Here is a 54,417-nt window from a genome sequence, read left to right as displayed (position 1 = left end):
TCAGCAACATCAGCATCTTCGACGTCGAGTCGGCTGACGAACTCCATGAGATTCTCTGGAACCTGCCCCTGTTCCCGTACATGACCATCGAGGTCATGCCGTTGACGCAGCACGGATCTTCGATCAAGTAGAGCCTGCGCGGGCGGGCGGGTCAGCGTATTCCGTCGCGGCGCAATGCGACGGACACTGCGGCAGAGCGGGTATCGACGCCGAGTTTGGCGTAGATGTGCCCGAGGTGTGTTTTCACCGTCGCTTCGCTGATGAAGAGTGCCTTACCCAGCTCGCGGTTGGTCATCCCCTCGGCGAGCAGGCTGAGCAGTTCGGACTCACGGGCGGTGAGCGCTTCCTGCGGGCGCTGCATCTGCTGGACAAGACGAGAGGCCACAGTGGGAGAGAGAACGCTGCGCCCGGCTACCGCGCCGCGCACCGCGCCGAAGATCTCGTCGGGCGTTGAGTCCTTGAGTAGGTAACCGATGGCACCGGCGTCGACGGCCCGCACGACGTCGGCGTCGGTGTCGTACGTCGTGAAAACCAGTACGGGAACATCGACACCGTCGCTTCGCAAGCGTTTGATCGCTTCTGCACCGTGCATGCCGGTGCCCATGTCCAGATCCATCATCACCAGATCCGGTGAGGCCGACGGTATCGCCGTGGCCGCCCCCTCACCGGACGATGCTTCGCCGACTACTTCGACGTCCGGCTGAGTGTTCAGCAGCGCTCTCAGCCCGGCTCGCACGACCAGATGATCGTCGACGAGGAACACGCGAATGGTGGTGGTCACCGGATCCTCCGTTCGAGAGGGAACTGGGCCGCGACGACGGTGCCGTCTCCCGGTGCACTTTCCACGGTGAACGATCCGCCGAGCTGTGCGATGCGACTTCGCATCGCACGTAGGCCGTATCCACCGTACCGAGAATGGTCGGCGAGCTTTCCCGGATCGAAGCCGACGCCGTCGTCGAAAATGTCCACGGAGACGGAGTCGTCGAGATACGTGATCGTCACGCCCGCCGTTTCGGCGCGAGCGTGGCGGGCGATGTTGGAGGACGCGCTCGAGACCACTCGCACGATGGCATGAGCTACGTCCGAGGGCAAGATGACGGCTTCACCGACGGTGCGGATCCGAACGGTCGGGACGAACTGGCGGGCGGCGGCCACGACCAAGGCGTCGAAGTCGCCCGTACCGCCCTTGGTCGGTGCCAGATCGTGGACGAGGTCGCGACTCTGCATCAGGCTCGTGCGGATATTCTCTGCCGCGGCATCGATATCGGCTCGAGACGGCGAACCCGTTGTATTCCAAGTTTGTTCGGCTGCCTCGAGTCGTAGAAGAGCGCTCGCCAGTCCCTGAGTAACGGTGTCGTGGATTTCGCGCGCGAGGCGCTCTCGCTCAGCGGCAACGCCGGCAGCACGTTCGGTATCTGCCAATGCAGATTGCGCTTCTGCTACCTGACGTAGAAGCCGAAGGCGTTCTCGGGCATCTCGTTCCATCTGCCCGTACGCTGCCGCGACCAGTGCCGCGGTGCACAGAGGTCCGAGCAGTGTCACCAATTCGGCACGACCGGTGACCCGGTAGAACGCGATTCCGGCGAGGACGCCCAGGATCCCGACGAGGGGGTAGGCGATCTTGCTCGGGTACAGACGAATACAGAGGAAGAGAACGGGGAACGCACACCACGCGAAACTCGGTGCAAGCCAGACCAGCGCTGCCCAGGTGCTCAGTACCGGCCACATCCACAGTCGTTGGCGAACCACATCTCGCGAAGACACCGTAGCCATGACGGCGTAGAGCAAGGCGAGGACCACGGCCAGGACGAGTACCACCCCGAACCGACCGCTGGTCCCGTGGACTGTGACGTACCGGACTCCTGACGTGGACAGCAGTACGAAGAACGACGCGTGGATCGCATATGCCAACGGGCCGCGCAGGCCGAGTTCGGCGTCGGCGTTCATGGCTCCGTTACTCATCCCTCGAATATTACGGAGGGTGCCAGGCCGTCGTATCAACCATTCGGATGATATCTGCACAACCAGACGGGGCACGGTTCGTCACCCGAGCGCCCGATGTGCGCACCCGCACTCGGACGCGACGCTGTAGTGGACGGTTTCGAACCATTCGACTGAAAGTGTGCCCGACATGAACCACCGCATTTACACACGACTTCCCCGTACGCTCGCTGTCGCCGTTCCGGTTGTCGCAATCCTTGCCAGCGCCGCGTGCTCGACCACCGACACACCGGTGGCGAACGCATCGAGCACGACGTCGATTTCTGCCACGCAGCAGCCTGCTGCGACCGGCGATTCGGCGATTGTCACTCAGAATCGACTCAGCGCCGACGCAGCAGTGAAGGCTGCTGGTGCGGCCCTGGCAAAATGCCGGGCGGACGGGCTCGGATTTGTCACCGTCTCCGTCGTCGACCGTGCGGGAAATGTCATCGCCATGGTGCGCGCCGACAACGCAGCCCAGCACACGGTGGAGGCCTCACGTGAGAAGGCGTACACCTCTGCAGCTTTCGGAGCCGACACCAGTGACCTCTCGCAGCGTACCAAAGGCGAGGGATCGACCATCGCCGACCTCCCCGGCACTCTCTTCCTTGCAGGTGGAGTCACTGTGAAGGCTGGATCCGCGTCGATCGCCGGCATCGGTGTCGGTGGTGCACCGGACGGAATGCAGGACCAAGCGTGTGCTGCCGCAGGTCGTGATGCGATCGCTTCGTCACTCGGCTGAGTGAGCGCATTCAGCGTGCTTCGTGAATTGTGCTTTTCGCCACCTGGATTCGCTCGGCACGACAGTTGTCCGATTGTTGCGATGACCTCGACTTTGTAACACCGGAGCCCCCGGAAAGGGACAAACACGTCGACAGTGGAACCGACGATGCACTTACCGAAGCGAGTTTCTTGATGCGCAGTTTCGGGGAAAGACACAACCTTGCAGAGAATCAGATTCAGGTTGCCCGAACGCAATACACGGCGGGCGCGGGTGCTCGTAGCGGCGTTGTTGTCGATATTCCTCCTCGGCGGCATGTTCGGTCCGACCGCCGCGAGCGCTACTCCGGCGCACACGGCGCCATGGGGTGGTTACGACGAGTTGTGGGTCCCGTCTTCGATGGGAAACATCAAGGTTCAGGTGCAGTGGGCCGCGCGGGGCGGCAACGCCGCGTTGTACCTACTTGACGGTCTTCGCGCGCAAAACGACAGGAATGCTTGGAGTTTCGAAACCAACGCACTCGATCAGTACCGCAACGACAACATCACGTTGGTGATGCCGGTCGGCGGTGAGTCGAGTTTCTACACGGACTGGTACGCGCCGTCCAATTTCAATGCTCAGCCCATAACGTACAGGTGGGAAACATTTCTCACACGTGAGCTTCCGGACTTCCTTGCAGGGTATGGTGTTTCACCAACCAACAATGCGATCATCGGGTTGTCGATGGGCGGCAGTGCCGCGTTGAACCTGGCGGGGCATCATCGGGATCAGTTCAAGTTCGCGGGCTCGCTGTCCGGCTACATCAATATCTCGGGCCCGGGTATGCGTGAGGCGATCCGCGTAGCCATGTTCGACGCCGGCCGGTACAACGTCGATTCGATGTGGGGCCCGCCGTGGTCATCCGGGTGGCTTCGCAACGACCCGTTCGTCAACGCGGAATCGCTTCGCGGACTGTCGATGTACATTTCGTCGTCCAACGGCATCCCGGGACCGTACGATCATCCGTCTGCGCCGATCGATTACTTCCACACGGCGACGGGTATGGGGCTGGAGGCGCTCTCGTGGGTGCATGCGCGTGCATTCGAGATTCGTCTGAAATCCATGGGAATCCCAGCGACGTACAGCTTTCCGCCCGCCGGGATTCACTCCTGGCCGTATTGGTCTGCTGAATTGTGGATGGCCAGAGGACAAATTCTCGACACCATGAACGCCTGGTGACGCAGATGTGAGGATCTCTCCGGACTGGCGTATGCGTCAAGTCCGGAGAGATCTCGCTCAGAAGGTGATGATTCCGCGGAGGTTGCGACCGGCATGCATGTCGGCGAAACCGTCGTTGATCTGGTCGAGGCTGTACCGGTTGGTGATGAGTCCGTCGAGTTCGAGCTTGCCGCTGGTGTAGAGATCGATCATCCAGGGAATGTCGGCGGTGGGATTGGATGCGCCGAACAAGGATCCTTGAATTCTCTTCTGGTACAAGGTGAGTTCCATCAGGCTCACGGGAATGCCGATGTCCGTCATCTTCCCGAGACCGGTGACGACGCAAGTTCCTGCCTTGCGGATTGACGAGAACGCCTGCGCGACATGTTCTCCGGTGGTGACGCCGACGGTGACGATGGCGGAATCCGCGCCCTGGCCGTTGGTGAACGAGCGCGCGATGTCCGTGGCTTCCTCCATGGTGGCCACGGCATGGGTCGCCCCCAATTTCAATGCACTGTCGCGCTTGAACGCAACCGGGTCCACCGCGATCACGTGGGCGGCGCCGGCATGCGAGGCGCCCTGCACCGCGTTGATTCCGATTCCGCCGACGCCCATGACGATGACCGTCTGCCCGGGATACACCTGAGCGGAGTTGACCGCGGCGCCCCAACCGGTTCCGACGCCGCAGCCGAGCAGACACAAAGCGTCGAGTGGCAGGTGCTTGTCGACTTTCACGGCCGAGAGAGTGCTGACCGTGGTGTATTCACTGAAGGTGGACAGGCCGCAGGTTTGTGCGACTGGCTGACCGTCGAGAGACATTCTGTAACTAGAGGTTTCGCCGGGCCTGCTGCCGGTCATGATGGCAGCACCGTTGTCGCAGAGGTTCTGGATTCCGCTTGCGCACCAACGGCAGCGGCCGCAGGCGGCGAGGAACGAGAACACGACATGATCGCCCTCGGACCATCCTTCGGTGTTCGGCCCGACCTCGACGACGATTCCGGCGCCTTCGTGTCCGCCGCAGATGGGATAGCGGCCGACTCCGTGGTCGCCGCTGGCGATGTGATCGTCCGAGTGGCACAGGCCGGAGGCGACCATCTTGACAGTGAGTTCGCCGCTGCGGGGTGAATCGAGTTCGAGATCGACCACCTCGTATGTGCCCGGTGCTTGGCGAATGACGGCTCCACGAGTGCGCAAGTTGTCTCCTGAGGTGAGAGTTGTTCTTCGGCTACCTCAGTTGTCTACTCGCGAGTTCAGGACGGGCTCGAGGCCCATCTCACTGATTGGACGTTTCGTATTTTTCGGATTCGTCCGGGGTTCGTCCCAAGATGGCGAGTTGCAGTTCGGTGAGCAGTCGCGTGTCCGGCTCGTCCAACGAAATGCCCATGATCTGTTCAGCGCGCCGAATGCGGTAGCGCAGCGTGTTCGGATGTACTTTCAGAGACGAGGCGGCCTTCTTCACATCCCCGAAAGCTGTCAGGTAGGCCGTGAGCGTGAACTGCATGTCAGAGGTGTTCTTGTCGTCGTAGGAGACGAGTCTGTCGATACGAGGGTCTCGCAATCGCTCGTGATCAGCAACGAGGTCGAGTATCTCGCCCAGCAACACCGCGGTGCGTGACGCCGCGAGTGTGGTGACCTTCGAGGTTTCGTGATCATCGGTGGTATCGAGCACGCGGTCCACCTCTCGACGCGCCTCGGGTACGCCGTGCAATCGCGCGATCGGGACCGCGACTGCGGCGCGCACGCTGATGCCCGCACGGTCCTCGACTACTCGCACGGTGTCGTAAGCCCAGTCGCTGACAGCGACCTCGTGGTCGGCCTGAGGGAACAATACGTAGATCCGGTTGTCGATGATCGTCGTGACCGCGTCGCTGCGGAATGCGCTGGCGCGCAGGCGCAAGGCGTTGGTGATTCGATCGAGATTCGATCCGGGTGAGAGTGATGTCGCAAATCCGATGACCGCAGACGGTCCGTCGGTGTTGATGCCGAAAGAACCGGCCAGCGAGTGCATGTCGACCCCGCCGGAGCGAACGCCGAACAGCCTTTGCACTTGGGCATTCTCGCGGCTGGAGGCGTCCAAGGTCCGCATGAGAATGCGTGCGGCGACTGCCGCTGCCCCCCGCAATACCGCTTGGGCGTCGTGGGAGAGAGGTCCAGACGCGCGCTGCACCCAGATGCTGCCGAGATTGTGTTGGTGTGCAACAGAACCCGTCGGCGCTGACAGGTCCGGGCGGGTGATCCTCACAGCCAGCCTCTGCGCGGCTCCGATGCTCGGCTCGGAGGGCAGACTGATGACCTCGTCCGATCGCCTGAGATGCTCGAACACGCCTCTGCTCTCTATCCATTCGGTGTATTCGATCGGCCACTCCCGGCCGAGTATGGAGAGCTGACGGAGTTCGTCTTCGCCTTCGTGAGCAGAGGAATATGCGATGACATGGAGTGCCGTGTCGTCGATCGTCACGAGTCCGCCAGTCAATTCGGCGATCGTTTCCGAGAGCGCGAACAGATCCGAATCACCACCGGCCACAGCTCCTGCGACGGCCCGCGAACGGTACATGCTCTGTGTCAGAAGCCGTAGTACGAGCGAATAGACGTGCCCGGAACTAGCCTGCGGATGTACCGCGGCCACTGCGATCCCGATGTTACGTGCGGCGGTGAGAACCGTCGTCGCCTCGCGCGCATTCTTGACGAGCAGAAGCTTCGGGCGACGCCTCGCCGGCCTGCCTTCGAACTTTCGCAGCCACTGCGTCAACGTCGATTCGGGAACCCCTACGGGGAGGTAGATGTCGGAGATCGCACCACGGCTGTCGGTGCCGTCGATATCGGAGGACTCGACGAGGGCGATCGAACGGATTTCGACATCGAGTCCATCCGGGCTTTCCAGAAGTTCGATCACGGACTTGTCCGTGGAATGCATGAGGGCGCCGAGGGTGGTGCCGACACTCGGCCCGTTATTCCTCGGACCTGTCGACGCTTGCGGGAGGGCTACAGAAAGTGGCTGCACATTTGCTCCTCGGCCGGTGGGTCATTACAGGCTAACCCCGACAGACGAAATGCAGAATAAGGAAATAGGGGACAAATTTATTCGTCAGGCATGGTGATGCCGAGTTCCTGCACCTTTTCGGCGACTGCCTCTGGAAAAACGTTCTTGAACAGATAAAGGTCTTGTCCGATCACCCAACCAGGTGCCAACGCCGTCGCATATCGCTCGAAGTATCCGAGTTGTTTACCGAAAAGAACCAATTCCTCGGGACTCGCAACACCCCACTGCTTGCCCAACTGAATCAGTGCCATGATCAATTCACTGAGCTTGAGTTCACCGAGGTCACGGCCGAGAATCGGGGCCAGGGCCGTTGCGACCTGCATACCGAGCTGATCGTCGTCGACTTCGTAGTCGGTTGCATATCCCAAGGATCGAATTCCGCGGGCGACACGGGCGAAATCACCGTCGATGAGGGTGGCTCGGAACATGTCGGAAAGGATGGATCTCCAGGTCTCGGGAAGGACGCCGACGATGCCGAAGTCGAGCATCGCTATCCGGCCGTCGTCGAGGACCCACAAATTTCCCGCGTGGACATCTCCGTGGAACGGACCGTGAACGATGACCGATTCGAGCCAGACCTTCACTCCGCGCCGGATCATCATGCGGGCTTCGTCGATGCCGTCCGGACCGGCGACGAACCGATCCAGCGGAACGCCGCGCATGCGTTCCATACAGATGACGCGGGGACCACAGTAGTCCCAGTACACCTCCGGTGTCGTGACCCCTTTGTTGTCACCGAATGTGCTGATGTTGTTCCGGAATGTGGTCTGCCGGTCGGCCTCGACCGCGCTGTTCAACTCCGTCATCGTTGCATTGTGCAGATCGCGAATGATGGCGGTGGCATTGGCAATTCGAAGGAACTCGACAAACTTCTCGAGGATGTTCGCGCCCCAATACGCCGCCCGTAGGTCGATCAGCATCCGCGCATAGATGTCCGGACGCTGGATCTTGATGACGGCCTCGCGGCCATCGTGCAGAACGCACGCGTGTACCTGCGCTACCGACGCGGCCGCGAGAGGTACGTCGTCGAATTTCGCGAACAGGTCGTCTACGGAGTATCCGAGGTCCTCGTGCACGACGCTTCTGGCCTGCTCGGCAGGAAATGACGGAACGTCGTCGAGGCAACGTAGGCATGCATTGGCGACGGGGGCCGGGAACAGGCCGGACGACGACGCGACCAGTTGACCGAGCTTGACGAAGGTGGGACCCAGAGCGATGAAGCCGTCGACCATCCCGTCAGAGGCAGCGTCAGCCCACGTGCGTCCACGCTTGCGGAAAGGCCACACGATCAGTGCCAGCATGATCGACGTCGACAACACGACGGCGATGATCGCGGAACGCCACAACTGGGCGAGGCCGAAGCGTTCGAGGTCCGGCATGTGGACTTCGAGGGCAGTGGCGGGCACTCCTGACGAGTACGGCCCGACAGGTCGCGTTGGATCCAGCACAGCTCTCCCTCGTTCAACGAGCGCATCCAGCATTTTGCCGTGAGATCACTTACGCGACCCCTTCCGTTAGTCAGTATGCCAAGTCACACATAACTGCCGGAACCGCCTACGCGTTCAGCCTACGATCGGTGAATGCGTGAGCACTTGATCCCGATCGGCGAGGTTGCAAAATCGTTCGGAATTGCGGCGTCGACCTTGCGCTACTACGAGGACGAAGGACTGCTGTCCGCGCGGTCGCGAACTGGCGGCAAACGCTGGTACGGGCAGCGTGAGCTGCGCCGGCTGGCATTGATCCGGATGTACACCGAGACGGGAATGTCCTTGGAACAGGTGCGGTCCTTCATCGAAACCGACACCACGTCCGACCAGTTCTCGACGGTTCTCGCAGATCAAGTGTCGACACTCGAGGCGCAGATCGCCGCTGCTACGCGAGCGAAACTGATCCTCGAGCATCACCTGACGTGTCGGCAAGAGCGTCCGATGCAGTGCCCGTGGTTGCTCGAGCAGCTCGACATACGCGTCGAAGCGGCGCTTGACTTCAAGTTGACTTGAACCTTCATAGTTAGGGCGCACTTACCGCCCTATCCGGAGGTTGACCATGTCGGCACGACGATGGCTGCCGCTCATCGCCGCATGCATCGGAACTTTCCTGTTACTGACGTACGCCACCATCACGACAATCGCGGTGCCGGCCATCGCAGTCGGTTTGGACGGCAGTACGGGCGCGATGTCCTGGGTCGTCGACGCCTACACGCTGGCTCTTGCCGCGCTTCTGGTGGGCATGGGCGCGCTCGGCGATGCGTGGGGACGTAAACGCCTCTACATATGCGGACTGGTCGTGTTCCTGGTTGCAACGGCCGTGTGCGCGATTGCCCCGGACGTCACGGTTCTGGTCGTTGCTCGCGGCGCGCAAGGAATTGCCGGTGCGGCAATGTTCGCGACGCTCCTGCCTCTGCTCGGCGACGCATATTCGGGCCGCGATCGTCACGTCGCCTTTGCTGCGTGGGGCGCCGTCGCTGGATTGGCGGCGGGAATCGGGAACGTTGCAGGAGGGCTGCTGACGCAGTTCTTCGACTGGCGTGCGGTTTTCTATTTCGGAATCCCCGTGGCCGCAGTAGCGCTCGCAATGGCTGTGTTCTGTTTCGCCGACAGTGAGCGCGGCGACGACAACATCGACTGGGCCGGAATCGTTTTGTTCACCCTCGCTGCCGTTGCCGCGGTTCTCGGCGTGACGTGGGGCGGCGACATCGGGTGGGCTTCGTCGTCGACAGTCCTTGCCTTCCTGATCGCAATCGGTGCGCTGACGGCGTTTGTGTCCTGGCAGCGTCGAGGCAGCAGTCCGATGCTCGATCCGGCATTGTTCCGATCCCTGAAATTCGACGGCGTCCTCGTCGCTGCGTTCGGGTACTACCTCGCGGCCTACGGCCCGCTCGTAGTCCTTTCACTGTGGCTGCAGAACGGGCTGGAACTGTCGGCATCGGCGGCCGCACTCGTGCTCTCGATTCAACCGCTCGCTTTTGTCTTCGTGTCGGCGCTGTGTGGATCACGGCTTCAGCGAGTCGACCTTCGACTGTCGCTCGGATTCGGGACGGTTCTCTGCGGAATCGGTTGCGTGGCCATGCTGTACGTTCTCGCCGAGCCGGTCTGGCCCGCGCTGATCGCCGGGCTGATTCTGACCGGTGTCGGTTCCGCGATGGTGTCGCCGGTGCTGCCGGGTGCCGCGATGTCGGACGCCCCGGCAGAGCGCGCCGGGACGGCTTCGGCGACAGCCAACTCGTCGCGTCAATTCGGGCTTGCCGTCGGAATTGCGTTGTGCGGCTCGCTCTTCGTCGGTCCGGACGAGTTCGCCTTGCTGTGGCCGTTGGTCTTCTGTGCCGGCGTCGGAATGCTCACGGGTTTGGTGTCGATCCTTCTCTTTTCTCGTTCGTCAACTCCTGCAACAGTTCAACCAATCGCCGAAAGGGCACACACATGACCAGGCTGTTCACTCCACGACCGCACCGGCGTATCGAGATGGACTGGAATCGCCGCAGGTTCCTCGGCGCTGCAGCAGGATTGGCTGCTGCGCTGGCAGCGGCCGGTTGCTCGCGTTCGGACGCAGACGCCGGGGGCGAAGGCGATGCAGGCTGGTCCTTCACCGATGATCGCGGCAACCTGATCGAATTGGATTCACCGCCAAGGACATTTGTCACCTACACCGGTATTGCGGGTGCTCTCTGGGATTACGGACTGGTGGCTGTCGGTGTTTTCGGGGCGCTGACACGATCACCGGGATCAACGGACACCAGCATCTCCGGCAACTTGGATTTCTCGAAGACCGACATGGTCGGGCAGCTCTGGGGACAAGTGGAACTCGAGAAGATCGCTGCGCTGGAGCCGGACGTCGTCATCGTCCCTCAGTTGCGTGGTTCGGCACTACTAGACGAGGCGAACTTGGATGCGGTGAAAGGCTTGTCGACAGTACTGTTCGTGGAAACGGCAGCAGGAACCATCGACCGAACCGTGCAAGAGATCGTGGAACTGGCCGTGGAACTCGGAGCGGACCAGGATATGGAGGCTCAGCGAAAAGACTACGACGCTGCGCGTGCACGGATCTCCGAAGTTGCTTCTTCGCTGAATAATTCACAGGTTTTGTTCGCGTCCGCAGATCCGGACACGATTCGTGTCAGTCTTTCGGGATTCCCGATCCTCGCAGACCTGGCGGGATTGGGACTTGCCGTCGTCGATCCGGCCGAGGGATCGTCGGTCTACGTCGAGAAACTGGCTTGGGAGATGGCGGACCACTATCCGGCCGACATGATCTTCCTCGACGATCGCCCGTCCAGTTTGCAACTGGATACGCTCGGAACCAATCCTGCGTGGTCCAACTTGCCCGCGGTGAAGGCGGGAAAGATCGGGACCTGGAATCCGGAACCCGTGCTCAGTTATGCCGGGATCGCCCGTACGTACAACAATCTGGCTGACCAGCTGCTGGCATTCTCACATTCCTGACCGCCGCGTCGTCTACGACGTATGGACCTCTTCACCGATCTGTCTGCTCGAGTTGATTCCCTCGATTGGCCTGCGTTGATCGAGGGAATCAACTCCGGTGGGTGTGCCCAGACGGCGCCGATACTCGACGAGTCGGAGTGTCGCGAAATTGCTTCCTGGTACTCGGAGGTCGACCGGTTCCGGAGCACCGTCGACATGGCTCGATACCGCTTCGGTCAAGGGGAGTACCGGTACTTCGGTGATCCCGTACCGGAGCCGATCACGGCTATGCGATCCGCCTTCTACCGACACCTCCTGCCCGTGGCGCGGGAGTGGGCGTTCAAGCTGGGCGAGGGTGCACCGTGGCCGGATTCTTTCGAAGAATGGATCGATCAGTGTCACGACGCCGGTCAGAATCGCCCTACCCCGATCCTTCTGTCCTACGGACCTGGTGACTGGAATGCATTGCATCGGGACTTATACGGAGAGTTGGTGTTTCCCTTGCAAGTCGTGATCGGGCTCGACAGACCTCGCATCGACCACGCCGGCGGCGAGTTCTTGCTCGTGGAACAGCGGCCGCGCGCCCAGTCGAAAGGGATGGTGACAGTTCTCGGGCAAGGTCACGCGTTGATCTTCACCACGCGGGATCGACCGGTGCAGAGTTCTCGTGGGTGGTCGAGAACCCCTGTGCGACATGGTGTCAGCGTGGTGCACTCGGGTACGCGTCGAACATTGGGATTGGTGCTTCACGATGCCGAGTAAGACGTACATTCTCCGCGACGCTCGCAACAAACCCTACGAGAGTTCGACGCCCGGTGTGCTTGGCGGGCACCGGAAAACGAAGATCTACGGGCGACTCGACTGTCGAGGGGCCGCGCAGGCAATCGCGCGTGGCGGGTATGTCGCCAGTCGGGTGTTCTTCGCGGACGAGCCGACCGCGATTGCGGCCGGCTATCGCCCCTGTGCCGTCTGCATGCCCGAAGGTTACGCAGCCTGGAAGGCAGTTGCTACGCGCCGAAGCGGTCGCGGTACTCCTTCGGAATGAGCGGCTTGTCGCCGCGGACCTTCAGCTGCTGGACAGCCCAGGTATTGCCGTCCGGGTCGGCGAATCCGAAGAAGGTGCCCCCGTCACGCTCGTCGAAGACGGTGACCTCACTGGCATCGACGCCGCGGTCGATGAGCTCCTGGCGAGCCGCTGCAGCGTCGGCCACGACCAACTGCAATCCCTTCAACGAACCAGGGGCCATCTCGGTTTGCGACGGCAGGTTGCCGATGACGATCGAGCAGCCCGAACCACGCGGGGTGAGCTGGGCGACCGTCATGTGTTCGTTGACGGTGTGGTGGTCGAGATCGAAACCGACCTTGTCACGGTAGAACTCGATGGAACGGTCGAGGTCACTGACGGGAACGATGACTACTTCGAGGGTCCAGTCCATGTAACTGCCTTTCGCTGAGGAGGTTCGGGCAAACAGGTGGTCAGAGTTGCGCGACGATCTTGTCCAGGCGTTCGTAACCTTCGGTGACGCCGAGCTCCATATTGCTCTCGATCATTCCGTCTCGCGCTTCGAGGCTCGGATATACGGAATGGCCGGAGAGGCGGGTGCGTCCATTGCCCAGATCCTCGAACGTGATCGATTCGATGCTGACGACGTCGGGAAATCCCTCGTATTCGAAGGTCTGGATGGCAAAGTCGTTCTCGCGAACAACGTGAAATACACCGTTGAACCGGAACTCTTCGCCCTCGGGGTTGCGATGGACGTACTTGTATCGACCGCCGCTCACGAACTCGTATTCGTCGATCTCCATCTCGTATCCGTTGGGGCCGAGCCACTGCTTGACCAGATCGGGATTCGAATGAGCTGCGAAGACGGCACTGACGGGTGCGTCGAATTCGCGGGTGATGTCGATGTACGGCACGCCCTCAGGAGCCGTGATGGTGACGGGATTGGTGGTAGCCATGGCTAAGTCTCCTTCTGTGTGGTGCTGAGTAGGTGATCGAGCTTGCGGAACTGTTGTTCGTGGATCAGTCGATAGCGGTCGATCCAGGCGGTCAAAGCCTCGAGAGTTGCGGCGTTGAGATGTACCGGCCGCCTCTGGGCTTCGCGGCTGCGAGTGACCAAACCCGCGGCTTCGAGTACCTGAATATGTTTGGAGATGGCCTGTTTCGTGATCTCGAATGGCTCGGCCAACTCGTTGACCGTTTGGGGGCCGGTGCTCAGGCGGGCGATGATCCGCCGTCGTACCGGGTCGGCAAGTGCCATGAACGCTTTGTCGAGACGCTCGTCTGCCCCTGGATCCACGATCACTTGTCAACCATCTCCTTTATCAACCAACTTGTTGATTACGATACGAGCCCATGCAGAGGGTGTCAATGCTTCGAAACCGATTAGCGTGGAAACCATGAACGCTCTGATTCCTCGGCCACGATTGGAAGTGGCGCCGGGGGCGATCCTCGTTCCGGATTGGCTCAGCGTCGAACAGCAACGCTTCTTGGTGGCCGAGTGCCGACGGTGGGCGACCGCACCCGTACCGATGCGCTCCGCTGTTGTCCCTGGTGGGCACAAGATGTCGGTGCAAACAGTCTGTCTCGGTTGGCATTGGCAGCCGTACAAGTACACGCGCACCGCCGACGACGTGAACGGTGCGCCTGTCGCAGCGGTGCCTGACTGGCTCGTCGACCTCGGCCGGGCCGCAGTTGCCGCTGCCTATGATGATCCGACTGCGGGGGAGCGGTACACGCCGGACACCGCGCTGATCAATTTCTACGACGAGGGCGCTCGGATGGGCATGCACCAGGACAAGGACGAGCGCTGCGACGCTCCCGTCGTCTCACTGAGTGTCGGGCAGAGTTGTGTCTTTCGATTCGGGAATTCCGAGAACCGGAACAAGCCGTACACCGACGTCGAACTCCATTCGGGTGATCTTTTCGTCTTCGGTGGAGAGTCTCGGTTCGCATATCACGGAGTGCCGAAAGTTCTTGCGGGAAGTGCAAGTCCCGACATAGGTCTGCCGTCCGGGCGGCTGAACATCACCCTGCGGGATACCGGAATGTCGTGACTGTCTCACCCCTGCTGTGCCACTGGTGCAGCAGGGTCGAAGTCTGCGCTCGAAGGTCCGTCCCCGACCATCTCGATCAACTCGGTCGACGGTGGAGTTGGCAGCGTGCGCCAGCGCTCTCGTTCGAGGTTGTGGGGTTGTGTCTCGTTCATGCCCTCATTATCGACTTCCGGCTCCGATCCACCAGTCGGGGATGGGCCGGGTGCAATTCGGTAGGCCGTTGAGGGAGCCCCGCTGTCTCGTCGACATCCTCGGACCTCAGCACGTCGACGACAGCTCGGGTCGCGTCACGGGTCTGGGGAGGTTGGTGGGTGGATTCGAGGCGACCGTGATTCGCTTATCCCAGTGTCTTGTTGCGGCCGGCGAGGGAGCCGAAGACGAGTTGCACGGCCAGCAGCACCAGCAACGCGATCAGAGGAGTCGTCCAGGAATCGACGGCGTCGTGCAGTGCACCGAAAACGAGGGGACCGGTGGCGGCCAGAAGGTATCCGACGGACTGTGCCATACCCGAGAGTGCCGCTGCTTGACCGTGATTGACAGTGCGTATTGCGAAGAAGGACAAGGCAATGACAATCGATCCGCCGATGCCGATGCCGAGGAATGCATTCCACAGCAGGGCCCAGGAGGGGAGGAGGAGTTGGCCGAGAACTGCCACTGCGGCGACCGACACCAGCCCGAGGACGGCTCCTCTCTGATCCTTGGGCAGTTTGTGCAGGAGCACTGCTGTGAGGAGGCTGCCGACGATCGAGAATATTTGCATGATGCCTTGATGCAGTCCGGCGGTAGCCGCGGTAGTGCCGTGTGATTCTTCAATGGTGGGCCACCATGTCAGAACGGTGTAGAAGAAGAGAGATTGGACGCCCATGAATATTGTGATCTGCCACCCGAGTGCTGAGCGCCAGGGGGAGCGATGGCCGCCTGGATGGGGATCCAAAGCCGCAGCGTGATCGTGTTTCGGAAGCGTGCGTCGGCGAAGTTGGGGAAGGAACACCCCAAATCCTATGAGAGCCATAGCAGCCCAGATTCCGAATGCGATCCGCCAACCGTGATCGGTGAGACCGGCGATCGGCACGGCAAGTCCGGATGCGGTTGCGGCGACGGCTGCAGAGACCGCCGAGAAGATGCCGGTCAAACGGCCGGCTTCGGTCGGGAAGTCTCGTTTGAGGAGCGCCGGCAGTAGAACGTTCATTGTTGCGATGGACATGCCGAGCGATACGGTACCGATCCACAGCGCAGGCATCCACGGAACAGAGCGGATCACGATCGCTAAGGCGAGCATGCCGAGTGCTGCTGCGAGTGTCCGTTCCATTCCCCACCGAGCTGCGATGACCGGGGCAACGGGGGAGAACACTGCGAAGCACAGCAGTGGGAGGCTGATCAGCGCTGATGCTGTTGTCGACGAGATATCGAGATCGGTGCGTACCTCACCGAGTAGCGGGCCGACGACTGTGATTGAGGCTCGAAGATTGGCTGCGATGAGAAGAATGCCAGCGATAACGAGTCCTCGGCGCATCATCGGTATCGCGCTCGGGGCAGACGCCACGTTTTCGGTGTCGGAGATGACGTTAGCCATAGGTGTGCCCTTCTGAGATTGTCTGTGCGCTGAACCTCTTGTGTGTCAGCTACTTCGGCATGTTTTGCAGAAAGAGGGATCGGCTGTGGTCCATCAGTCGGACCACTGCGGCGGCTGCGCCGTCCGGATCGCGGTCACGGATGGCCGCAAGCAGCTGCCGGTGTGGGTCGTCGTCGGTCCAAGGTCCGATGAACAGCTGTCGAGTCTCCTTGTCGGACTTACCTTGTGGGATGCTCATGGTGTCAGAGCGATCGAGACTGCGGTAGATGTCCGTGATCAGTTGGTTCCCGCTCGCTGCGAACATCTCCAGGTGGAAGTCGAGGTCGTACTCGACGGATTTGGCGACGTCGGGCTCAGCGTCTCGGCCATCCAAAGCCCGAGTCATTCGGTCGATGTCTTCGGGCAGGGCTCGTTCGGCTGCGAGTCGGGCGGCGTAGAGCTCCAAAGCTTCACGGGCTTCGAAGATTTCGAGCACGTTCTCCGCCGCTGCACGTCGTTGGAGCGCAATCTCGAGTTCTGAGCTCGCGCAGACGTAGGTTCCGTCTCCCGGGCGTGCTTCGAGGAGGCCGGCATGGACGAGGCCGCGAATGGCCTCCCGGACTGTATTGCGGCTCGCGCCGGTCATTTCGACAAGTTGATGCTCGCCGGGGATCTTCTCCCCTAATTCCCAGTTGCCAGAAGTGATCTGGGACCGCAGTTGTTCCGCGATCTGCACTGAAAGTGGGATGTTGCGTGCGGTGGGTGCGATACGGGAATCCGGCATGAGTCAAATGTAGGACATTTGGCGATTTGTGGATAGGTTTACCTTTGTGATCTAGGGCACTCGGGTTCGGATCGGCCTTCTGCGGGCATCGAACGGAACAGTTTTCCTAATCCAGCCCTGGCGTATACGAGTGATGCGCGACTCCCCCTGACACTGTTGAGGGGGAGCCGGGCGCCGCTTGAGTTTTGTTGTTTACGAGCTGGGGATTACTGGTAGGAGCACGTAAGGTCGCCGCGCGGTTGCCCCGATCAGCGTTGTTTGGCCATCGTAGTGGGGTTGATCGCGATCGCCCGGGAGTTCGTGCCAATATGCCCCGCTGCCGAGAAGCTCTCGGCCGTAAGCGCATTCCTGTTTGCCGGGAAGGCCGTGCGTGTAGTCCTGGCCGCGGATGGACAATCCGATTCGGTACCCGGCCGGCGCGACGATCGAGAAGGGCCAGATTTCTACGTCGGCCTCGTAGACGGCATCTGGGATCAGCGGTGATGCTTCGGTGTGCGCGTGCCAAGGCCGGTAGGGCAGTGAGCGGTCGTCGTCGAGTGTCCGCTGTGACATGCGTAGCCAGCCCTGTCCGAGGGGGCCGTTTGGCTCGAAGGCCGTGGGAAACAGGACTTCGGCGCCGGTGGGATCGAACAAGTGCATAGTCACGAACAGGTCTGCATCGGCTGTGGTCGACGAGACGAACAGTTTCAGAGCTGCGGGTCCGGTGAGCTCGAGTTCCTCTTCGAGGACTGGAAGTTTGAACATGACCCCTTCCGATCGCGCTTTGAACGTCACGCTTTGATCGGTCGTGGGCACGTTTGGGACGAGCGTAGAAGAGTCGGTGTCGAGGTAGAAGCGGGTCCACTCGGTCCGGGCTAGCGGCCACTCGTCCTCTGCGCGTACGAAGAAGTCGTCGGGAGTGCGCACTTTGAGTTGGACGGGGGGCTTCTTGTCCCAACCGTTGTCCTGGCCCTTGAGGAAGTGGTCGAAGAACTCGCGCTGAAGTTCGAGGCCGTAGTTCGTGTAGAACTCTGTCCAATGCTCCAACCCGTGGACTTCAAGCCACTTCTGGTCGGATGCGACTCGTGCGAAACCTTCGAAATTCCCTCGTGAGTGCAGGCCCATCCCGCCCCAGTTCGAGGCGGACAGAACTGGGACGGTCACCTTTTCCAGAACGGCGGAACGGTCCTGGTAGTAGCTGTTGAGGTTTGGATTCTCGCGTAGGACGTCGCCGATTGCGATTGCGTTCTCCTCGAGTTCCTGCTCCGTACGGATCGGCAGCCCTGAGACCCGGCGCCCGGTGTGCGGATTGATCTCGGCGTCAGCGCGGCCGTGCTGCACACTCTTGACTTGATGCGGCATCCAGCTGGGCATGAATTCCGTCGTGATACCGCCGTGGTGAGTGTATTCGCGGTAGTAGTCGGATGCCCCTTCCCACGGGCAGATCGCGGCCAGGTGCGGCGGCGCGAGTTCCGCGACCTGCCACTGGTTGCTGGCGAGGTACGAGATTCCCAGCAGGCCGACCTTCCCATTGCTCCACGGCTGGGCCGCTGCCCATTCGATGCTCTGGTAGAGGTCCTGCGTTTCGCGAGGCGAGAAGAAGTCGATAGCTCCTTCACTGCCGCCGGCGCCACGAGTGTCGATTCGCACGCATACGTAACCGGCGGGTACCCACCGTTCCGGGTCCGGGTATTCCCAAACCTGGTAAGCGTTGGTGGAGTGCTCGGAGACCTCTGGATGGTCTCCGAGCAGGCTTTGCAGTTGGCTTGCGTAGCCCACAGCGAAGGGCAATCCCTTCCCATAGGGGCTGGCGGCGAGGAGTACGGGATGCTGTTGGTTGTCGTCCGGGCGGAAGATATCGGCGGCGAGGGTGATGCCGTCGTCCATGGTGATCCGCACGTCCCAATCAATGCGCATTCCGTCCCGCAGTTCACTTTTCGGCAAGTAGTGCTCGGTCATGACGAACCTTTCCAGGTAGACGAAATAGATGTGAGAAGAAACAGGGAGGTTTACGGGTTGGTGCGTGCAGGCGTCTTGCCCATCGCGGCCATAGCAATCAAACCGATGATCGGGATGACTGTCAGTTGGATGATTCCGGCGGTCTGCCATCCGAAGCTGTCGCGCATGTGTGCGAAGAAGTACCCCGAAATGCTGGCGGGAATGTACATTGCTGCGACGAACAGACCACTTACTCGCCCGACGTACTTGGCGTCGACGGAGCGCTGCATCAGCGTGCTGGTGTTTGTGTAGACGATGCCGGTGAACGCAACACCGAGTAACAGCGAGAGGGTCATTTGGACAGCGAGTGGGGTGGTGAATCCGAAGATGGCCGCACCCAGAACCATGATGCCGACGAACCCGGCCACGTTGAGAAGTCTTTGATCGACGCGGTCGGCGATTGCCCCGCCGACGAGTGCTCCCAAGGCCCCGATGCCGAACATGCTGGCCGCCCAACCTGCCTGCGAAGCTGTGAATCCATGGGCGTCGCGGAGATACGTCGGGTACAAGCCGAGATAGCCGTAGATTGTGAAACCACCTGCCGCTGCGGCAAATCCGGCACACACTACCCGACGATTCAGGAAATTCGTTCCAGCGTTCGTGGTTACCGAAGACGGAGAGGTGTTTCGTTCTTGATTGCGGCCGACCTCGGTGACGGACTGGGGCACAAGGACGAGAACCATGAGGAGGATGACCAGCCCGATTCCACCGAAAACGAACAGCGGCATTCGCCAGTCGCCCGTTGCGGACAGGATGGCACCGCCGAGCAATGGCCCGGTGAAGGCTCCCACGCCGAATGCAGCGTTGATCGAGCCGATCGCGAACCCGCGATTGCGGCTGAAGAATGCGCCTACTGCGGCAAAGAGTGCGGCGTTCTGCATTCCTTCACCAACGCCCGAGAGGACGCGCCACAGAGTCATGTCGATGATTCCGACGGCTACCGCTTGGAGTGCGCAGCTGACGGAAAAGATGACGAGGCTGATCAGAATGATTTTCTTGCGGCCGAACCGATCTGCGAGGTATCCGGCGGGAATGCCTGCCAGCCCCATACCCAGGGTGAAGATCGTCGCGATGATGCCGGCCTGGCCTCCGGTGAGACCGAAGGCCACTTTGATATCCGGAAGAAGGACCGCGAAGACTTGCCGGTCCATGGCGTTGATGAAGTACGAGAGGTCCAGGATGAGGAGGAGGAAGAGTGCGCGACCGCCCAGTTGTGCCGGCGCCGGGCGGCTGGCGCGGTGTCCGATCGATAATTCCATTGCTGAGGCCTTGGTGAGGTCGGGGGATGACATGGGGAACTCCTGAGGCAGGGGGGATTCTGAGGGGAGGGTGAATTTCTGACCTGCGCACGATCACATGCGCGGATCTTTTCCCAGTCGTCCTCGGCACGTAGGCTCGAGATTGTCGGGTGGTGATCAATCTTCGAGAGTTGAAGTGCGGCCGTCGATGTCGGATTCGTCGGTTGCCGGTTCGCGTAGAGGTGGGCTGGGTTTCTATTCAGAAGAGCGATAAAAGTTTGAGGCCAAATTTCACGTCCTGCATTCGTTGATTTTGACGTTTTCTTGCCGAAAGCGCGTCGCTCAGCGTCACTCGAACGAACTGAATTGCATCGGGGGCCTTCATCTGGCCGACAAGATCGAGGTCGCAGTTGATGATTGTTCCGATGGGTGCGTAGCCGCCCCCGGTCACTGCATCACGCAGCAGGCAGATGGGTTCTTCACCGTTGGGGATCTGGATTGATCCCATGGGATATCCGAGATCAACTACGTTGCTTGGGTTGTCGCCTGCTCCGAAGGGGGGCTCTCGTTCCACGAAGGTGAGAGACGGACCGCTCAATCGGTAGCCGGTTCGGTCCGATACGGGAGACACCGTGAAGGTCGATGTGAAGAATCGTTCGATGCTGTTTTCGTCGAACCTGTAGTGGCACAGGCCTTCCACTACCCGAATCTGATAGTGACAGCTGAGTGTAGGGCGGAGGCGATCATCGACCGTGCTGCCCGGGCCAGGGCAGTCGTGTGCCATCTCGGTACCGATTGGCAGGTGGTCGCCGATAACAATCGGCGTGCCGTGTAGACCGCCGATCGCTGAACTGACGTAGGTCGATCTGCTTCCGAGGAAGGGCGGGCTGTCGATTCCGCCCCGGATCGCGATGTATGCGCGGCATCCTGTGCGAAGGGTTCCAACGGTCAACGTCTGACCTGATTCGACGTACAGGGTCATCCAGGTGTCGTGCAGTACGTCGTCGATCCACACCGGTGCGTCGCCGCCGGCGACTGCCACGTATGCCGGCGCATCGAACCGGAGCTTCGGGCCGACCATGGTCACTTCCAGTGTCGCTGCCGCAGAGTGGTTCCCGACGAGCAGGTTGGCGCAGCGATGTGAAAACTGGTCGAGCGCGCCGGAAGGGGGTAGACCGATGGCGTAGTGGCCGTCCCGGCCCAGGTCTTGGACCAACGTGTGTGCGCCGGCGTACTGGACTGTCACCATCGGACTACTTCTTTCAATTCTTCGGCATACCCGATGGGATCATCGAGAAATCGAGACAGAACAAAAGTGACCGGATGTCGATTGTATTGATATGTGCCCATTTTGGACGACACACGAATGTCCCGGTATTGATCGCCGTGAATCGGGCGAAACTGGATGAGGCTCGAGGACTTCGTGAGGACCATCGATTTCTCGTATCCCGGTGTGGTCTGGGTGAGATCGACTACGGGTACCGCAGACCGTCCCAAGAGCTGGTATCCGCCCACTCCGCTGGTCGGGTAGATGACTGTGAACGCGCCTCCGTGTGCGACCGCGCGGGCGGGGGTCTCCGTGCGCGGGCGAAGATACTTCGGTGTCTGAATCTGCCTGTCCCGGGGCACAAGTTGCATGCTCTCGGTGTTCCCCGGCTTGAAGCACGGGAATGTGACGATGAAGGGGGCAGACGAGTGCGCCGAGATGAGTTCGTCAACCGAGGAGTAGTCGTTGACTCGTGCGGTGTACTGGATATCGGTCTCGGAAGGCGATTGATGCCGATCACGAAACTTCATGCAGGTCTCGGATGTCGACGGGTCGTCGTACCACACCGGGATCTCGACGATGTCGGTGTCGAGGGTGACTGCGAACGAGTCGGCAAATTGCTTGTGCAGGCCGTCGAGCGTCTGGACCAGGTGACGAGGGTCGAGGTGCTCCGGATCGAGGCGGATCATGTAACTTGCATTTGCAGGTGCAACATCGACTATTCCGGCTATGGCCATCCGAGTGAGCGCGGCGGTGATCGCCTGTATGCGAAGCGCTTCCGCGAGATCCATCGCTTCGCCGAACTCGACGAACACGAACTCGTCGCCTCCGAAACTTACGCGCGACTCGTCACACAAGAACTGGTAAGGGGTCGATGTCATCGCTGATCCACTTTCCTGAATAGCGATCGGACGACGACGCCGGACTCCTCCAGCCGTCTGCGGACTGTTGCCGCGACGGCGACAGCGTTCGGGCGATCGCCGTGCACACAGATCGACTTCACCGGCATGGAGATGGAGGTGCCTGCCGTGGTCGATACGGAACCGTTGGCCATCTCGATCGCTCGTGCCGCCACGCTCTCGGGATCCTTCTGTTGAGGGCGCGGTTCGACGATGTTGATGCCGTCCGCGTCGAAGTCGAGGTCCGCGGCGTTCTCCGGGATCGCCGGAAGTCCCTCGCCGAGAACGGCGTCGAAGGCAGCAGTCGGTGCGAACATCAGCGGAATCCCCGGTTGGATGCTCTGCAGTACCCGTGCAATGTCGACGGCGAGTTGGGGTGAGCGGCAGATTCTTCCCATCAGCGCGCCGTGTGGTTTGACGTGGGTCATCTCGACGGCCTCGGTGGCGGCGATGGCTTGCAGCGCACCGACCTGGTACGCGACGTAGTCGACGACGTCGGAGTCGGTTGCGGGAAGAGCGCGGCGTCCGAAGCCGAGGAGGTCGGGGTAACCCGGGTGAGCGCCAGCAGCGATGCCAGCATCGCGCGCCAGAGCGACGGCAACCCGCATGGTTGTGGGGTCGCCGGCGTGGTAGCCGCATGCGATGTTCGTCGTGGTGACGAATTTGAAGAGACCTGCGTCGTCCCCCAGTGACCACCGACCGAAGCTTTCACCTGCGTCGGCGTTGATGTCGATAACTCGCGAACTCATTTGGCCTACTTTCTGACTGGACCGGAAGTCACACGTGGCGGAGTACTCAGCGCGACGGGAGTCGTTGGAACGACATCGACAACGTCTCGAGCAAGCGGTCCGCGTCGATCCGGGAGAAGACGAGCGGAGGCCGGATCTTCAGAACGTTTCCGGCCGGCCCCGATGCGGAGACCAGGACGAAGTTCCTGCGCATGTCGTCGACGATCGCTTTTGCGAGCGCACCGTCGGGTACACCGGACTCCGGATCGATGATGTCGATACCGATGAACATTCCGGTTCCGCGAACCTCGAACACCTCGGGCCAGGCTGCGCAGAGCCGTCGCAACTCGTCGAGGAGATATGTGCCGACTATCCGCGCATTGTCGATCAGGCCCTCGTCACGAATGACATCGAGTACGGCCTGGGCGGCGGCGATGGGGACGGTGCTGCCACCAAAGGTGTTGAAGTAACGAACGTTTTCGCCGAACGCCCTTCCTATGTCGTTCCGCAGAACGGTGGCAGCGACCGGGATACCGTTGCCCATCGGTTTACCGATGGTCACGATGTCAGGGACCACGTGATGGCGCTGGAATCCCCACCATGCATCGCCGGTGCGACCGAAACCAGGTTGAACCTCGTCCGCGATATAGACACCCCCAGCCCGGTGAACTTCCTCTGCGAGGACACCGAGCACCGTTGTCGGGTGGGAAAACACCCCGTCTGAGGAGAAGATGCTGTCGGCGATAAACGCGCAGAGCCCGAAGCCATGTCGATTCAGATCGGCTATCGCAGCATGAATTTGAGACCTCATGAACTCGGCGATGTCGCCGAGATCGCGACGGCGGGTACTGTCCGGCTCCGCGATGATCCGAACGTGGGGGCCCAGGGGAGAGGACTTGCCCAGGGACGGGGAGAAGGATGCGACGGTCTCGGTTACTCCGTGATACGCGTTGCGGGTGACGATGATTCCCGTGTTGCCTGTGTGCGCGCGCGCGATTCGGATCGCGAGGTCGTTCGCTTCCGAGCCAGTGCAGGTATACGTCACGCGGTCCAGCTCTGATGGGAATGTCGACAGGAGGTCTTCGGAGTAGTCGAGGATCTGGTCTTGGACGTAACGCGTGTTCGTGTTGATGATGCCGAGTTGCGTCGACACAGCTTCGGCGACGGCTGGGTGAGAATGTCCGACCGAGGCGACGTTGTTGTAGGCATCGAGATACTGGTTGCCGTCCGCGTCGTACAAGTAGACGCCACGCCCGCGGTGGACGTCCACCGGATCGCTGTAGAACAGTTGGTATCCGGGACCCAGCAGACTCTTTCGACGTTCGATACGTGTGCGGATGCGCAGCGACTGGCGGTGGATGTCGTCCTCGGAAAATCCATTCACCATCTCTGGTCTCCGCGGCCGCGTCGCAGCTGTCGGTAGTTCCATGGTGTGCCCTATCTGGTCGATGATTCGTTGACGGAATTGATGCGGTCGACAACCGGAGACCACGTAGTCCCGATCGATCGAAGAACGATCCAGTCGTGTGCCGCGTGAGATAAGACGTATTCGGCGCGCAAAGGATCTTGCTGTGCACGCCAGCACGCGATCAGAGCCCGCTGCAAACTGCGAGATGCGACCGCAATCGGGAGCAAGGAAAGCTCGCTACCGTCGAGCGTGCGGCGATTGGCAAAACCGGAGAACAAGTCGAGGGCGCTGCGCCATGGGTCCTCGGCGTGGGCATCGAGCTGATTCGACATCGATATGGCGACATCGAAGATCTCGGCTGTGCGGGTGGTATCCCCGAAGTCGATGATCCCGGAAACGTACTCCGGACGATCACCGTCGACAAGTATGTTGTGGGCGCTGAAGTCTCCGTGAACCACTTGGTGCCGGAGCTGTGGGATTCGACCCTGCACGTGCTCGGCGTACGCGTCGAAGATCCGTTCACCCAGCCTGCGGTCCTCCGGAGCGGCAACCCTGTCCAGAAGCGGCCGAAGAACGGAGAAGTTGCGCAGATCCCACACCAAGTTTCGGTCTTGTCGAGAGTGCGTGAATCCGCTCAGTGCCTCGGTTATCGCCGCTTGTGCGCGGCCCACAGCTGCCATCTGTTCTCTTGTCGGATGGCTGTCGCTGAGAGCGGATCCGGGAAGGAACTTCATCACACGTAGAACGCGCGCTGCGTCAGCGTCCGCTCGAGACAAGTCGTACTCGTACTCTCCGTCGGTTCCCTGCAGGACTGCGGGGATCGGCAATGTCGGTGCCGTCTCGGCGATATGGAGAAGGGCGGTGGTTTGCAGGTTCACGTCACACGGCGCTTCCTGAGCTCCGCTGACCTTGACGAGGAGTCGGTCCTGATTTCCGTCGAGTACGAACGTGTCGTCTTTCTCGGTCGGAATCCGGGTCAAGGTGCCGGCGAGTCGGAAGAACCGGCCGAGAGCCGAGAGAACGCTCTGTTCATCCAGCGGGGAACTAGGGGCGCTGAGCCCGCTCGCAGCCATGAGGGAGTCGAATGCCGACATCTCGGGTGCTTCGTCAGGTTTGGTCAGTGCGTGAAGCCGGTTGGTGCTCACCATGTTCACTCCTCGGTTAAAGCTGGATCAGGTCCCTGCTGGATCAGGTTCAGTGGCAGGTCAGTAGGGGTGCCTAAGAGGCAACCCAGCCGCCGTCGATCAGCAGGCTCGATCCGTGGATGTATGAGGCCGCCGGCGAGGCCAAGAAGGCGACCGCAGGCGCGATATCGCCCACCTCGCCGACGCGGCCGGCAGGGGTCGAGTCGAGCATCTGCCTCTCGTATTCCTTGTCAGCGAGGAGATGAGCATTGATACTCGTTCGCACGTTGCCGGGAGCTACGGCATTGACACGGATTCCCTTGGGCGCGAACTCCGCTGACAGCGACTTCACCAGAAGTTCGACTGCGCCCTTGGTGGCGCAGTATGCACTCGAGTTGGGGAATCCGACGTAACCACAGATCGACGAAACGAAGATCACTGCGCTTCCGTCGCTCAAATGCGTTGCGGCAGATCTTGTGAGGCGGAACGGCGCTCGTACATTGACCGCCAACTGGGCGTCGAGTTCGGAATCCGGCGTCTCGACGAACGGTGTCGGAAGAAAGACGCCAGCGGCATGGACCAGGATATCGAGCGTCCCGAAACGAGCTACCGCTTTGGCAACTATCTCATCCGGCGCCTCGTCCGCAGTGATGTCGATGCTCAATCGGTCTGCTTCTGCTCCGGCGCGGCTGAGCTCGGAGGCAACTCCGTCGAGGCGTTCCTCGTCGCGGCCTACGAGTAGAACCGAGGCGCCCCACTCGCTGAGTTCACGCGCAATCTCGGCGCCGATGCCCGAACTCGCGCCGGTGATAACCGCGACCTTGCCCTTGAGTGAAGTGTTTGTCGGGGCCATGTGAATCCTCTTCTCTTGATGGTGGCAACGAAAAGCGCTGCAGGACAGGGGTGAATGGAGCCTGGTCGATATCAGGGAGCGACTGGTGGCGCTCGCCGACGTCAGCGTCGGGATGTCTTTGCGCCGGCCTCAGGCGGGGTCTCCGTCACCCCTAATGTAAATCAACCTGCATTAAGAAAGTATGACCCACGCCACCCACTAATGCAAGAGTTCTTACAAAAGTTGGCCGGACGGATGGAAAGCCCCTCGGCCCCGGCGGCAACGGCTACCTCGTCCTCGACGAGCCGTGGCCGGCGATGCTGCGCGGCATTTGGGGCGACATGGACCGCTACCGCGACACCTACTGGTCCCGCTACGCCGAAGAAGGCTGGTACTTCGCCGGTGACGGCGCCAAGTACGACGACGACGGCGCACTCTGGGTCCTCGGCCGCGTCGACGACGTTATGAACGTCTCCGGTCACCGCATCTCCACCTCCGAAGTGGAATCAGCACTGGTGAACCATCACGGAGTCGCCGAAGCCGCCGTCGTCGGTGCCGCCGACGAGACCACCGGACAGGGCATCGTCGCGTTCGTCATCCTCCGTGAAGGCGTCGAGAACACCGGCGACGTCCTCATCGCCGAACTCAAGGCTCAGGTCTCCACCGACATCAGCCCCATCGCCAAACCGCGTCAGATCACGATCGTGCCGGAACTGCCGAAGACCCGGTCCGGCAAGATCATGCGCCGCCTCCTGCGCGACGTCGCCGAAGGCCGCGACCTCGGAGACACCTCGACCCTGGTCGACCCCAAGGTGTTCGACGCGATACGCGGCAAATAGGGCCTTCGGGTGGAGCCGCCAGACGGCAGGACGATTTCAGTCGTCGTTGCGCAGTGCGCGGTCGACCAACGCCTCAAGTTCGGTATCTGGGCTCGCGTATCCGAAGATCGCGCGGAGATAGATGGGCGCGAGAACGATATCGAAAATTCGTTCGACGGTCGGCGGGTTTCCGCCGTTCTGGGCTCGGTGGTGATCGATTGCCTGCTGAATCTGGTCAGTGCGTCTGCGGAGGTAGGCTGCAGCGTCGACTGCCGGGGTGCCTTCGTCTCTGGCGTACAGAGCGGAGCGTGCCGTGGCCAGCGCCCGGTAGAAGGCGAAGCCCTCGCGCGTCTTCACCTGTCCTGCCACCGCGTTCGCCCAGTCGAGCAAGTCGCGGCGAAGGTCGCCCGAGTTGGGAAACGGGGTTTCTTCGATGAGCTGAGTGACGGCGACGTCGAGCACGAGTGACTCGATCGTGCCCCACCGGCGATAGATCGTCACCTCGTGAATGCCAGACCGCTCGGATACCTCGCGGACGGTGATCGCGTCGCGGCCTTCGCGGAAGAGGGACCGCACCGCCTCGTGGGCCTTCTGGCGGGTGCGAGCCGTACGCCCCCCGGGGCGAACTCGACCATGCTGCATCTCGGTCATGCTCGAAGGCTAGCCCAGATCCTCATGCAAATCGAACTGCGTTAAGGTTGGGTGTGAACGGCCCACTTGTACGGGCGCGAGTTGCTGTCGAGGTCTCGGTGGCGCTTAGTGTGAGGAGCGAGGCGTTCGATTGGCGATTGCTTGCCTCGAACGCGGTTGGGCCTGCACTTTGAATGTTGCTGTTTGTCAGTAGTCTTCGGTATTCGATTGGTGTGGAAGCGGTTTCGCCAGGTGTGTCGCGGCCCATTTCTGACTATCAGGTCTTGTGGCGACAGTGACGGGGGAATGCAAACTGGGCGATGCGACCATTGTTCCCTTGATCGGGCTAACAGTTGCCGATCACAGGTCAAACTTGGAAAGTGCTCACCAAGCGCCAACCAGTTGCGTAGAGACCAGTCCGCACCCCAATGCGGCCAGGCCGCCGGTGGCGGCGCGAATCGGAAGCATGGCGGGATCAAGGTCGACACCGGCTGTCGAACGAACCAGTACAGAGCCAGCAGCGCGATGGCGAGCGGTAGCCCGAGTGTGAACCCGCTGAGCACCGCATGTGTGTCGGTAGCATTCAAGAACTGGCGGTGCCAGGAATGAGCGCTGACTGGAACGCGAATAACGTACGAGACGTCGGGTGTCACAAAGCCTGCGACGAGCGCAGCCGGCACCAATGGACCTTTCATCAAGGACAACACGGCGCCGGGGTGAGCTAGCGTGAAGGGCATGATTCGGGATTCCGACCTTATTGGATGCAGAATCGGGGCAAATGCTAGCCCAAACCCACGAAATGTCGCACACCGACGCATGTCTGGCGTTGTTCGCCAAAGGTGACGATCGCACGTGGCCGGCCGTGCGGCCAGTGATTTCATGGTGACCAGTGGCGATTCGCTCGCGGATCGAGACGACCTGTGGGCGGTACTCGAAAGAAAGACGGCAAACAGATTGTCTACACCCCAGGTCAACTGTGAGATAGCCACCAACCGTGGTCGTTAGCTAAGGCATCAATCTTCCTAAATCCGTCCAATTGGTCTCGTTTCATGTCAAGATCAACCGACGACCTTTCAGGCTGAACGAGATGGAGATTCGATGCATTCGATCACACGAGCGGCCCTCATCGGTGCTGCAGCTCTTCCGTTGGCAATGGCTGCTCCCTCGCTGGCCTCAGCTTCCACAGCTGCCGACGTCACCTTCGCTTACAGTGCTTCCGGCTCGACCGTGAGCAACACCATCACCAACAATTCGGGTGGAGCTCTGCAATGCAGCACCTCGCTCGCGAACGCGCCCGGCGGAGTGCTGCCACCGATCGAAGTGACGATCGGTCCGGGACAGACGATCTACGAGAGCGGCGTGATCCCCACCGGCACAACAGTTCAGACGATAAACGATATCCCGGACGGCTCCTACGTCGTCCTGGCATCCTGCGGCAGCGTCGATGAACCTACGAGTATGTGGGTATCGGACTACCCAGGACTCGAGCCCTACCTGGCGATGTTCCCGTACACCACATACGCGGTGCAACAGGCATCCTGGGTGGTCTCACTGCCCAGCGCTGGTGCGCCCACATCAACCCCTGGCATGAACTTCGGGAGCTGACACCGGTAGTGGAACTGTGGATCGCCATCTGCCCGAGAGAATCGGTGTCGGGCGCAATCACTGCCGTCTTTGTGCAGCCGTGGTTTTCGTCGATCAGAGCTCTCTGTTTGCCTGTAGTGACTCCGAAATAGGTCGTATTGATTGCTGAGGCTGAACAATAGAGAGGGCTGAAAAGGTTGGGAGACAGGTGTTTTGGCGAGATTGATCCGTGTGCCATCAGTACAGTCTCGACCGGAACCAGTGATCGAGGCTGATCATGTCGATCTGGTGCATGTCGAGACTCAGCTGGGCAGCAGCTTTCACCGCGTCGGCGCGGGGGATAGAGTTCTGGGGCAGAGTCCAGTTGGTCTCCCGTGCATGTTGCTCGAGAAGGTCGATGACTGTCCGCGGGACAGGCTCGTTGACGTGAAGTGTTGAGCCGTAGCGAAATTGCTGTTCTATCGACAACTCGTAGATGGATCGGGCGAGTAGGTCTACGTCGACTACCGACAGGACAGCGCTACCGCCGTCGATGATCGAGTCGAGGCGAGAGACAATTCGCGTCAGTGTCGGAAGAAACCATCTGTCGCCGGGTCCGTACACGAGATGCGGCCGGACGACCATGCCTCCGGCGTCGCGCACGAACTTCTCGGCGAGAGCGCGCGTGCGACTGGCAGGTGAGAAGGGGCTGAGAGGTGCGCCGTTGACCGGCAAGTCTCGAAACGGGCCTGGCCCGTACACGGCCGCGGTGCTGACGTAGAGCAAGCGTTCGACGCCGACGGCGGCGGCCATCGACGCAACGTTCTGTACGCCGTGTTGGTTGACGTGAACGCACTGTTGTTCGTCGTCGCCCACGTACGACACGCAACAGATGACGGTCGACGCCTGACTCATTGCAACTCGTAGAGAAGCACTTTCGTTGATGTCGCCGATCACGGTGGCGATTCCTTCACGGCCGAACTGTTTGGCTGCGGTGGCCGTGCGAACGAAACCGATTGCAGCGTTTCCGTCGCGGGAAACCAACTGTTTCATCACTGCGGAGCCGATGAAACCAGTGGCCCCGAGTACCAGAGTCGTCACGGTGTGTCCGTGTCGAGAGCGTTGCTGCGGGCTCTTTCGACGTATCGTTGAGATTCATTCCGTCGGCAACGAGAGCTGGGTAGATCATGCAGGAGCGTGCTGTCCTGACGCGCCAGGCCGTCATTTTGGGTGCTGCGAAGAGCTTCGAGAAGTTCGGGTACTCCGCCAGTTTGGGCACGATCTTGCAGCACGGGGGTGTGTCGAAGGGGGCGATGTATTTTCATTTCGCGTCCAAGGAGGAGCTTGCGCACGCGGTCATCGCAGCGCAGCACGGTATGGCGATGGAGGGTACCCGGCGGGTTGCTGCGCACTCCGACATCGCGGTCGAAACCCTGGTGCTCGTTTCGCAGGAGATGGCTCGGCAGCTTGTGACCGAGCCCATCGCGCGAGGTGGCATGCGGTTGACGATGGAGATCGGCAGTATTCAAGGCCCCATCGAACAGCCGTACCTCGATTGGATCGAGGCTATCAAGCAGGTGGCAACCCAAGCGGCCGAAGCCGGCGATATCGTCCCGGGCACCGATATCGACGCGTTGGCTCGATTTGTGGTGGGGTCGTTCACCGGAGTGCAGATTCTCTCGGAAATGCTGACGGGCAGAACCGATCTGTACGAGCGGTTGAGTCAGATGTGGAACCTGGTGCTGCCAACGATCGTCCGCGAGGACAAGTTGGCGCACGTCATGCAACTGGCGGCGCTTGCACCGAGAGAGTGGGAAGCACCGAGCGCTTGACGTGGAAGACGCGACGAGAAGAACGTGTTCGTTCCCTCTCATGATTGGTCCGCAACTGTAATTTCGAGTTCCGCGGTGGTTTCCAGTTCTTGAGTGAACCGAACTCGGTGCACATGGCCCGACGCGTCAAGGGGGATCGTTGACACCTCGCACGGCGTTTCCCATTCAGTGAACCTCGGAAAGACCGCCGAGAGTGAGGCGATCTTTGTTGCTGGGTTGCCGATGTGAAATCGGAGCGCTTGTCGGGCGGCCTCGAAAAGAATCATTCCTGGGATGTGGTCGACGGGGTGATCGAAAAGGGAGTGGTTGCGCGGATCGGGAGCGCAGAACATCGCGTGCCGAGCAGGATCAGTGCTGATGAGCACATCTCCATCGGTTAGGCGTCCGACTCGCTCCGATCCGACCACCGCGGCTCCGGAAGGAAGGATGCGCCGGCTCGGGCGGTGGTCTTCTCGTCCTTGCCGAATTCGACGGTATCCCTCGGGGCTGACTCCTCGCGCAACAGCTTTGCATCTGGCGACGTGCCGGTTGCCCTCTCTGAGGATCCCCGACACTTCGACCCCCGAGACCGCTCCGTCGCGATGAGTGAGGTTGTCCGCTGTCATCGAGAAACTCAACGGCTCCGCGACTGGTTGCACGTCGAGCGCATCCAACATCTCGAAGCTGAATGTTTCCATGAGGAACTTGTAGTGCAGTGGAATCTCGTATCGGGTGTGGCAGAGAAGCACCACTGCCTGTCGAAATGCTTCTGCCACCCCGAGTGGATCGTGTTGCTCGCTCGATACGTCGAATATCCGGTGCGAGACCGGGAGTTGCACAGCAACCTGGTACGCCGAGTCCGATTCGATCCGGTAGTCCGTCAAGAAAACCTCGGCAACAGCATGTCTGTGGACGAGATGGCGCGGCACTGTGCGTGTGTATTCCATTGATTGAATGCACCTTTCGATGTTCGCTCGTGTCTTCGGTGTCGTGTAGGAACCAATTTTCGACGTCCGGACACGTCGTCGAATCGTCAAAATTGACGATCTTTGTGAAGGTCGAGTTCGATCAGGGGTAGCACCCATCTCAACGAGTGTGTCTGGGGCACTTCCTGCTAGAAGCGTCCGATCCGAAGTTCCAGCGGGTGTCTGCGTGCGTCGTGACCAGAGCGGCGGAGCATCGCGCATGCCTCCAGTTGGGAGTGCACCTCCAGTTTCTGCAGGATGCTTCGGACGTGGGCGCGAACCGTGGTCGGTGCGATGTGGGCGGTTCGAGCAATCGAGTCGACATTCGAACCGCCGTAGAGAAGACCCACGATCTCGAATTCGCGATCGGTGAGACTGCCGATTCGTGCGGATTCTTCGGTGCGCAACCGGATGCGTTGTACGAGCGAGGACTTCTCGTGTGCAGGTTGAGTGGAATTGGGGTTGAGTGCGGCCTGCAGCTCATCGAGCAGCGATGCGAACGGGAGTTGAGAGTTGAGCGCGGAGTGGGCGCCCGCAGCAAGCCCCCGAATCATGGAGCGGCCGCTACTGAGATCGCCGACCAGGACCGATCCCTCGAGTGCGGAAAGCTCCTTCACGTGCCAATCGACGCCCCCGAGTGGTAGGAGAACAAGCGCTCTACCGTGATCGCTGGTGTGGTGCCTTAACAGGCTCATGTCTGCGGTTTGTGGCGCGGAATAGGCCCTGGTGCTGATTCCGGCAGCGATTGCATTGGCGAACCCTCGATCGCTATGAGTGGTGTACACCGTGACTGTGCTGGAGTGTGTCATAGCGACTACATCACCGGCGGAGGTCCAGTCCGCCCGTTTTCCGCGTTGCGAATCCAAAACCGTTGGTTTCAGCGTGGTTTCGTCAGCGGGCTCGTTATCGGAGTGACCTCTTCACTGATGCGCACGAAGGGTGACAGCGATAGCGCAGTTGTCCGTCCGCCCATGGAGACTCGCGCGTCCGACACCTGATCGTGGACCTTCGAATTATGCTAGGGCGCTGAATATTTGGGCGACGAGTATCTCGCGTAGACGAGCCATGGGACGTTCCGTCGACGATGTGAACGACTCTCCAATGGCTCGAGGCATTCAGGCGTCTCGATCGAGTCTCCGCGAGGCCGGTGCGTCCCGCTCTCAATGTTCTGTGCCCAGTCGGGTCGAGACATTGACTGTTACCGCCAGTTGCACATATCCTGTACATTGGCGCTGACCTTAGGGAACCCGGCCTGAACCGGCCGATCGTTCTCGGCCACTGCCGACGCCAGATGTAGCTTCGCGACGACCTACGAAACGAGTTTCCTCCATGACACAGCATGTCGACGTACTGATCATCGGCGCTGGCTTGTCCGGAATCGGCGCGGCTTGCCACCTCATTCGTGAGCAGACCGGAAGCACTTACGCGATCCTCGAGCGCCGCGAGAACATCGGTGGCACCTGGGACCTGTTCAAGTACCCGGGCATCCGTTCGGACTCCGACATGCTCACCTTCGGATTCGGTTTCCGTCCTTGGATCGGCACCAAAGTGCTCGCAGACGGCGCCAGTATCCGTGACTACGTCGAGGAAACCGCCAAGGAATACGGCGTCACCGACCACATCAACTTCGGCCGCAAGGTCGTGTCTATGGACTTCGACCGTACCGCCGCGCAGTGGTCCGTGACCGTCCTGGTCGAGTCGACGGGGGAGACCGAGACGTGGACCGCGAACGTCCTCGTCGGCGCCTGTGGTTACTACAACTACGACAAGGGCTACCGCCCCGCCTTCCCCGGTGAGGACGACTTCCGCGGTCAGATCGTGCACCCGCAGCACTGGCCGGAGGATCTCGATTACACCGGAAAGAAGGTAGTGGTCATCGGTTCCGGCGCCACCGCGATCACGCTGATCCCGTCGATGGCCCCCACCGCCGGTCACGTCACCATGCTGCAGCGCTCGCCCACGTGGATCCAGGCGCTTCCGTCCGAGGACCCTGTTGCCAAGGGTCTCAAGCTCGCACGCGTTCCCGACCAGATTGCTTACAAGATTGGTCGAGCCCGCAATATCGCACTGCAACGCGCCAGCTTTCAGCTTTCTCGCACCAACCCGAAGCTGGCCAAGAAGCTGTTCCTCGCCCAGATCCGCCTGCAGCTCGGCAAGAACGTGGACCTGCGTCACTTCACTCCCAGCTACAACCCGTGGGATCAGCGCCTGTGCGTGGTTCCCAACGGGGACCTGTTCAAGGTGCTCAAGAGCGGCAAGGCCGACATCGTCACCGACCGTATCGCCACGTTCACCGAGAAGGGCATCGTGACCGAGTCGGGCCGCGAAATCGAGGCCGACGTCATCGTCACGGCGACCGGCTTGAACGTACAGATTCTGGGCGGCGCGACCATGAGCATCGACGGCGAGCCGGTCAAGCTCAACGAGACTGTGGCCTACAAGAGCGTGCTCTACTCCGACATCCCGAACTTCCTGATGATCCTCGGCTACACCAACGCGTCGTGGACGCTCAAGGCTGACCTGGCCGCGTCCTATCTGTGTCGCGTGCTCAAGATCATGCGCGATCGCAGCTACACGACTTTCGAGGTTCACGCCGAACCCGAGGACTTCGCCGAAGAATCTCTCATGGGCGGAGCCCTGACCTCGGGCTACATCCAGCGCGGCGACGGAGAAATGCCGCGTCAGGGTGCCCGCGGCGCGTGGAAAGTGGTCAACAATTACTACCGCGACCGCAAGCTGATGCACGACGCCGAGATCGAAGACGGTGTGCTGCAGTTCAGCAAGGTCGAGACCCTTGTCGAAACTGCAGACAAGGCCGCCAGCGCCTGAGCCGGCTCCACTCGAATCAACGGGCTGTACCTCGCATGTATCCGTGATCTTGTCGTTTTCGTTGGAGGGTCACGGTTCGCGCTCACCGGCGTTCCGAAAGTTGCTGCAGGAAGAGCGAGTCCAGACTTCGGTCTGCCATGTGGGCGGCTGGACGTGCTTGCCGCGGTCCGAAACTCGATTGAGACGACCACCGCTCGCTGACAATATCCAGGCGTTTGCCGGCTGACGGCAATCGACGGCGGCGCGAACGCGTCGCGACCTGCCTAACCGTGCCGTCATCGACACGAAATACTTTTGGCCGCAGCAATTTTGGCGCGAGTCGGAGGTTTGGCAGATTGGGGGAGGACGTCCTGATGGTTCGGTTATTGTCAGTCGCGCATCGCCTGTCGATTCAGCACGTCTACTTCGCAGCCCGGCGCGGCTGGATCGAAACCATGCTCGACCAGCCAGCGCACGCCTCTCAAGCTGCGCAACGACCACCACGCCTGGATGACCTCGAGGTCGACGTCAGCGCCGTAGCCCTCAACCACGTCATCGAGATGTTCCGGGTGGCCGAGGGTCAGTGTTGCGAGGTCGTACAAGGGATCGCCCTGCGCGGCTTCGGACCAGTCGATGACGCCGGCAACTTCGTCATCGGTTACGAACACATGGCAGGCTTGGAGATCACCGTGTGTGAATACCGGTGTCCACGACCTGAGCGCAATCTCGGCAATCCGACGGTTGGATGTAATCACTCCGGTGGCAACCACCCCGCTCCTGGTCAGCCATGCACATTCGCGGTCCAGTTCTGAGGCGATGTCGTCGAGACTACGGCCGGGCCAGGGCGGCAACGGTGCGTCGTGCAGCATTCGAACGGCGGCACCCGCTGCGGCCCACGCCGCTGAAGGCGTGGTCGACGGTCTGCCTAGGCGACCGAGCGCGTTTCCCGGCAGAGCGGCGAGCGCGAGCACGGGCGGCTTGCGCCACAGAATCTGCGCTGTCGGGATTGGGGCTCGGAGCATTGCTTCGACCTCGACGTCGGTATTCGACTGATCGGCGTCGATCTTGAGGAACACCTCGCCGACGCGCAGAGTCGCGCGCTCGCTATGGGCGACGACAACCTCGACTTCTGTCACGTCGGTCAGTATGGCTGGGATGCCCCTTGGCGTCGCCGGGTTTCTCGCGTGCGGTCATTCGCGATCGGAGCGCGGTATGTTCCGCTGACCTCCCGCACCTCAAACTTTCTCAACAAACTGCCTTACTGCTCCCTTGTTTGCTGCGTGACATCATCAAGGTCCGCCAAGTCAGTCTCACTGAGATCAATTCGCGAAGCAGCAATGTTGGCTTGTAGATGAGCGATGCTCGTGGTGCCGGGCAGGGGAATGACGGTGGCCGCGACCCCGCGCCCGCGCTGATGGACCCACGCAAGAGCGACCTGGCCAGCCGTCGCTCCGACACGAGAAGCGATGCTGGCGAGGGACCGAGCGACAAGATTGCCGGTGGAGTGGTTGAGGTTGCCGTGCCCCATCGGCGAATGTGCGACCAGTGTGATCCCGAGGTCGGCGAGCGTTGGGAGAAACAGTTCAACATCTCGCCGTATAAGGGACCATTGCTCTTGCACGGCAGTGATGGGGTGTACGGCATGAGCTCGTCGGATGTCATCGAGCGTGACATTGGACAGCCCCAGAGCCCGGATCTTCCCTGCCTGGCGGAGCTCGGCCATAGCGTTGACGGTCTCCTCGATTGGTGTGTCCTCGCTGCGGTGATGCAGGTAGTAAAGATCGAGGTGATCGACGTCGAGGCGCCTGAGTGAGCCCTCGATGGCCGCGCGCACCGTTGCAGAGTCCGCCCGAACATTCCAGTCATCAGGATGACCCGACGGCCCGCGGTAGACACCGAATTTGCTGCACAACGTGATGTGTTCACGGTTGGCGCCAATTGCCCGACCAACCAGCTCTTCGTTTCCATACATCTCGGCTGTGTCGAGCATGGGCACCCCGGAGTCGATCGCGGCGCGAACCAGTGCGGCGGGGTCGCGGTCAGCATCACCCCACCCGTTGTCGGTCAATCGCATCAGGCCCAGGCCCTGGATGGGCACATCATCGAATGTTTTCGGCGCGACAGTCATGAACGAGTACATTATCGGGGTCGCTGATCAGAACCAGGTCGCCAAAGAGGCCGATTCCGGCGACTTCGACATCTCGCTGCATCGCTCGTTCAGCGCTTGACGCGGTGCAGCTGTCGATCGCTGTTCCGAAGTGGGCGTAAACAGCTGAATATCACGCTGCGAAATGCCGAGTGTCCTGACTTGCTCAGGCTGATTCTGTCCGCTTGGCCCGCACGTTATGCACAACCATCGGGACAGTTATTGCCAGGGCCATCGCTATCACGAACACCGATATGAAAACCCAAGGACGTTCTGTAACGGATGCCCGGACGGTCAACACCGCTCCACTCGTAAGCAGGGGCATCCCTGCTGCCGCGAGTAGATCGACGTGCCGCGGGGCGACAGGAGGTCCGGCGAAGTATGGAACTCGAACCCCCGAGTTCTCCCGAAGCATCCGTCGCTCCGACATCGCATAAGTGCTCGCGCCGACTGCGAAAATGACCAGTCCCAGGACGACAAGACCAATTCCCGTTCGGGTGGTGAGTGCGGCAAACATGAACACCGATGTCACTGCCGGATAGAGAACCGCCATCTTCCAGAGTGGAGTCTTGGTCCGCGTGTCGACTGCAACACTGACCGGGCGCATCGGTTCGAGAGGCTCCATGAGCTCAGCGTGCCATGCGCCACTCGGGAAACAAACTGCCTGTGCCGTTTCTGGCAGGCTGCGGCTGCCTGGATTGGATGTCGGGACCCCTCACTACGATTCTCGTCGTGACCGATTACGACGATCTCGACATGTTCGGTGGCCTCGACGCCTCCTCCCTGCCGCTCCGCCAGCAGCAGATTCTGATGACCATCCGGGATCTCGTGGCTGCCAACGGGTGCACACCGAGCACGCGGCAGATCGGAGACGCGGTTGGTCTGCGCTCGACGTCGACGGTATCCAAGCACCTCAAGAGCCTCGAAGAAAAGGGCTTCCTCCGCCGAGGAGCGGCCATGGCTCGGCAGTTGGACGTGCGGCCGTTCCTCGTGGGAGCGAAGGAGCAATCGTCGTCGAATACGGTGACGGTTCCGGTCGTCGGTGACATTGCGGCCGGCGCGCCGATCCTCGCGGAGGAGCACGCCGACGAGGTGCTGGCGCTTCCTCGCGAGCTCGTGGGCTCCGGCACGGTGTTCGGACTTCGGGTGCGCGGTGAGTCGATGGTCGACGCAGCAATCTGCGATGGCGACGTCGTCGTGGTGCGGCGCCAGGACGAGGCCCATTCCGGCGAGATCGTCGCCGCGATGATCGACGGCGAGGCCACCGTGAAGGTGCTCCGGCGTCGCGACGGTCACGTGTACCTCGAGCCTCGTAATCCCGCATACAGCGTCATCGACGGCGATCGCGCGGCCATCTTGGGCAAGGTTGTTTCCGTGATGCGACGTATCTGAGAGGTGTCCGGTCTCAGCGATGGTTGGCGCGGGGACCGTTGTATTCCCCATCGGTGACTTTGTCGCCCCATGTCGTTTCGGTGCCTCCCTCGCCGGGTCCTTCCCACAGCGCAAGGTGGGTCATGAAACGGTCGGGTGCCGCGCCGTGCCAGTGTTCCTCTCCTGCCGGGGTATAGATGGTCTCGCCCGGGTGAACTTCGACGATCTCGCCGCCGCGAGCTTGAACCAGCGCGGTCCCGGAGACGATGTGGAGGGTCTGCCCGAGGGCGTGGGAATGCCAGTCGGTTCGCGCACAAGGTGCAAAGCGAACCATGTTGGCGCGCATCCTCGACGGCTCCTGGCCGGCGTAGATGACGTCCCACCAGACGTCGCCGGTGAACCAGTCGCTGGGTGCTTTGCTGGTGGGCTGGGGCTTCAAGATTTCCATGAGGTCTCCTCGGAATCGAAAGGGGCGGTTCAGTTCTGCGTCAGCGGAACAAGTCGAATGGTGTTGGGTGCGGCGGCGCGGCCGGTGACGGAGCCGACGATCTGCGGGCCGTAGCGGTCGTACTTGGTGTGGTAGGCGGAGTCGATCGCCGAGTGCGCATCCGGTGCGGCGGACTCGAACGCCACGTCCCGCTCAATTCCTCCTGCGCGGATTCGGCCCCTTCCACAACCCGTTGCTCGGACGAACCACGGGTTGTCGGTTCCGTATGCCGAGCGCACGTACAGTTGGTTGTCGGCACGGACGACCCAAATCGTGACGTACGGCCTTGCGGTGCCGTCGCGGCGGTTAGAGGAGATCTGCAATTCCTCGGCACCACCGATCTTGGTCAGTTCAGCCTCGGTCCACGAGTGCGACATCTCGGCTTCCTTTCTCCTGTTCGAATTGCTTTGTGGGACTTCGCGTTCTCGTAGCCGGGACGATCAGTGCGAGGACGATGACGAGACAAGCGGCCAGCAGGGCGGTGCCTGCGGTGAGAGCCGTTGATACGTGATCGGTGAGTGCCGTTGTAGCGTCGTCGGCAGAGGCTCCGGCGCCCGCGGAAACTGCGACGAGGATGCCGAGTCCGAGAGCACTGCCCAGTTGGTGTGCAGTGTTGACCAATCCTGATGCGGCACCGGCATCCTCGGCCTCTACCCCGGAGATACCGGCAGAAGTCAGCGGAGCGAAAGCCAACCCCTGCCCGGCGCCGATCAATATCATCGGAAGTGCTATCGCAGTGAGATACGTGCTACCGGGATGGACCAGACTGAGCCACGCCATCCCGGCGAGGGTGACGGCAATGCCAACCGACAGAATTGCGGAATTTCCGAATCGTGGTGTCAGTCGCGGAATCAGCATCGCCACAGCAAAATTGACGATCGTCATCGGGAAGAAGGCGATGCCAGCTTGGAACGCGCTGAAGCCCATGACGCCTTGGAGTAGCTGAGTCGTGAAGTAGAAAAATCCGATCATGGCGCCCAGATAGAGCATTCGGGCGGCGTACGCCCCGGATCGTTCCCGGCTGCGGAACAACCGCAGTGGCATGATCGGCTGCTCCGCTCTCGCTTCGTTGAGGAAGAGCAAGGTCAGTAGTATCGCCCCGGCCGCCAGTGTCGCAACAGTGATCGGTGAGGTCCACCCCGCTTCGGCCGAGTCGACGGTGCCGAAGACGAGTGCGGTCATGCCGAGTGTGGCGAGAACAGCGCCCGCCACATCGAAACGTCCGGAGTTGGGTTCGGTTTCCGGAATGAACCGGGGAGCGAGCGCGATCATCGCGATTCCGATCGGAACGTTGATGAAAAAGCCTGCGCGCCATGACACCCAGTCGGCAAGGGCGCCGCCGATCACGAGGCCGAGGCTGGCGCCTATTCCTGCGGCAGCGCCGTACCAGGCAACAGCGCGCGTTCGCTCCGGGCCGGGCGGGAAACTGGCAGTCAGCAGTGACAGCGATGCCGGGGCCACCACTGCGGCTCCGACGCCTTGGAGAGCGCGCGCCGCGATGAGCCACCAGCCGTTCGGCGCGACCCCGACGAGAAACGACGCAATCGCGAAAATTGCGAGACCGGAGACGAATACGCGACGACGGCCGAAGATATCCCCGAGACGAGCGCCCAGCAGGAGAAGGCCGCCGAACACCAGGGTGTAGGCGTCCTGGACCCAGGACAGTCCGGTTGCCGAGTAACCCATGCTGCTTTGGATGCTGGGTAGCCCGGTGAAGATGATCGAATTGTCTAGCAGGATCATGAAATAGCTGATCAGAATGATCGCCAGGATCGCGGTGGAATTGATGCGACCGGCAACGGGACGGTTGGCAGTGTGGGTCACGCGCTTCTTCTTCGCAAGTGGTGGACGTTCGCAAGTGGTGGATTACGGGCGGACGAGGACCTTCAACGATTCACGGGAGTCCATGGCTCGATAGCCTTCCGCTACGTCGTCGAGCCCGACGGTGTGGTCGAAGACCTTGCCCGGCTCGATCTTTCCGTCGAGCACATCCGGCATCAGCTCTTCGATGTACGCGCGCACCGGAGCCGGTCCACCGGTGAGCGTGATGTTGGGTCCGAAGAGCGTCCCGAATCCGATTGGAGCTTCTTCGTATTGGGGTACTCCGACTCGGCTGATGACGCCGCCCGGTCGGACAACTCCGAGTGACTGCTCGTAGGCAGGCATGTGACCTACCGCTTCGAGGACGACATGAGTGCCGTCGCCTCCGGTCAGTTCGCGGACTTTCTCGATGCCCTCGTCCCCACGTTCGGCAACTACATCGGTGGCTCCGAACTCGAGACCGAGATCCGTGCGGGTCTTGTGGCGCCCCATGAGGATGATGCGCTCGGCGCCGAGGCGTTTGGCGGAGAGCACTGCCATCAGCCCCACGGCTCCATCGCCGATGACCGTGACCGTCGTGCGTTGGTTGACGCCACCCTTGACCGCCGCGTGATAGCCGGTGCCGAAGACGTCGGAGAGCGTGAGCAGTGACGGTAGGAGTTCGGAGTCCTCACCGACCGGCGCCTTGACCAGGGTGCCGTCTGCCAACGGCACTCGGATGGCCTCCGCCTGCCCGCCTCCGATCCCGTTTCCGGCCCAGAATCCGCCGTGGCGGCAGGACGTCTGCAAGCCTTCGCGGCAGAAGTCGCACGTCCCGTCGGACCAGGCGAAGGGCGCGATGACGAAGTCGCCCTTCTTCAACGTGGACACCTCGCGACCGGTCTCTTCGACCACTCCGACAAATTCGTGGCCCATCGGGGAACCACCGGGTGTTGCCGGCATGTTGTGGTAAGGGTGCAGGTCAGAGCCGCAAACGCAGGCCCTGACGACCCGCACGATCGCGTCCGTCGGCTGCTGCAGTACCGGATCGGGCACGGTCTCGACCCGAACGTCTCCGGCGCCGTACATGATGGTTGCTCGCATGGTGTCCCCTCTTGCTTCTGGTGTCGCGTGCTTGGAAGTCGACGTTTCTGCGTGAACCGGTCGACTGCAATCAGTCAACGCGGCGCCTCGCGAGCGCGGGAGTGTCTGTTGTTCCAGGTAACGGCAGTACCTCCCTCGGTCTTCGCCGCTCGAGTAACGTGAACTGCATGGACAACCGAGCCGAGATCCGCGAATTCCTCAGCTCCCGTCGTGCTCGCATCACACCCGAGCAGGCAGGGCTCCCGGCTTACGGCGGAAACCGTCGCGTCAAGGGGTTGCGCCGTGAGGAAGTCGCTCTGCTCGCCGGTGTGAGCATCGACTACTACGTGCGCATGGAACGCGGAAATTTGGCGGGAGCGTCGGACTCGGTGCTCGAAAGTCTTTCCCGAGCACTGCAACTCGACGAAGCCGAAACTGCCCATTTGTACGACCTCGCGAAGGCCGCCAGTGCAGGCGCACCGAGTAGAAAGCGGCCCGCCCCCAAGGGCGTGAGCCCGGCGATTCAGCAGATACTCGACGCCATCACCGACGCGCCGGCGTGGGTACGCAATGCCAGGCACGACATGCTGGCGGCCAATCGCATGGCGCGCGCGTTGTATTCGCCAGTCTTGGCTGATCCGCGTAGGCCGGCGAACAACGCCCGCTTCGTGTACCTGGACCCGGCGTCGCAGGACTTCTTCGTAGATTGGGAGCGCGCGGCTGACGACATCGCCGCGATGCTCCGCTCGGAAGCGGGACGCAATCCCCATGACAAGGCGCTGACCGAGCTCATCGGTGAACTTGCCACTCGCAGTGAGGTATTCCGCACCCGGTGGGCGAAGCACAATGTGCGCTTTCATCGGACGGGATTCAAGAAGGTTCGTCACCCCGTAGTCGGCGACCTGGAGCTGAACTTCGAGGCGATGGAACTGCCGTCCAATCCCGGGCTGACGCTGCTGGTCTACACCGCGGCGCCGGGGACGCCCACGGCTGACGCACTCAAACTCTTGGCGAGTTGGGCGGCAACCCAGGATCAGTTGGATCCGGCGAACGACAGCGAAGCGGCGCTCTGAGTTCGGTCGGCAAGTAGACCTGTCGATCAGCTCAGATGCGTTACCGCCCAGGCCACCTGGTCTCCACCCCGTCGCTTGGCTCGATACATCGCGTTGTCGGCGTCGGCAAGTATCCGATCGATGGTTCCTGAAGCGTCCGGGATTGTCGAGGACAGCCACACGCTGGCTCCGACGCTCACGGAAATCGACTGCCGACCGGCGGGCCGCGATATCGAATTGTGAATGTCCACCACGGTTTGTTCGATGCGACGTGGCTCCACGGGCATGAGAATCACGAACTCGTCGCCGCCTGTCCGGGCAACCAGCCCGACCTCTCCGACCGCTGAGTTCAGACGCCGACCGACTGTCACCAGCATCCGATCACCTTCTGCGTGACCCAGTTTGTCGTTGACGCTCTTGAACGAATCGACATCGATCACCACCGCGAGGACAACGTGTCCTTGGAGTTCGCCGACACCGAACAGCTGTTGCCAGACGTTGTGCAGCCCACGTCGGTTCAGAGCAGCGGTGAGTGGATCGCGCCAAGAGTGTCGTGCATCGTCGGTCAAGTACAAGACGAGGAAATGCACGGTCATCGCGGCGGACGCGATAACACACCCGATGACGAATCCAGTGGACACCGACAGCGAAGAATCGGTATCCGGATCGGTTACAGCGCGAATTGTCAGTAGGGCAACGACGAACAGCGCGCCGACGATCTGTGCCGTGACTATTCGAGGGCTGTGGAATACCGACGAATAGTTCGCGACGACCACGAACAGAACGGCGCCGGTCAATGCCAGGAAGCTCGAATGGATTCCGGCGAGAAGTATCAAGGACAAGCAGATATTGGTGAGCGAAATGAAACGAACGGATTGGTGGTGGCTCGGCCAGGACCGTCCGAGTGACCAGCGAATCATGCAGTAGAGCGCGATCATGCATGCTGTGCCCGCCGCGAGCCGTTCAGGGAGGTCGGTTGCGCCACCCTTCACGAATTGAGCCAGTACGGCGAGTGCCACGAACACGGCGCACCAAAAGGTGACGACCACTCTGGCTGTCCCCAACATCGATCGAGCAGCCAGAAACCGAGGGAACCATTCACCGTCGTACGCAAGAGACCACCAGCGACGCAACAGTCCAGTTGTTTGACGAATGTTCTGCCCCAACCCCGCAGCGCCACTGACTCCCATGAAACCCCCTCCGAGATCTTGCGAAAATTCCCGGAAGATTCTTCGTCAAGATTTGATCCCCGAACAAGGTACCCGATAGTTGAACGATGGATTGATGCCTCGTGAGGTGTGGGCCGCTCTAAGGTGCGATCGGTGTGGTCAGGATCTTTCTGAGTGCCGGAAGATCCAGGGTTGCAGCAAGATCTGCAATCGTGACTCCCGACAGCGATGCGCGCCAGGCTTTTTCGGCGTCGGCCATGACTTTGGCAATTCCGCAGGCGGAACGGCATTGCTCCGGTGGAGCGGCGAGGATTCCTTGCTGTCGAATCTCCGTGCACCGGAACGCAGGTTCAGTGCCGTCAACCGCCTGGACGACGTCGAGAACGGTGATTTTCTCGGGAGCCCGGGTGAGGACGTACCCACCGTCTCGGCCCTCGGTCGGATTGACCAGACCGGCGTGCGCGAGCGCTCGCAGATGCTTCGCCAGGTATGTCTTCGACACCCCGTGAAGTTCGGCGAGTCTGGCTGTGGGTACCGGCCCCTCGGCCTGGCTGAGAACCACACAGCAGTGGAGTGACCACTCCACGCCTCCGGAAAGCTTCATGGTTGAACTCTATCGACGCGGTGGAACGTGATGCTGGCCGGACGTCGCTCGAGTGGTCGACGTCAGGCCTTCTCGGCAAGCCACGCGTCGTACGTTGTCGGCGCGATCCATGCGTCGACGCCGGGTGTCGGGGTGAGTGCCGAGTTGTCGAGTTTCGCGCCGAAGTACCCGGCCTCGGGATCGGAGATCACCGAACGCTTGTCGCCGGTGACGACGAACAGGCGCCGGACCAGTTCGTCGATGCCCAGTGGTTCGGGCCCGGCGATCTCGACCGTGCCGTTACGCGGCGCACCGGTCACTACCTCGGCGACGTGAGAAACGACGTCCCGTGATGCGATGGGCTGCAGATGTGCCTGTGTTGCATGGACCGTGCCGTCGGTGGTTCCGGCGTCGGCGATTCCGGCGACGAACTCGAAGAACTGGGTCGATCGGACGATCGTGTATGGGGTCGGGCCGGCTTTGACCAGGTCTTCCTGGGCGACTTTGGCTCGCATGTACCCGGAATCGGGCAGTCGATCGGCGCCGACGATGGACAGGATGAGGTGGTGGCCGACGCCCGCCTTCTCTTCCGCGGCGAGGATATGGCTGGTTCCGTCACGGAAGAAGGCCAAGACGTCTTCGTCCGACCACGACGGGGAATTGGTCAGATCCACGACGACGTCGGCACCATCGACTGCTTCGGCGATTCCTGCGCCGGTGGTGATGTCGATCCCGTCTGCCCGGCCGAGCGCCTTCACGTCGTGCCCGGCGTCAGCGAGCTTGGCGGCGACCTGGCTTCCGATCAGTCCGCTTCCGAAAATGACGATCTTCACGATTTTCTCCTTTACTCGGATAAGTCGTGTCCAAGTATACTCGGACACAACTTATCCAAGTCAAGGGTTGTCTGATCAGTCGAAGAGTTCGGCTGCCAGTGCTTCGTAGGTCGCGAGCGGATCACCCTCGGCGGGAAGTGCTTGGATCGCAACGTGATCGGCACCTGCCGCGACATGCTCCCGAAGTCGATCCGCGATGGACTTCGCGGTACCGCGCGCAACCAGAGCGTCGATGACGCGATCGTTTCCTTCGTTCGCCAACTCTTCGGGCGCAAAACCGAGGCGCTCGAGATTGCTCGTGTAGTTGCGCAGATACAGATACGGGTTGGCGACGGCGGGGCGACCGATTGCTCTGGCCTTCTCCGGATCGGTTTCCAGAACAACCTTGTGCTCGGGGGCAAGAATCTTCGAAGGGCCGAGGATTTCACGAGCTTCGGCGGTGTGTTCGGGGATGGTCAGGTACGGATGCGCGCCGGCAGCGCGATCTGCGGACAGTTTCAACACTTTCGGTCCCAGTGCGGCGAGGACGCGCCGCGATTCCGGGACCTGGGCCTCGTCGAGTTCGTCGAGGTACGACACGAGCGAGGCGTACGGCTTGGTGTAGTCGCCGGTCGCCTCCGGATGTCCGACGCCTACGCCGAGCAGGAATCGCCCCGGATGCGCGGCTTCGAGTCGGTGATAGGACTCCGCCACCTCGGCCGCAGGTGAGGACCAGATGTTGACGATTCCGGTCGCCACAGTGATGTGCTCGGTCGCGTCGAGAAGTTTCTCGGCGATCCGTAGATCGGCGCGTGGTGAGCCGCCGATCCAGATGGTGCCGAAACCGAGTTTCTCGATCGCTGTTCCCAGTTCGGGCGGCAAACCAGCCGCTCCTCGCCAGATTCCGTAGGTGCCCAGGTCAGGTGTTTTCGTAGTCTCCGTCACAGCGGGTGCAACTCGGCTGCTGCCGGGATCTATTCCTTCCGTCGTCATTTGCCCGGCGCGCGGTAGTCGGTCGGTCGCTTGACTGCCTCGTCGATCTGCTCCGGCGTGAGCAGCGTGATCGACTCCGAGCGTGCTGCACCTGCCGCAGCCGTGCGAATGCTCAATGCGGCTGCCGCGACGTCGTCCGGTAGGTTGCCGATGACGAACATGTCGTGACCGCCCAGTGCGAAGTGGCAGGATTCGACTGTGCCGCCGATGCTTTCGACCATTCGGGTTATCGCGTCGCGCCGCGCAGTGCCTCCCTCCTGCTGTAGGCCGGCGGCGCCGGAGGGTGAGTACGTCACTTGCCAGAGGTATTTCGGCATTTCCACTCCTTGCTCGGGATGGGTACTTCGATCGTGTACCCGTAGGGCGCTCGGTGGCAATGGGTAGGGGACAATCACGGCATGGTTGGAACTCCGGTGATCGTGACTATCGTGTCCGTGTGTGTAGGTTTTGTGATCTTCATGCTGGCTGCCAGTGGTGCACGCGGAAAGTGGGACCGTCGCCTCGTGATCGCGTTGTTCGTCGGTGCGGTGGTGTGCCTGACCGTCGTACCGGTATCCGTCGCGCTCAGTGCCGGAGTTTGAAACACCGAGTGTCAAAACGCTCGAGTGCCGCTTAGTCTGAAGCGATGGCAGATATTCGGGTAGGTATCTCCGGGTGGACGTATCCCGCGTGGCGCGGAGATTTCTATCCGAAAGGTCTTGCTCACCGCAAAGAATTATCTTATGCCGCAGAGAGATTGACGTCGATCGAGATCAATGGCTCGTTCTATGCCCTGCAGAAGCCGGAAAGCTACACCAAATGGCGCAGTGAAACTCCCGAAGATTTTGTGTTCGCGATCAAGGGCGGCCGGTACATCACGCACATGAAACGACTGCTCGACGCCCGTGACGGACTCGCCAACTTCTTCGCCGCCGGAACACTCGCCCTCGGCCCCAAACTCGGACCGATCCTGTGGCAACTACCTCCGACGCTGCAGTTCGAACCGCAGCGGTTGACCGACTTCTTCGACGGTCTTCCCCGCACCACGCAGGCTGCAGCCGATCTGGCAGCACAGCACGACGACAAACTCACCGAAGACCGAGTGTTCGCCCAGACCGAGAGGGACGTGCCGATTCGCTACGCGGTGGAAGCGCGGCACGCCAGCTTCGAGACCGACGAAGCCGTGGACCTGATGCGCGAGCACTCCATCGGTTTTGTCGTCGCAGACACCGCCGGCAGATATCCCCGCATCACCACTCCGACTACCGATTTTGTCTACGTGCGGATGCACGGGGACAAGGAACTGTATGCGAGTGGGTACACCGACGAAGCTCTGGACAAGTGGTCCAAGCGCTTTCGGGATTGGATGGACGAAGGCCTCGACGTGTACGTCTACTTCGACAACGACATGAAAGGCTTTGCGCCGCACAACGCAATGTCCTTGTTGGAGCGGCTGCGCTGACGGATCGCCTGGCCTGTCGGTGGGATGTGGAAGGCTTCCGCATGAACGCGAGGACCGAGGAGATACCACGATGACGCCAGAACAGCGGACGCCAGACCAGCGGACGCCGGAACAGCGGACGCCGGAACAGAGCTGGCCGACGCCTTGGCCGAAGGTCGCCCGTGACATCGCCGATGCCACGGCCGACGCACTCGCCGCGGTGCGGGCGGCAAATCGTGACGGACTACTCGTGGCTGTTGAGGAACTGCGCGGGCTCTCGTTCGAGCAGGTCAGCTCGGTTCATGCGGCGATCGTGCGCGAATTGCTCGAGGACACGCATCCGCACGGCTTGTCCAGCGAGGACGTGCAGGATGCGCTCACTGTTTGCGCCAAGTCCACAATCGAGTGGCTGCCGGATCTGGACGTGCAGGCGCTCGCTGCGGTCTACACCGGGGCGCTCGGGATTTCGGATTTGGAGGACGATTCGTTCCGCATCGGGCACGGCGCGTACCTGCGTTCGGCGGTTCTGGTCATCGGAAGTCTGTCGACCGGAGTGAAGAAAGCTCAGAGCGCGTACATCATTCGTGCAATCGACGAAATCGCACGTGCTCAGACCATCGAGATGCCCTGAGCGTCAGCTCGTAAATCGAATTAGGCTGAGGTCATGTCCAAGATCGCCAGCGCAGATCGTGTTTCGTTTGCCGAACTCCTCGAGTTCATCAGGCCGCGCCATCGGGCCACGCTCGTCACGGTGAAGAAATCCGGCGAGTTGCAGATCTCTCCGGTGACGTGCGGAGTCGACGACGAGGGCCGGATCGTCATCTCCACGTACCCGGAACGGGCCAAGGCCGCGAATGTTCGCCGCACCCCGGCGGTGTCTCTGTGTATCCACTCCGACGAGTGGAACGGTCCGTACGTCCAGGTGAACGGAACCGCGGAGTTGATCGACCTCCCGGACTCGGTGGAACCGTTGGTCGACTACTACCGATCCATCGCCGGTGATCATCCCGACTGGGACGAGTACCGCGAAGCCATGCGCAAGCAGGGTAAGAGCCTGATCCGCGTCACCGTCGACTCCTGGGGTCCGATCGCAACAGGCGGGTTTCCGCCCGGACGCTGACGCTATCGAGCAGGTGGCGAGAGTTCGATTACGTGCGCATCTCTGGCGGCCAGCGGTTCTTTGCAGTGTGCGCACACAACTTGGGCGTGCAGGATCTCACCGCAACGATGCTCGACGACGGTAGGCGGCGGACCCGTCGTCGCAAAGGTATCTCCCCATTCCATGAGTGCCATCAGGATCGGGTAGAGCGCCTTCCCTGATTCGGTGGCGACGTATTCGTAGCGCGGTGGATGGTCTTCGTAGCGACGCTTCGTGAGGACGTCGGCCTCGACGAGGGTGCGCAGACGCGCGGCGAGGATGTCGCGGCTCGCACCCGTGCCCGCGGCGATCTCGTCGAACCGTCGTTGCCCGAGGACGATTTCTCGGAGCACCAACAGTGACCACTTCTCGCCGACGACCTCCAAGGCGTTGGCGATGGAGCAGTTGCGTCCTTTTGTCGCCGTCATCTCTGGGGCCCCTGTTAGTTGGAAAAGTTAGTTGGGAATTCCAACTTAGCACTTGACGGTATGTATTCGAGGGCGGAAGGTAGGTCGAGAAATCCAACGGAGCAGATGAGGGGTCGTCATGACGGAATTAAATCTCGAGGCAGCAAGCGGATTTGTCAGCGCTGCCGGATTGCAACTGGACGAGGTGTCCGGCACGAAGGTCGTCGGGCACATCGATCTGTCCGAGGCGCATCACACTCCGTGGGGTGTAGTTCACGGCGGTGTCTACACGACCGCCGTCGAGTCGGCCGCGAGTATCGGAGCCAGCACTGCAGTGGCGGATCGTGGCGAATTCGCCGTCGGCGTCCACAACGGAACGGATTTCCTGCGGGCGCGTACGGGTGGGCGCGTGGACGTCGTGGCTGTGCCGATTCAGCAGGGACGCGTTCAGCAGTTGTGGTCGGTGGTCATCACCGATCCGGAATCGGGCAAAGAGGTGGCTCGCGGTCAGGTGCGATTGCAGAACGTACCGCTGCCGAAGTAGGTCAGTCCCAGATTCCAGAGTCGATGTTGCGTGAGATTCGTTTGAGCAGTGCCGTCAACTGGGCGCGTTCGTCCTCGTCGAGTCCGGTCAGTACTTGACGGTCTCGCTCGACGCGTCGGGGAAACTCTGCCTCGACCAATGCGCGACCGGCATCGGTGAGTTGAAGCAGAACCACCCGTCCGTCGTGTTCGAAACGCTGACGCTCGACAAAGCCCAGCTTGGCCAGACGGTCTGCGTGTTTTGTGGTGGCGGCGCCGCTGACCATCGTGACGGCGGTGACTTCGCTCGCTCGCAGGGGGCGGTCACTGCGAGCGAGTGCACTCATCACGTCGAATTCGGCGCGAGAGACCCCGCTGGACGCCAGGGCGCGGTCGAGCTGGTGAAGAGACTGAGCGTTGATGCGGGCGATCCGGCCCATCACTTCGACGGGGGCGGTGTCGAACTCCGGGTAGGCGCGCTTCCATTCGCGACGGACTTTGTCGATGAAGTCGTCTTCGGATCTGTCAGTCGCACCCATGGCCCCATCTTAGCGACAGAATTCACATTACTTCACAAGTAATTTACTGGTGAAATAAATGTATGCTGAGTCGGTGACCCGAACCGAAACCGCAGCCAGGACGCCCAGCCGTCTCACTCATTCGAGTGAGGCCATTGCACATACGGTCTCCGGGGCGACGTGGCGAGCGGCTTTTCGCGTCGGATCCGCCGACGCGACCATCGCCCCCGCGATCAGGGTCGGGCTCGCCACCGCCGTAGTCCTCGTGGTCGGCGGACTGCTCGGGCATCGGGAGTTGGCCGGCTTCGCGGCCTTGGGCGCGCTGTGCGCCGCGTTCGGTAGGTACGAGCCGTATCCCCGGTTGGCGGGCAAGCTGGCGATGGTCGGTGCCGCATTGGTGGTGTCCATCGCTTTCGGCAGCGCAATGGGTGTTGTGGGCGTTCCGATGTGGTTGCAGATCGGCATCCTGTCGTTGCTGGCCGGTGCGTCGTACTGCTTCATGTCGGGCTTCCGGATCACCGGACCAGGGCCCGTCATCCTCGTCTTCGCGGCGACCGGTGCAGCCGGATATGCCTCCAGTGTCGATGATCTGGCGAGGCTGGTGACTGCCGGTGCGCTCGGAGTTGTGGTCGGTTGGGTGGCCGCGATGCTCCCAGCGCTCGTACTGCCGATGGGGCCTGCCCGTCTGGCAGTTGCTCGTGCAGTCTCCGCGGTGGGGCGTCTCGAACAGTCCGGCACAGACGCAGTGGAACCGGCGCTCGGATCGATTGCCAACGCCCGCTTGGTCATTGCGTCGAGCGGTCGGATCAAGTCGACCGTCGATCACGGACGCGAACTGGTCGCGGTGCTCGACGAAGCAGAAGCGGCAGTACAGCAATGGCAGTTGCACGGCGACGCGACTTTGATCCGGAGTATTGCTCAGCACGAGAAGGAGCTTCGGAAGCTCAAGCGCTCCAGCATGATCGAACACGACCTCGCGCCGGCGCCCACGCTTGCCGCCCCCGAGGGCTATTTTCTCGAAGGATTGCGCCGACTGTATTCGCGCCCGGTGCGGATGAATGCTCTCCGCATTGTGGCGGCCTCGGCTCTGGCCGGTTGGCTCGCGGCAGGAGCCGGGTTGGAGCATCCGCTGTGGGCGTCGATGGGTGCCATCGCCGCGATGCAGGGACTGAACTACAAGCAGACCGTCCAGCGCGGGATTCAGCGGTTGGTGGGAAATGTCGGTGGCGCCGTCGTGGCCGCTGGGCTCATCGCTTTGACACTCGGCTACTGGCAAGCCGTTGCCGTGATCGTGATTCTGCAGACTGCTGCGGAGCTGCTCGTCATCAAGAACTATGCGCTGACGTCACTCGCCGTCACTCCGATGGCACTGCTTCTCATCGGTTTCAGTGCTCCGATCGGGACCGAAGCGGCAGTGGCTCGCGTCGCGGACACTCTCATCGGCGTGGTGATCGGTATCGTCGTCGCCGCTGTCACGATCAGTCGATCGGATCGCCACCACGTCACCGTGTAACCGTTACTGCTGTGCTTCCGGTACTGCGTAGGCTCCTGCAGGTGGAGGACAGCACGCCGATCGACGGCCGGAAACTGCGTTACCAGCATCGCCGTGCCGAATTGCTCGCGCAGGTAACCGCGTATGTCACGGCGAACGGCGTCGGTGAACTGTCCATGCGGCCGTTGGCCAAGGACCTGGGGATCAGCCATGCGACACTCATCCACCATTTCGGTTCGAAGGAACAACTACTCACTGAAGTAGTCGCCACCCTGCGAGACAGCTCTTCTCTCGACATCTCTTCCGGGACCGACATCGTCGAGATGTTGACGAGTTACTGGAATAGGCGCACATCAGCGGAATCGTTGCCGAGCTTTCGGTTGATGTTCGAGATATACGGACAGGCGTTGTTGCATCCGGAGCGGTATCGCGAGTTTCTCGATCATGTGGTGGGGGACTGGTTGGGTGGTTTGACGGAAGCTGCGCTCGCGCATGGATGTCCGCCCGATCGCGCTGATCGCTACGCGACGATCGTGTTGGCGCAGATTCGGGGGTTGACGCTCGATCTCGTGACGACCGGTGACCGCGTCAGAATCGACGCGGCGTTTGCCGAATTCGCGGCCGCGATGGGCGCTCTGGTCAGCTCGTGGAAGGCGATCTGACGGTCCGATTGCCGTGACGCTTCAGGCGATCTGCTCGAACAGGGACACGATGATCCCTTCCGGCCCACGCACGTAGGCCATGCGCACGCTGTTCTCGTACTCGCCGATCCCGCCGATGAGCCCGTAACCGTCCGCTGCCACCGCGTCGACCGCCGCCTGGAGATCGCCCACCTCGAAAGACACGTTGCGCAGACCGATCTCGTTGGCCATCGGAGCAGGCGATCCGGGTACGTGGTCGGGCGTGACGAAGGACGAGAGCTCGAGCCGTGACCCTTCGCCCGGCGGGCGCAGCATGGCGATTTCACACTTGGCTCCAGGGATACCGCAGACGGTTTCCACGAACTCGCCCTCCACGGATCCGGTGCCCTCCACCTCGAGACCCAGAACGACGAAGAACGCCGTCGCTGATTCGAGGTCCGCGACGGTGATGCCGATGTGGTCGAAACGCTGTACGTGTGCCATGGACACATCCTCCTACTGTTTCTTCGTGCCGGTTCGATACTGAGTCGGAGTCGGGGCCGGGATCTCGACATGTACGTGTCGCAAAGCTGCAAGATTTTGCTTGACCGATCGGTTAAACAAAATCTACGATAACGTCCAACGAGGTCGCCCACCGCACGAACCGGAGTCGTCAGACGTGAAATTCCAGTCGAAGTCGTTTGCCCGCATATCCATCGCAGCCCTCTGTGCTGCAACGATCGGCTCCGCCGTTGCTGCGCCCATCGCGTCCGCGCAGGCGCCGAGCGCGTCGCAAGCCACCGGCACTGTGGTGTCGAGTGAGCCGCTACCGAAGGATCTGTGGATTCCGGGTACCGCCGACGCCAAGCGATTCACGTACTGGACCATCGGTTCCGACGGCGGGCCCGCGCTGAGCAGTGGCGCGTACTACGTCCCGGCCGGCCCGGCACCGGAAGGTGGTTGGCCCGTCATCGCCTGGGCGCACGGCACCACCGGACTCGACGATTCCTGTGCCCCTTCGCTGGTCGGTCCCGGCCTGCCCGAACGTGACTACCCGTACCTGGGGCGCTGGCTCTCGGAGGGCTACGCCGTCGTCGCCACCGACTACGTCGGTCTGGGTACACCAGGGCTGATGCCGTACCTCGACGGAAAGGTGGAGGCGCACAGCGTAGTCGACTCGGTCAAGGCGGCCCGGGTCATCGACTCCTCCATCTCGAATCGTTGGGCAGTGGTCGGACAGTCGCAGGGCGGCGGTGCGGCCATCACGACGGCCCGCTACGCAACCGAGTACGGAGGGGATTCGCTCGACTACCGCGGTGGCGTGGGTACCGGAGTGCCGGCCAACATCGAGTTGACCCTCCTGCCTGCCGGTCCGGGCTTCCCTCCCATCGCCCTCGGCGGCGGGTTGACGTCGTACGCGCTCTACATCCTCGCGGGCTTGCGGGAAGCGCACCCCGAGATCGACTTGAATTCCTACCTGAACGACTTGGGAAGGGAAAAGGTCGACTCGGCCGAAAAGCTCTGCGCCGCAGACCTGGACGAGGCATCCAAGGATCTGGTCCTCGGTGACATCTTCTCCCGCCCGCTCAGTCAGATCCCGAACTTCCAGGGTCTGCTGAACGATTACATGGGTGTACCGACCAGTGGATACGACCGCCCTATCTTTATCGGCCAGGGCCTGCTTGACGTGGATGTCCCTGCACCGTCTGCACTTTCGCTGGTTGCAGCGTTGGTCGCCAACGGTGAACCGGTCACGTTCAAGACCTACAACACCGATCACAGCGGCGCTTTGGTCGAATCGCAGGCCGACACGATTCCGTTCGTCGCGAACCTGTTCCGCTAGGCATACCGAGAATCCAGATCATCCGCGGGGTCGCTGTCGCACAAGTGCGACAGCGACCCCGCGGTCATTTCTGTGACTCTTTGATTGCGTCCAGCCGCGCCTCTAGACCGTCGAGGACACGGTCGAGTGTGTAGCGATAGTGTT

61 protein-coding genes and 1 pseudogene (2 of these 62 cut by a window edge) are annotated in these 54,417 nt (G+C 61.5%); 23 read left to right on the top strand and 39 right to left on the bottom strand.

What is annotated here, in order from left to right; genetic code table 11:
• Positions 1-131, top strand: the 3' end of a protein-coding gene (catC, locus tag FEZ59_RS12010) for a muconolactone Delta-isomerase (protein WP_021331788.1). It extends 151 nt beyond the left edge of the window; 131 of the gene's 282 nt are visible here — the last part of the coding sequence; the start codon falls outside the window, past its left edge; the stop codon is at positions 129-131.
• Positions 132-151: 20 nt separating this feature from the next.
• On the opposite strand, the gene FEZ59_RS12005 is transcribed toward catC, so the two are convergent.
• Both FEZ59_RS12005 and FEZ59_RS12000 read right to left on the bottom strand, forming a co-directional pair.
• On the bottom strand, positions 152-781 hold the full coding sequence (locus tag FEZ59_RS12005) for a response regulator transcription factor (RefSeq protein WP_019745626.1): 630 nt from the start codon (positions 779-781) through the stop codon (positions 152-154).
• Positions 778-1,947 (bottom strand): sensor histidine kinase, encoded by a 1,170-nt coding sequence (locus FEZ59_RS12000; RefSeq protein WP_031330745.1) that lies wholly within the window; start codon positions 1,945-1,947, stop codon positions 778-780. Before FEZ59_RS12000 ends, FEZ59_RS12005 begins: the two co-directional genes overlap by 4 nt.
• 184 nt (positions 1,948-2,131) lie before the next feature.
• Between FEZ59_RS12000 and FEZ59_RS11995 the strand changes: the two genes are divergently transcribed.
• A complete protein-coding gene (locus tag FEZ59_RS11995; protein ID WP_021331790.1) occupies positions 2,132-2,722 on the top strand; it encodes a heme-binding protein in 591 nt (196 codons plus the stop codon).
• Between the two features lie 201 nt (positions 2,723-2,923).
• Positions 2,924-3,919 (top strand): alpha/beta hydrolase family protein, encoded by a 996-nt coding sequence (locus tag FEZ59_RS11990; RefSeq protein WP_020971029.1) that lies wholly within the window; start codon positions 2,924-2,926, stop codon positions 3,917-3,919.
• Positions 3,920-3,976: 57 nt separating this feature from the next.
• Here the strand turns inward: FEZ59_RS11990 and FEZ59_RS11985 are convergent, their stop codons facing one another.
• From FEZ59_RS11985 to FEZ59_RS11975, 3 genes are all read right to left on the bottom strand, one after another.
• Entirely contained in the window at positions 3,977-5,092 is a 1,116-nt protein-coding gene (locus FEZ59_RS11985) for an NDMA-dependent alcohol dehydrogenase (protein WP_021331791.1), read from the bottom strand.
• A 79-nt stretch (positions 5,093-5,171) separates the two neighbouring features.
• A complete protein-coding gene (locus FEZ59_RS11980) occupies positions 5,172-6,899 on the bottom strand; it encodes a helix-turn-helix domain-containing protein (protein ID WP_346343227.1) in 1,728 nt (575 codons plus the stop codon).
• A 77-nt stretch (positions 6,900-6,976) separates the two neighbouring features.
• Entirely contained in the window at positions 6,977-8,386 is a 1,410-nt protein-coding gene (locus tag FEZ59_RS11975; protein WP_021331793.1) for an AarF/UbiB family protein, read from the bottom strand.
• A gap of 132 nt (positions 8,387-8,518) precedes the next feature.
• Between FEZ59_RS11975 and FEZ59_RS11970 the strand changes: the two genes are divergently transcribed.
• From FEZ59_RS11970 to FEZ59_RS11950, 5 genes are read left to right on the top strand one after another with little or no spacing between them, the layout of a single operon-like run.
• A complete protein-coding gene (locus FEZ59_RS11970; RefSeq protein WP_007729752.1) occupies positions 8,519-8,938 on the top strand; it encodes a MerR family transcriptional regulator in 420 nt (139 codons plus the stop codon).
• Between the two features lie 46 nt (positions 8,939-8,984).
• The gene (locus tag FEZ59_RS11965; RefSeq protein ID WP_021331794.1) at positions 8,985-10,361 is read left to right on the top strand and encodes an MFS transporter; all 1,377 of its coding nucleotides are present in this window, start codon (positions 8,985-8,987) and stop codon (positions 10,359-10,361) included.
• A complete protein-coding gene (locus FEZ59_RS11960) occupies positions 10,358-11,377 on the top strand; it encodes an ABC transporter substrate-binding protein (RefSeq protein ID WP_021331795.1) in 1,020 nt (339 codons plus the stop codon). The genes FEZ59_RS11965 and FEZ59_RS11960 overlap by 4 nt, the downstream gene beginning before the upstream one ends.
• A gap of 21 nt (positions 11,378-11,398) precedes the next feature.
• Positions 11,399-12,118, top strand: a complete 720-nt coding sequence (locus FEZ59_RS11955; protein WP_172932668.1) for a 2OG-Fe(II) oxygenase — start codon at positions 11,399-11,401, stop codon at positions 12,116-12,118.
• Entirely contained in the window at positions 12,108-12,401 is a 294-nt protein-coding gene (locus tag FEZ59_RS11950; RefSeq protein WP_007729748.1) for an Ada metal-binding domain-containing protein, read from the top strand. The genes FEZ59_RS11955 and FEZ59_RS11950 overlap by 11 nt, the downstream gene beginning before the upstream one ends.
• Here the strand turns inward: FEZ59_RS11950 and FEZ59_RS11945 are convergent.
• Genes FEZ59_RS11945 through FEZ59_RS11935 form a run of 3 tightly spaced genes read right to left on the bottom strand, consistent with a single transcriptional unit; the run spans position 12,364 to position 13,662 of the window.
• On the bottom strand, positions 12,364-12,792 hold the full coding sequence (locus FEZ59_RS11945) for a VOC family protein (protein WP_003940449.1): 429 nt from the start codon (positions 12,790-12,792) through the stop codon (positions 12,364-12,366). The genes FEZ59_RS11950 and FEZ59_RS11945 overlap by 38 nt on opposite strands.
• Before the next feature lie 40 nt (positions 12,793-12,832).
• Entirely contained in the window at positions 12,833-13,315 is a 483-nt protein-coding gene (locus FEZ59_RS11940) for an SRPBCC family protein (RefSeq protein WP_003940319.1), read from the bottom strand.
• A 2-nt stretch (positions 13,316-13,317) separates the two neighbouring features.
• Positions 13,318-13,662 carry a metalloregulator ArsR/SmtB family transcription factor gene (locus FEZ59_RS11935; RefSeq protein WP_003939956.1) on the bottom strand — a complete coding sequence of 115 codons (345 nt, stop codon included), beginning with the start codon at positions 13,660-13,662 and terminating at the stop codon, positions 13,318-13,320.
• Positions 13,663-13,756: 94 nt separating this feature from the next.
• Between FEZ59_RS11935 and FEZ59_RS11930 the strand changes: the two genes are divergently transcribed.
• Entirely contained in the window at positions 13,757-14,413 is a 657-nt protein-coding gene (locus tag FEZ59_RS11930; RefSeq protein WP_172932667.1) for an alpha-ketoglutarate-dependent dioxygenase AlkB, read from the top strand.
• A gap of 5 nt (positions 14,414-14,418) precedes the next feature.
• Here FEZ59_RS11930 and FEZ59_RS11925 read toward each other — a convergent pair whose 3' ends face one another.
• The 11 genes from FEZ59_RS11925 to FEZ59_RS11875 all read right to left on the bottom strand — a co-directional run bounded on the left by FEZ59_RS11925 (position 14,419) and on the right by FEZ59_RS11875 (position 26,243).
• The gene (locus FEZ59_RS11925; protein WP_020723613.1) at positions 14,419-14,565 is read right to left on the bottom strand and encodes a hypothetical protein; all 147 of its coding nucleotides are present in this window, start codon (positions 14,563-14,565) and stop codon (positions 14,419-14,421) included.
• 185 nt (positions 14,566-14,750) lie between these two features.
• Positions 14,751-15,986, bottom strand: a complete 1,236-nt coding sequence (locus tag FEZ59_RS11920) for an MFS transporter (RefSeq protein ID WP_003939879.1) — start codon at positions 15,984-15,986, stop codon at positions 14,751-14,753.
• Positions 15,987-16,035: 49 nt separating this feature from the next.
• A complete protein-coding gene (locus FEZ59_RS11915) occupies positions 16,036-16,749 on the bottom strand; it encodes an FCD domain-containing protein (protein ID WP_003940486.1) in 714 nt (237 codons plus the stop codon).
• Positions 16,750-16,941: 192 nt separating this feature from the next.
• Positions 16,942-18,687 carry a CocE/NonD family hydrolase gene (locus tag FEZ59_RS11910; RefSeq protein WP_151530800.1) on the bottom strand — a complete coding sequence of 582 codons (1,746 nt, stop codon included), beginning with the start codon at positions 18,685-18,687 and terminating at the stop codon, positions 16,942-16,944.
• Between the two features lie 50 nt (positions 18,688-18,737).
• Positions 18,738-20,018 (bottom strand): MFS transporter, encoded by a 1,281-nt coding sequence (locus tag FEZ59_RS11905; protein WP_172932666.1) that lies wholly within the window; start codon positions 20,016-20,018, stop codon positions 18,738-18,740.
• A 205-nt stretch (positions 20,019-20,223) separates the two neighbouring features.
• Positions 20,224-21,213, bottom strand: a complete 990-nt coding sequence (locus tag FEZ59_RS11900) for a biotin-dependent carboxyltransferase family protein (protein ID WP_003940013.1) — start codon at positions 21,211-21,213, stop codon at positions 20,224-20,226.
• Positions 21,207-22,112, bottom strand: coding sequence for a carboxyltransferase domain-containing protein (locus FEZ59_RS11895; protein ID WP_003939693.1), 906 nt, complete (start codon positions 22,110-22,112; stop codon positions 21,207-21,209). Before FEZ59_RS11895 ends, FEZ59_RS11900 begins: the two co-directional genes overlap by 7 nt.
• Positions 22,109-22,879, bottom strand: coding sequence for a 5-oxoprolinase subunit PxpA (locus tag FEZ59_RS11890; RefSeq protein WP_003940049.1), 771 nt, complete (start codon positions 22,877-22,879; stop codon positions 22,109-22,111). The genes FEZ59_RS11895 and FEZ59_RS11890 overlap by 4 nt, the downstream gene beginning before the upstream one ends.
• Before the next feature lie 46 nt (positions 22,880-22,925).
• Complete coding sequence (locus FEZ59_RS11885; protein WP_172932665.1) at positions 22,926-24,245, bottom strand: aspartate aminotransferase family protein; 1,320 nt, start codon at positions 24,243-24,245, stop codon at positions 22,926-22,928.
• 50 nt (positions 24,246-24,295) lie between these two features.
• Positions 24,296-25,414: a phosphotransferase gene (locus FEZ59_RS11880; protein WP_172932664.1), complete on the bottom strand. Its 1,119-nt coding sequence runs from the start codon at positions 25,412-25,414 to the stop codon at positions 24,296-24,298.
• A gap of 70 nt (positions 25,415-25,484) precedes the next feature.
• Positions 25,485-26,243, bottom strand: a complete 759-nt coding sequence (locus tag FEZ59_RS11875; RefSeq protein ID WP_003940296.1) for a glucose 1-dehydrogenase — start codon at positions 26,241-26,243, stop codon at positions 25,485-25,487.
• Between the two features lie 245 nt (positions 26,244-26,488).
• On the opposite strand from FEZ59_RS11875, the pseudogene FEZ59_RS11870 reads away from it, so the two are divergent.
• Positions 26,489-27,061: pseudogene (locus FEZ59_RS11870) on the top strand (acetyl-coenzyme A synthetase); the annotation flags it as partial.
• Positions 27,062-27,097: 36 nt separating this feature from the next.
• On the opposite strand, the gene FEZ59_RS11865 reads toward FEZ59_RS11870, so the two are convergent.
• Complete coding sequence (locus tag FEZ59_RS11865) at positions 27,098-27,691, bottom strand: TetR/AcrR family transcriptional regulator (RefSeq protein ID WP_003940062.1); 594 nt, start codon at positions 27,689-27,691, stop codon at positions 27,098-27,100.
• Positions 27,692-28,768: 1,077 nt separating this feature from the next.
• Here FEZ59_RS11865 and FEZ59_RS11855 point away from each other — a divergent pair.
• Positions 28,769-29,275: a hypothetical protein gene (locus FEZ59_RS11855; RefSeq protein WP_003940400.1), complete on the top strand. Its 507-nt coding sequence runs from the start codon at positions 28,769-28,771 to the stop codon at positions 29,273-29,275.
• Between the two features lie 216 nt (positions 29,276-29,491).
• On the opposite strand, the gene FEZ59_RS11850 is transcribed toward FEZ59_RS11855, so the two are convergent.
• Positions 29,492-30,334, bottom strand: a complete 843-nt coding sequence (locus FEZ59_RS11850; RefSeq protein WP_172932662.1) for an NAD-dependent epimerase/dehydratase family protein — start codon at positions 30,332-30,334, stop codon at positions 29,492-29,494.
• An 86-nt stretch (positions 30,335-30,420) separates the two neighbouring features.
• On the opposite strand from FEZ59_RS11850, the gene FEZ59_RS11845 reads away from it, so the two are divergent.
• The gene (locus FEZ59_RS11845; RefSeq protein ID WP_003940238.1) at positions 30,421-31,065 is read left to right on the top strand and encodes a ScbR family autoregulator-binding transcription factor; all 645 of its coding nucleotides are present in this window, start codon (positions 30,421-30,423) and stop codon (positions 31,063-31,065) included.
• 38 nt (positions 31,066-31,103) lie between these two features.
• Here the strand turns inward: FEZ59_RS11845 and FEZ59_RS11840 are convergent, their stop codons facing one another.
• Together FEZ59_RS11840 and FEZ59_RS11835 are read right to left on the bottom strand one after the other, a co-directional pair.
• Entirely contained in the window at positions 31,104-31,991 is an 888-nt protein-coding gene (locus FEZ59_RS11840) for a ScbA/BarX family gamma-butyrolactone biosynthesis protein (protein WP_172932661.1), read from the bottom strand.
• A gap of 167 nt (positions 31,992-32,158) precedes the next feature.
• On the bottom strand, positions 32,159-32,818 hold the full coding sequence (locus FEZ59_RS11835) for a LuxR C-terminal-related transcriptional regulator (RefSeq protein ID WP_134998918.1): 660 nt from the start codon (positions 32,816-32,818) through the stop codon (positions 32,159-32,161).
• Between the two features lie 520 nt (positions 32,819-33,338).
• On the opposite strand from FEZ59_RS11835, the gene FEZ59_RS11830 reads away from it, so the two are divergent.
• Positions 33,339-34,838: an NAD(P)/FAD-dependent oxidoreductase gene (locus FEZ59_RS11830; RefSeq protein WP_020971014.1), complete on the top strand. Its 1,500-nt coding sequence runs from the start codon at positions 33,339-33,341 to the stop codon at positions 34,836-34,838.
• A gap of 368 nt (positions 34,839-35,206) precedes the next feature.
• Here the strand turns inward: FEZ59_RS11830 and FEZ59_RS11825 are convergent, their stop codons facing one another.
• The 3 genes from FEZ59_RS11825 to FEZ59_RS11815 all read right to left on the bottom strand — a co-directional run bounded on the left by FEZ59_RS11825 (position 35,207) and on the right by FEZ59_RS11815 (position 37,588).
• A complete protein-coding gene (locus FEZ59_RS11825; protein ID WP_020971013.1) occupies positions 35,207-35,953 on the bottom strand; it encodes a phosphotransferase in 747 nt (248 codons plus the stop codon).
• Between the two features lie 122 nt (positions 35,954-36,075).
• On the bottom strand, positions 36,076-36,945 hold the full coding sequence (locus tag FEZ59_RS11820; RefSeq protein WP_198586335.1) for an aldo/keto reductase: 870 nt from the start codon (positions 36,943-36,945) through the stop codon (positions 36,076-36,078).
• A 184-nt stretch (positions 36,946-37,129) separates the two neighbouring features.
• Positions 37,130-37,588 (bottom strand): hypothetical protein, encoded by a 459-nt coding sequence (locus FEZ59_RS11815; protein ID WP_134998917.1) that lies wholly within the window; start codon positions 37,586-37,588, stop codon positions 37,130-37,132.
• 77 nt (positions 37,589-37,665) lie between these two features.
• Here FEZ59_RS11815 and lexA point away from each other — a divergent pair, with 77 nt between their 5' ends.
• Complete coding sequence (gene lexA, locus FEZ59_RS11810; protein WP_020909365.1) at positions 37,666-38,355, top strand: transcriptional repressor LexA; 690 nt, start codon at positions 37,666-37,668, stop codon at positions 38,353-38,355.
• A 13-nt stretch (positions 38,356-38,368) separates the two neighbouring features.
• On the opposite strand, the gene FEZ59_RS11805 is transcribed toward lexA, so the two are convergent.
• The 4 genes from FEZ59_RS11805 to FEZ59_RS11790 are packed head-to-tail and all read right to left on the bottom strand — an operon-like array spanning position 38,369 to position 41,725.
• On the bottom strand, positions 38,369-38,782 hold the full coding sequence (locus FEZ59_RS11805; RefSeq protein ID WP_134998916.1) for a cupin domain-containing protein: 414 nt from the start codon (positions 38,780-38,782) through the stop codon (positions 38,369-38,371).
• 29 nt (positions 38,783-38,811) lie between these two features.
• Entirely contained in the window at positions 38,812-39,198 is a 387-nt protein-coding gene (locus tag FEZ59_RS11800) for a DUF2255 family protein (protein WP_134998915.1), read from the bottom strand.
• Positions 39,173-40,645 carry an MFS transporter gene (locus FEZ59_RS11795; protein WP_172932660.1) on the bottom strand — a complete coding sequence of 491 codons (1,473 nt, stop codon included), beginning with the start codon at positions 40,643-40,645 and terminating at the stop codon, positions 39,173-39,175. The genes FEZ59_RS11800 and FEZ59_RS11795 overlap by 26 nt, the downstream gene beginning before the upstream one ends.
• 42 nt (positions 40,646-40,687) lie before the next feature.
• Positions 40,688-41,725: a zinc-dependent alcohol dehydrogenase family protein gene (locus tag FEZ59_RS11790; RefSeq protein ID WP_021345745.1), complete on the bottom strand. Its 1,038-nt coding sequence runs from the start codon at positions 41,723-41,725 to the stop codon at positions 40,688-40,690.
• A gap of 167 nt (positions 41,726-41,892) precedes the next feature.
• Between FEZ59_RS11790 and FEZ59_RS11785 the strand changes: the two genes are divergently transcribed.
• Positions 41,893-42,777, top strand: a complete 885-nt coding sequence (locus FEZ59_RS11785) for a helix-turn-helix transcriptional regulator (RefSeq protein ID WP_007729733.1) — start codon at positions 41,893-41,895, stop codon at positions 42,775-42,777.
• A gap of 26 nt (positions 42,778-42,803) precedes the next feature.
• On the opposite strand, the gene FEZ59_RS11780 is transcribed toward FEZ59_RS11785, so the two are convergent.
• From FEZ59_RS11780 to FEZ59_RS11760, 5 genes are all read right to left on the bottom strand, one after another.
• On the bottom strand, positions 42,804-43,946 hold the full coding sequence (locus FEZ59_RS11780; RefSeq protein ID WP_020909360.1) for a GGDEF domain-containing protein: 1,143 nt from the start codon (positions 43,944-43,946) through the stop codon (positions 42,804-42,806).
• 118 nt (positions 43,947-44,064) lie between these two features.
• Entirely contained in the window at positions 44,065-44,529 is a 465-nt protein-coding gene (locus FEZ59_RS11775; protein WP_020909359.1) for an Rrf2 family transcriptional regulator, read from the bottom strand.
• Between the two features lie 62 nt (positions 44,530-44,591).
• Positions 44,592-45,341, bottom strand: coding sequence for an NAD(P)H-binding protein (locus FEZ59_RS11770; protein WP_172932659.1), 750 nt, complete (start codon positions 45,339-45,341; stop codon positions 44,592-44,594).
• A 75-nt stretch (positions 45,342-45,416) separates the two neighbouring features.
• Positions 45,417-46,265 (bottom strand): LLM class F420-dependent oxidoreductase, encoded by an 849-nt coding sequence (locus FEZ59_RS11765; RefSeq protein WP_172932658.1) that lies wholly within the window; start codon positions 46,263-46,265, stop codon positions 45,417-45,419.
• Between the two features lie 44 nt (positions 46,266-46,309).
• A complete protein-coding gene (locus FEZ59_RS11760) occupies positions 46,310-46,630 on the bottom strand; it encodes a GYD domain-containing protein (protein ID WP_007729728.1) in 321 nt (106 codons plus the stop codon).
• Between the two features lie 81 nt (positions 46,631-46,711).
• On the opposite strand from FEZ59_RS11760, the gene FEZ59_RS11755 reads away from it, so the two are divergent.
• The 4 genes from FEZ59_RS11755 (at position 46,712) to FEZ59_RS11740 (ending at position 48,853) form a co-directional block, all read left to right on the top strand.
• The gene (locus tag FEZ59_RS11755; RefSeq protein WP_007729726.1) at positions 46,712-46,894 is read left to right on the top strand and encodes a hypothetical protein; all 183 of its coding nucleotides are present in this window, start codon (positions 46,712-46,714) and stop codon (positions 46,892-46,894) included.
• A gap of 44 nt (positions 46,895-46,938) precedes the next feature.
• Entirely contained in the window at positions 46,939-47,754 is an 816-nt protein-coding gene (locus tag FEZ59_RS11750; RefSeq protein ID WP_019745594.1) for a DUF72 domain-containing protein, read from the top strand.
• A gap of 70 nt (positions 47,755-47,824) precedes the next feature.
• Entirely contained in the window at positions 47,825-48,364 is a 540-nt protein-coding gene (locus FEZ59_RS11745) for a hypothetical protein (RefSeq protein ID WP_172932657.1), read from the top strand.
• Between the two features lie 33 nt (positions 48,365-48,397).
• Positions 48,398-48,853 (top strand): PPOX class F420-dependent oxidoreductase, encoded by a 456-nt coding sequence (locus FEZ59_RS11740; RefSeq protein WP_029256412.1) that lies wholly within the window; start codon positions 48,398-48,400, stop codon positions 48,851-48,853.
• A 2-nt stretch (positions 48,854-48,855) separates the two neighbouring features.
• Here the strand turns inward: FEZ59_RS11740 and FEZ59_RS11735 are convergent, their stop codons facing one another.
• Complete coding sequence (locus FEZ59_RS11735; RefSeq protein ID WP_029256411.1) at positions 48,856-49,299, bottom strand: helix-turn-helix domain-containing protein; 444 nt, start codon at positions 49,297-49,299, stop codon at positions 48,856-48,858.
• A 118-nt stretch (positions 49,300-49,417) separates the two neighbouring features.
• On the opposite strand from FEZ59_RS11735, the gene FEZ59_RS11730 reads away from it, so the two are divergent.
• A complete protein-coding gene (locus FEZ59_RS11730; protein WP_019745591.1) occupies positions 49,418-49,822 on the top strand; it encodes a PaaI family thioesterase in 405 nt (134 codons plus the stop codon).
• Position 49,823: 1 nt separating this feature from the next.
• On the opposite strand, the gene FEZ59_RS11725 is transcribed toward FEZ59_RS11730, so the two are convergent.
• Entirely contained in the window at positions 49,824-50,339 is a 516-nt protein-coding gene (locus FEZ59_RS11725) for a MarR family transcriptional regulator (protein ID WP_019745590.1), read from the bottom strand.
• A gap of 58 nt (positions 50,340-50,397) precedes the next feature.
• Between FEZ59_RS11725 and FEZ59_RS11720 the strand changes: the two genes are divergently transcribed.
• Positions 50,398-51,831, top strand: a complete 1,434-nt coding sequence (locus FEZ59_RS11720; protein ID WP_051636510.1) for an FUSC family protein — start codon at positions 50,398-50,400, stop codon at positions 51,829-51,831.
• 41 nt (positions 51,832-51,872) lie between these two features.
• Complete coding sequence (locus FEZ59_RS11715) at positions 51,873-52,472, top strand: TetR family transcriptional regulator (RefSeq protein WP_172932656.1); 600 nt, start codon at positions 51,873-51,875, stop codon at positions 52,470-52,472.
• Between the two features lie 21 nt (positions 52,473-52,493).
• Here the strand turns inward: FEZ59_RS11715 and FEZ59_RS11710 are convergent, their stop codons facing one another.
• Entirely contained in the window at positions 52,494-52,934 is a 441-nt protein-coding gene (locus FEZ59_RS11710) for a VOC family protein (RefSeq protein WP_019745587.1), read from the bottom strand.
• A 175-nt stretch (positions 52,935-53,109) separates the two neighbouring features.
• On the opposite strand from FEZ59_RS11710, the gene FEZ59_RS11705 reads away from it, so the two are divergent.
• On the top strand, positions 53,110-54,273 hold the full coding sequence (locus tag FEZ59_RS11705; RefSeq protein ID WP_046379404.1) for a lipase family protein: 1,164 nt from the start codon (positions 53,110-53,112) through the stop codon (positions 54,271-54,273).
• 64 nt (positions 54,274-54,337) lie between these two features.
• Here the strand turns inward: FEZ59_RS11705 and FEZ59_RS11700 are convergent, their stop codons facing one another.
• A protein-coding gene (locus tag FEZ59_RS11700) for a TetR/AcrR family transcriptional regulator C-terminal domain-containing protein (protein ID WP_019745586.1) crosses the window boundary here: on the bottom strand, positions 54,338-54,417 show its end. It continues 652 nt past the right edge of the window; only the last 80 of its 732 coding nucleotides appear in the window; its start codon lies beyond the right edge, outside the window; it ends in the stop codon at positions 54,338-54,340.

Origin of the sequence: Rhodococcus sp. MS13 (assembly GCF_013277835.1) — a bacterium.
Taxonomy (GTDB): Bacteria; Actinomycetota; Actinomycetes; order Mycobacteriales; family Mycobacteriaceae; genus Rhodococcus_F; species Rhodococcus_F erythropolis.
This window is presented reverse-complemented; position numbering and strand designations above follow the sequence as displayed.

Bases quoted from the DNA above. Each gene is read 5' to 3' on its own strand.
- FEZ59_RS12000 (WP_031330745.1), bottom strand. From the start codon at position 1,947: ATGAACGCCGACGCCGAACTCGGCCTGCGCGGCCCGTTGGCATATGCG.
- FEZ59_RS11995 (WP_021331790.1), top strand. From the start codon at position 2,132: ATGAACCACCGCATTTACACACGACTTCCCCGTACGCTCGCTGTCGCC.
- FEZ59_RS11970 (WP_007729752.1), top strand. From the start codon at position 8,519: ATGCGTGAGCACTTGATCCCGATCGGCGAGGTTGCAAAATCGTTCGGA.
- FEZ59_RS11965 (WP_021331794.1), top strand. From the start codon at position 8,985: ATGTCGGCACGACGATGGCTGCCGCTCATCGCCGCATGCATCGGAACT.
- FEZ59_RS11960 (WP_021331795.1), top strand. From the start codon at position 10,358: ATGACCAGGCTGTTCACTCCACGACCGCACCGGCGTATCGAGATGGAC.
- FEZ59_RS11955 (WP_172932668.1), top strand. From the start codon at position 11,399: ATGGACCTCTTCACCGATCTGTCTGCTCGAGTTGATTCCCTCGATTGG.
- FEZ59_RS11950 (WP_007729748.1), top strand. From the start codon at position 12,108: ATGCCGAGTAAGACGTACATTCTCCGCGACGCTCGCAACAAACCCTAC.
- FEZ59_RS11945 (WP_003940449.1), bottom strand. From the start codon at position 12,792: ATGGACTGGACCCTCGAAGTAGTCATCGTTCCCGTCAGTGACCTCGAC.
- FEZ59_RS11940 (WP_003940319.1), bottom strand. From the start codon at position 13,315: ATGGCTACCACCAATCCCGTCACCATCACGGCTCCTGAGGGCGTGCCG.
- FEZ59_RS11930 (WP_172932667.1), top strand. From the start codon at position 13,757: ATGAACGCTCTGATTCCTCGGCCACGATTGGAAGTGGCGCCGGGGGCG.
- FEZ59_RS11925 (WP_020723613.1), bottom strand. From the start codon at position 14,565: ATGAACGAGACACAACCCCACAACCTCGAACGAGAGCGCTGGCGCACG.
- FEZ59_RS11920 (WP_003939879.1), bottom strand. From the start codon at position 15,986: ATGGCTAACGTCATCTCCGACACCGAAAACGTGGCGTCTGCCCCGAGC.
- FEZ59_RS11915 (WP_003940486.1), bottom strand. From the start codon at position 16,749: ATGCCGGATTCCCGTATCGCACCCACCGCACGCAACATCCCACTTTCA.
- FEZ59_RS11910 (WP_151530800.1), bottom strand. From the start codon at position 18,687: ATGACCGAGCACTACTTGCCGAAAAGTGAACTGCGGGACGGAATGCGC.
- FEZ59_RS11905 (WP_172932666.1), bottom strand. From the start codon at position 20,018: ATGTCATCCCCCGACCTCACCAAGGCCTCAGCAATGGAATTATCGATC.
- FEZ59_RS11900 (WP_003940013.1), bottom strand. From the start codon at position 21,213: ATGGTGACAGTCCAGTACGCCGGCGCACACACGTTGGTCCAAGACCTG.
- FEZ59_RS11895 (WP_003939693.1), bottom strand. From the start codon at position 22,112: ATGACATCGACCCCTTACCAGTTCTTGTGTGACGAGTCGCGCGTAAGT.
- FEZ59_RS11890 (WP_003940049.1), bottom strand. From the start codon at position 22,879: ATGAGTTCGCGAGTTATCGACATCAACGCCGACGCAGGTGAAAGCTTC.
- FEZ59_RS11885 (WP_172932665.1), bottom strand. From the start codon at position 24,245: ATGGTGAATGGATTTTCCGAGGACGACATCCACCGCCAGTCGCTGCGC.
- FEZ59_RS11880 (WP_172932664.1), bottom strand. From the start codon at position 25,414: ATGGTGAGCACCAACCGGCTTCACGCACTGACCAAACCTGACGAAGCA.
- FEZ59_RS11875 (WP_003940296.1), bottom strand. From the start codon at position 26,243: ATGGCCCCGACAAACACTTCACTCAAGGGCAAGGTCGCGGTTATCACC.
- FEZ59_RS11865 (WP_003940062.1), bottom strand. From the start codon at position 27,691: ATGACCGAGATGCAGCATGGTCGAGTTCGCCCCGGGGGGCGTACGGCT.
- FEZ59_RS11855 (WP_003940400.1), top strand. From the start codon at position 28,769: ATGCATTCGATCACACGAGCGGCCCTCATCGGTGCTGCAGCTCTTCCG.
- FEZ59_RS11845 (WP_003940238.1), top strand. From the start codon at position 30,421: ATGCAGGAGCGTGCTGTCCTGACGCGCCAGGCCGTCATTTTGGGTGCT.
- FEZ59_RS11840 (WP_172932661.1), bottom strand. From the start codon at position 31,991: ATGGAATACACACGCACAGTGCCGCGCCATCTCGTCCACAGACATGCT.
- FEZ59_RS11835 (WP_134998918.1), bottom strand. From the start codon at position 32,818: ATGACACACTCCAGCACAGTCACGGTGTACACCACTCATAGCGATCGA.
- FEZ59_RS11830 (WP_020971014.1), top strand. From the start codon at position 33,339: ATGACACAGCATGTCGACGTACTGATCATCGGCGCTGGCTTGTCCGGA.
- FEZ59_RS11820 (WP_198586335.1), bottom strand. From the start codon at position 36,945: ATGACTGTCGCGCCGAAAACATTCGATGATGTGCCCATCCAGGGCCTG.
- FEZ59_RS11815 (WP_134998917.1), bottom strand. From the start codon at position 37,588: ATGGAGCCTCTCGAACCGATGCGCCCGGTCAGTGTTGCAGTCGACACG.
- lexA (WP_020909365.1), top strand. From the start codon at position 37,666: ATGTCGGGACCCCTCACTACGATTCTCGTCGTGACCGATTACGACGAT.
- FEZ59_RS11805 (WP_134998916.1), bottom strand. From the start codon at position 38,782: ATGGAAATCTTGAAGCCCCAGCCCACCAGCAAAGCACCCAGCGACTGG.
- FEZ59_RS11800 (WP_134998915.1), bottom strand. From the start codon at position 39,198: ATGTCGCACTCGTGGACCGAGGCTGAACTGACCAAGATCGGTGGTGCC.
- FEZ59_RS11790 (WP_021345745.1), bottom strand. From the start codon at position 41,725: ATGCGAGCAACCATCATGTACGGCGCCGGAGACGTTCGGGTCGAGACC.
- FEZ59_RS11785 (WP_007729733.1), top strand. From the start codon at position 41,893: ATGGACAACCGAGCCGAGATCCGCGAATTCCTCAGCTCCCGTCGTGCT.
- FEZ59_RS11780 (WP_020909360.1), bottom strand. From the start codon at position 43,946: ATGGGAGTCAGTGGCGCTGCGGGGTTGGGGCAGAACATTCGTCAAACA.
- FEZ59_RS11775 (WP_020909359.1), bottom strand. From the start codon at position 44,529: ATGAAGCTTTCCGGAGGCGTGGAGTGGTCACTCCACTGCTGTGTGGTT.
- FEZ59_RS11760 (WP_007729728.1), bottom strand. From the start codon at position 46,630: ATGCCGAAATACCTCTGGCAAGTGACGTACTCACCCTCCGGCGCCGCC.
- FEZ59_RS11755 (WP_007729726.1), top strand. From the start codon at position 46,712: ATGGTTGGAACTCCGGTGATCGTGACTATCGTGTCCGTGTGTGTAGGT.
- FEZ59_RS11750 (WP_019745594.1), top strand. From the start codon at position 46,939: ATGGCAGATATTCGGGTAGGTATCTCCGGGTGGACGTATCCCGCGTGG.
- FEZ59_RS11745 (WP_172932657.1), top strand. From the start codon at position 47,825: ATGACGCCAGAACAGCGGACGCCAGACCAGCGGACGCCGGAACAGCGG.
- FEZ59_RS11740 (WP_029256412.1), top strand. From the start codon at position 48,398: ATGTCCAAGATCGCCAGCGCAGATCGTGTTTCGTTTGCCGAACTCCTC.
- FEZ59_RS11735 (WP_029256411.1), bottom strand. From the start codon at position 49,299: ATGACGGCGACAAAAGGACGCAACTGCTCCATCGCCAACGCCTTGGAG.
- FEZ59_RS11730 (WP_019745591.1), top strand. From the start codon at position 49,418: ATGACGGAATTAAATCTCGAGGCAGCAAGCGGATTTGTCAGCGCTGCC.
- FEZ59_RS11725 (WP_019745590.1), bottom strand. From the start codon at position 50,339: ATGGGTGCGACTGACAGATCCGAAGACGACTTCATCGACAAAGTCCGT.
- FEZ59_RS11720 (WP_051636510.1), top strand. From the start codon at position 50,398: ATGTATGCTGAGTCGGTGACCCGAACCGAAACCGCAGCCAGGACGCCC.
- FEZ59_RS11710 (WP_019745587.1), bottom strand. From the start codon at position 52,934: ATGGCACACGTACAGCGTTTCGACCACATCGGCATCACCGTCGCGGAC.